Source organism: Pantoea sp. SM3, assembly GCF_000963995.1.
Taxonomy (GTDB): domain Bacteria; phylum Pseudomonadota; class Gammaproteobacteria; order Enterobacterales; family Enterobacteriaceae; genus Pantoea; species Pantoea rwandensis_B.
On sequence record NZ_JZRD01000031.1, the window covers coordinates 115,064 to 172,734 of the forward strand.

The 57,671-nt window shown below is 52.4% G+C and carries 54 protein-coding genes and 2 tRNA genes (2 of these 56 running past the window's edge); 31 read left to right on the plus strand and 25 right to left on the minus strand.

What is annotated here, in order from left to right:
* Positions 1–187, minus strand: partial view of an aminodeoxychorismate synthase component 1 gene (gene pabB, locus VI01_RS17555; RefSeq protein WP_045816105.1) — the 5' end (the start) only. 1,172 nt of this gene lie to the left of the window's left edge; only the first 187 of its 1,359 coding nucleotides appear in the window; it begins with the start codon at positions 185–187; its stop codon lies beyond the left edge, outside the window.
* 110 nt (positions 188–297) lie between these two features.
* Here pabB and VI01_RS17560 point away from each other — a divergent pair, with 110 nt between their 5' ends.
* Complete coding sequence (locus VI01_RS17560; protein WP_034828730.1) at positions 298–483, plus strand: YoaH family protein; 186 nt, start codon at positions 298–300, stop codon at positions 481–483.
* 12 nt (positions 484–495) lie between these two features.
* Here VI01_RS17560 and VI01_RS17565 read toward each other — a convergent pair whose 3' ends face one another.
* Entirely contained in the window at positions 496–840 is a 345-nt protein-coding gene (locus tag VI01_RS17565) for a RidA family protein (protein WP_045816070.1), read from the minus strand.
* A gap of 123 nt (positions 841–963) precedes the next feature.
* Here VI01_RS17565 and VI01_RS17570 point away from each other — a divergent pair, with 123 nt between their 5' ends.
* The 5 genes from VI01_RS17570 (at position 964) to rnd (ending at position 7,385) form a co-directional block, all read left to right on the plus strand.
* Positions 964–2,874: an ATP-dependent DNA helicase gene (locus tag VI01_RS17570; RefSeq protein WP_045816071.1), complete on the plus strand. Its 1,911-nt coding sequence runs from the start codon at positions 964–966 to the stop codon at positions 2,872–2,874.
* A 52-nt stretch (positions 2,875–2,926) separates the two neighbouring features.
* The gene (tsaB, locus tag VI01_RS17575; protein WP_045816072.1) at positions 2,927–3,625 is read left to right on the plus strand and encodes a tRNA (adenosine(37)-N6)-threonylcarbamoyltransferase complex dimerization subunit type 1 TsaB; all 699 of its coding nucleotides are present in this window, start codon (positions 2,927–2,929) and stop codon (positions 3,623–3,625) included.
* Between the two features lie 59 nt (positions 3,626–3,684).
* Positions 3,685–4,281: a Slp family lipoprotein gene (locus VI01_RS17580; RefSeq protein WP_045816073.1), complete on the plus strand. Its 597-nt coding sequence runs from the start codon at positions 3,685–3,687 to the stop codon at positions 4,279–4,281.
* Positions 4,282–4,488: 207 nt separating this feature from the next.
* Complete coding sequence (gene fadD / locus VI01_RS17585; protein ID WP_156149374.1) at positions 4,489–6,165, plus strand: long-chain-fatty-acid--CoA ligase FadD; 1,677 nt, start codon at positions 4,489–4,491, stop codon at positions 6,163–6,165.
* 98 nt (positions 6,166–6,263) lie between these two features.
* Positions 6,264–7,385: a ribonuclease D gene (gene rnd, locus VI01_RS17590; protein WP_038650065.1), complete on the plus strand. Its 1,122-nt coding sequence runs from the start codon at positions 6,264–6,266 to the stop codon at positions 7,383–7,385.
* Positions 7,386–7,439: 54 nt separating this feature from the next.
* On the opposite strand, the gene minE is transcribed toward rnd, so the two are convergent.
* The 3 genes from minE to minC are packed head-to-tail and all read right to left on the minus strand — an operon-like array spanning position 7,440 to position 9,275.
* Positions 7,440–7,715, minus strand: coding sequence for a cell division topological specificity factor MinE (minE, locus tag VI01_RS17595; RefSeq protein ID WP_034828741.1), 276 nt, complete (start codon positions 7,713–7,715; stop codon positions 7,440–7,442).
* Positions 7,716–7,718: 3 nt separating this feature from the next.
* Positions 7,719–8,531 carry a septum site-determining protein MinD gene (gene minD / locus VI01_RS17600; protein ID WP_034828743.1) on the minus strand — a complete coding sequence of 271 codons (813 nt, stop codon included), beginning with the start codon at positions 8,529–8,531 and terminating at the stop codon, positions 7,719–7,721.
* Between the two features lie 33 nt (positions 8,532–8,564).
* Positions 8,565–9,275, minus strand: a complete 711-nt coding sequence (minC, locus tag VI01_RS17605; RefSeq protein ID WP_045816075.1) for a septum site-determining protein MinC — start codon at positions 9,273–9,275, stop codon at positions 8,565–8,567.
* A 153-nt stretch (positions 9,276–9,428) separates the two neighbouring features.
* On the opposite strand from minC, the gene VI01_RS17610 reads away from it, so the two are divergent.
* The 3 genes from VI01_RS17610 (at position 9,429) to VI01_RS17620 (ending at position 11,143) form a co-directional block, all read left to right on the plus strand.
* Positions 9,429–9,704, plus strand: a complete 276-nt coding sequence (locus VI01_RS17610) for a YcgL domain-containing protein (protein WP_045816076.1) — start codon at positions 9,429–9,431, stop codon at positions 9,702–9,704.
* Between the two features lie 267 nt (positions 9,705–9,971).
* The gene (locus tag VI01_RS17615; protein ID WP_038646607.1) at positions 9,972–10,631 is read left to right on the plus strand and encodes a fumarylacetoacetate hydrolase family protein; all 660 of its coding nucleotides are present in this window, start codon (positions 9,972–9,974) and stop codon (positions 10,629–10,631) included.
* Between the two features lie 65 nt (positions 10,632–10,696).
* On the plus strand, positions 10,697–11,143 hold the full coding sequence (locus tag VI01_RS17620; protein ID WP_038646609.1) for a YcgN family cysteine cluster protein: 447 nt from the start codon (positions 10,697–10,699) through the stop codon (positions 11,141–11,143).
* 39 nt (positions 11,144–11,182) lie between these two features.
* Here the strand turns inward: VI01_RS17620 and dsbB are convergent, their stop codons facing one another.
* On the minus strand, positions 11,183–11,716 hold the full coding sequence (gene dsbB, locus VI01_RS17625; RefSeq protein WP_034828752.1) for a disulfide bond formation protein DsbB: 534 nt from the start codon (positions 11,714–11,716) through the stop codon (positions 11,183–11,185).
* Between the two features lie 316 nt (positions 11,717–12,032).
* On the opposite strand from dsbB, the gene fadR reads away from it, so the two are divergent.
* On the plus strand, positions 12,033–12,752 hold the full coding sequence (fadR, locus tag VI01_RS17630; protein WP_045816077.1) for a fatty acid metabolism transcriptional regulator FadR: 720 nt from the start codon (positions 12,033–12,035) through the stop codon (positions 12,750–12,752).
* A gap of 37 nt (positions 12,753–12,789) precedes the next feature.
* Here fadR and VI01_RS17635 read toward each other — a convergent pair whose 3' ends face one another.
* Positions 12,790–14,325: a SpoVR family protein gene (locus VI01_RS17635; protein ID WP_034828757.1), complete on the minus strand. Its 1,536-nt coding sequence runs from the start codon at positions 14,323–14,325 to the stop codon at positions 12,790–12,792.
* Between the two features lie 501 nt (positions 14,326–14,826).
* Here VI01_RS17635 and VI01_RS17640 point away from each other — a divergent pair.
* Both VI01_RS17640 and dadX read left to right on the plus strand, forming a co-directional pair.
* Positions 14,827–16,128: a D-amino acid dehydrogenase gene (locus VI01_RS17640; protein ID WP_045816078.1), complete on the plus strand. Its 1,302-nt coding sequence runs from the start codon at positions 14,827–14,829 to the stop codon at positions 16,126–16,128.
* Between the two features lie 21 nt (positions 16,129–16,149).
* Entirely contained in the window at positions 16,150–17,220 is a 1,071-nt protein-coding gene (dadX, locus tag VI01_RS17645) for a catabolic alanine racemase DadX (protein ID WP_034828760.1), read from the plus strand.
* Here dadX and VI01_RS17650 read toward each other — a convergent pair.
* The 6 genes from VI01_RS17650 to yeaG form a co-directional block, all read right to left on the minus strand.
* Entirely contained in the window at positions 17,213–18,406 is a 1,194-nt protein-coding gene (locus tag VI01_RS17650) for a multidrug effflux MFS transporter (protein WP_045816079.1), read from the minus strand. The two genes, dadX and VI01_RS17650, sit on opposite strands and share 8 nt — an antisense overlap.
* 118 nt (positions 18,407–18,524) lie before the next feature.
* Entirely contained in the window at positions 18,525–19,991 is a 1,467-nt protein-coding gene (wbaP, locus tag VI01_RS17655) for an undecaprenyl-phosphate galactose phosphotransferase WbaP (RefSeq protein WP_045816080.1), read from the minus strand.
* Positions 19,992–20,368: 377 nt separating this feature from the next.
* A complete protein-coding gene (locus VI01_RS17660; RefSeq protein ID WP_034828766.1) occupies positions 20,369–20,602 on the minus strand; it encodes a DUF1480 family protein in 234 nt (77 codons plus the stop codon).
* Between the two features lie 77 nt (positions 20,603–20,679).
* Positions 20,680–22,407, minus strand: coding sequence for a potassium/proton antiporter (locus VI01_RS17665; RefSeq protein WP_038646621.1), 1,728 nt, complete (start codon positions 22,405–22,407; stop codon positions 20,680–20,682).
* 230 nt (positions 22,408–22,637) lie between these two features.
* Positions 22,638–23,915 carry a YeaH/YhbH family protein gene (locus VI01_RS17670; protein WP_034828771.1) on the minus strand — a complete coding sequence of 426 codons (1,278 nt, stop codon included), beginning with the start codon at positions 23,913–23,915 and terminating at the stop codon, positions 22,638–22,640.
* A gap of 91 nt (positions 23,916–24,006) precedes the next feature.
* Positions 24,007–25,941: a protein kinase YeaG gene (gene yeaG / locus VI01_RS17675; protein ID WP_045816081.1), complete on the minus strand. Its 1,935-nt coding sequence runs from the start codon at positions 25,939–25,941 to the stop codon at positions 24,007–24,009.
* 407 nt (positions 25,942–26,348) lie between these two features.
* Between yeaG and VI01_RS17680 the strand changes: the two genes are divergently transcribed.
* A complete protein-coding gene (locus tag VI01_RS17680; protein ID WP_045816082.1) occupies positions 26,349–27,098 on the plus strand; it encodes a MipA/OmpV family protein in 750 nt (249 codons plus the stop codon).
* Positions 27,099–27,182: 84 nt separating this feature from the next.
* A complete protein-coding gene (locus VI01_RS17685) occupies positions 27,183–28,031 on the plus strand; it encodes an aldo/keto reductase (protein WP_045816083.1) in 849 nt (282 codons plus the stop codon).
* Positions 28,032–28,052: 21 nt separating this feature from the next.
* On the opposite strand, the gene VI01_RS17690 is transcribed toward VI01_RS17685, so the two are convergent.
* Together VI01_RS17690 and gapA are read right to left on the minus strand one after the other, a co-directional pair.
* On the minus strand, positions 28,053–28,928 hold the full coding sequence (locus VI01_RS17690; RefSeq protein WP_045816084.1) for a D-hexose-6-phosphate mutarotase: 876 nt from the start codon (positions 28,926–28,928) through the stop codon (positions 28,053–28,055).
* A gap of 74 nt (positions 28,929–29,002) precedes the next feature.
* On the minus strand, positions 29,003–30,001 hold the full coding sequence (gene gapA / locus VI01_RS17695; RefSeq protein WP_039335472.1) for a glyceraldehyde-3-phosphate dehydrogenase: 999 nt from the start codon (positions 29,999–30,001) through the stop codon (positions 29,003–29,005).
* Positions 30,002–30,339: 338 nt separating this feature from the next.
* On the opposite strand from gapA, the gene msrB reads away from it, so the two are divergent.
* Positions 30,340–30,750 (plus strand): peptide-methionine (R)-S-oxide reductase MsrB, encoded by a 411-nt coding sequence (msrB, locus tag VI01_RS17700; protein ID WP_034828790.1) that lies wholly within the window; start codon positions 30,340–30,342, stop codon positions 30,748–30,750.
* Positions 30,751–30,752: 2 nt separating this feature from the next.
* Complete coding sequence (locus VI01_RS17705; protein ID WP_045816085.1) at positions 30,753–31,034, plus strand: YeaC family protein; 282 nt, start codon at positions 30,753–30,755, stop codon at positions 31,032–31,034.
* A gap of 35 nt (positions 31,035–31,069) precedes the next feature.
* Here VI01_RS17705 and pncA read toward each other — a convergent pair whose 3' ends face one another.
* The 3 genes from pncA to sppA all read right to left on the minus strand — a co-directional run bounded on the left by pncA (position 31,070) and on the right by sppA (position 34,653).
* Positions 31,070–31,678, minus strand: a complete 609-nt coding sequence (gene pncA / locus VI01_RS17710; RefSeq protein ID WP_034828795.1) for a bifunctional nicotinamidase/pyrazinamidase — start codon at positions 31,676–31,678, stop codon at positions 31,070–31,072.
* A 16-nt stretch (positions 31,679–31,694) separates the two neighbouring features.
* On the minus strand, positions 31,695–32,708 hold the full coding sequence (gene ansA, locus VI01_RS17715; RefSeq protein ID WP_038646633.1) for an asparaginase: 1,014 nt from the start codon (positions 32,706–32,708) through the stop codon (positions 31,695–31,697).
* An 85-nt stretch (positions 32,709–32,793) separates the two neighbouring features.
* Positions 32,794–34,653: a signal peptide peptidase SppA gene (gene sppA, locus VI01_RS17720; protein ID WP_045816086.1), complete on the minus strand. Its 1,860-nt coding sequence runs from the start codon at positions 34,651–34,653 to the stop codon at positions 32,794–32,796.
* A gap of 169 nt (positions 34,654–34,822) precedes the next feature.
* Between sppA and VI01_RS17725 the strand changes: the two genes are divergently transcribed.
* The 4 genes from VI01_RS17725 (at position 34,823) to VI01_RS17740 (ending at position 38,812) form a co-directional block, all read left to right on the plus strand.
* Positions 34,823–35,374: an NAD(P)H nitroreductase gene (locus VI01_RS17725; protein WP_045816087.1), complete on the plus strand. Its 552-nt coding sequence runs from the start codon at positions 34,823–34,825 to the stop codon at positions 35,372–35,374.
* Positions 35,375–35,527: 153 nt separating this feature from the next.
* Positions 35,528–36,571: a selenide, water dikinase SelD gene (gene selD / locus VI01_RS17730; protein WP_045816088.1), complete on the plus strand. Its 1,044-nt coding sequence runs from the start codon at positions 35,528–35,530 to the stop codon at positions 36,569–36,571.
* 22 nt (positions 36,572–36,593) lie between these two features.
* A complete protein-coding gene (locus VI01_RS17735; protein ID WP_045816089.1) occupies positions 36,594–38,516 on the plus strand; it encodes a DNA topoisomerase III in 1,923 nt (640 codons plus the stop codon).
* 41 nt (positions 38,517–38,557) lie between these two features.
* Complete coding sequence (locus VI01_RS17740) at positions 38,558–38,812, plus strand: YnjH family protein (protein WP_369801883.1); 255 nt, start codon at positions 38,558–38,560, stop codon at positions 38,810–38,812.
* 33 nt (positions 38,813–38,845) lie between these two features.
* On the opposite strand, the gene xthA is transcribed toward VI01_RS17740, so the two are convergent.
* From xthA to VI01_RS17765, 5 genes are all read right to left on the minus strand, one after another.
* On the minus strand, positions 38,846–39,658 hold the full coding sequence (gene xthA / locus VI01_RS17745) for an exodeoxyribonuclease III (protein WP_045816091.1): 813 nt from the start codon (positions 39,656–39,658) through the stop codon (positions 38,846–38,848).
* 110 nt (positions 39,659–39,768) lie between these two features.
* A tRNA-Tyr gene (locus VI01_RS17750) sits at positions 39,769–39,853 on the minus strand.
* A 46-nt stretch (positions 39,854–39,899) separates the two neighbouring features.
* Positions 39,900–39,984 (minus strand) — tRNA-Tyr (locus tag VI01_RS17755).
* Between the two features lie 143 nt (positions 39,985–40,127).
* Entirely contained in the window at positions 40,128–40,976 is an 849-nt protein-coding gene (gene purU / locus VI01_RS17760) for a formyltetrahydrofolate deformylase (RefSeq protein ID WP_034828882.1), read from the minus strand.
* A 57-nt stretch (positions 40,977–41,033) separates the two neighbouring features.
* Positions 41,034–41,489, minus strand: coding sequence for a YchJ family protein (locus VI01_RS17765; RefSeq protein WP_045816092.1), 456 nt, complete (start codon positions 41,487–41,489; stop codon positions 41,034–41,036).
* 96 nt (positions 41,490–41,585) lie between these two features.
* Here VI01_RS17765 and rssA point away from each other — a divergent pair, with 96 nt between their 5' ends.
* The 5 genes from rssA (at position 41,586) to VI01_RS17790 (ending at position 47,098) form a co-directional block, all read left to right on the plus strand.
* The gene (gene rssA / locus VI01_RS17770; RefSeq protein WP_045816093.1) at positions 41,586–42,491 is read left to right on the plus strand and encodes a patatin-like phospholipase RssA; all 906 of its coding nucleotides are present in this window, start codon (positions 41,586–41,588) and stop codon (positions 42,489–42,491) included.
* 102 nt (positions 42,492–42,593) lie between these two features.
* Positions 42,594–43,610, plus strand: coding sequence for a two-component system response regulator RssB (rssB, locus tag VI01_RS17775; protein WP_034828815.1), 1,017 nt, complete (start codon positions 42,594–42,596; stop codon positions 43,608–43,610).
* A gap of 193 nt (positions 43,611–43,803) precedes the next feature.
* Positions 43,804–44,712, plus strand: coding sequence for a UTP--glucose-1-phosphate uridylyltransferase GalU (gene galU / locus VI01_RS17780; protein ID WP_034828817.1), 909 nt, complete (start codon positions 43,804–43,806; stop codon positions 44,710–44,712).
* Positions 44,713–44,735: 23 nt separating this feature from the next.
* Positions 44,736–46,076: a UDP-glucose/GDP-mannose dehydrogenase family protein gene (locus VI01_RS17785; RefSeq protein WP_038646648.1), complete on the plus strand. Its 1,341-nt coding sequence runs from the start codon at positions 44,736–44,738 to the stop codon at positions 46,074–46,076.
* A gap of 14 nt (positions 46,077–46,090) precedes the next feature.
* On the plus strand, positions 46,091–47,098 hold the full coding sequence (locus VI01_RS17790; RefSeq protein WP_045816094.1) for an NAD-dependent epimerase: 1,008 nt from the start codon (positions 46,091–46,093) through the stop codon (positions 47,096–47,098).
* Between the two features lie 97 nt (positions 47,099–47,195).
* Here VI01_RS17790 and hns read toward each other — a convergent pair whose 3' ends face one another.
* Positions 47,196–47,603 (minus strand): histone-like nucleoid-structuring protein H-NS, encoded by a 408-nt coding sequence (hns, locus tag VI01_RS17795; protein WP_034828823.1) that lies wholly within the window; start codon positions 47,601–47,603, stop codon positions 47,196–47,198.
* A 417-nt stretch (positions 47,604–48,020) separates the two neighbouring features.
* On the opposite strand from hns, the gene tdk reads away from it, so the two are divergent.
* On the plus strand, positions 48,021–48,641 hold the full coding sequence (tdk, locus tag VI01_RS17800; RefSeq protein ID WP_034828884.1) for a thymidine kinase: 621 nt from the start codon (positions 48,021–48,023) through the stop codon (positions 48,639–48,641).
* A 52-nt stretch (positions 48,642–48,693) separates the two neighbouring features.
* Here the strand turns inward: tdk and adhE are convergent, their stop codons facing one another.
* A complete protein-coding gene (gene adhE, locus VI01_RS17805; protein ID WP_034828825.1) occupies positions 48,694–51,372 on the minus strand; it encodes a bifunctional acetaldehyde-CoA/alcohol dehydrogenase in 2,679 nt (892 codons plus the stop codon).
* A gap of 444 nt (positions 51,373–51,816) precedes the next feature.
* On the opposite strand from adhE, the gene VI01_RS17810 reads away from it, so the two are divergent.
* The 5 genes from VI01_RS17810 to oppC form a co-directional block, all read left to right on the plus strand.
* Positions 51,817–52,464 carry a YchE family NAAT transporter gene (locus tag VI01_RS17810; RefSeq protein WP_045816095.1) on the plus strand — a complete coding sequence of 216 codons (648 nt, stop codon included), beginning with the start codon at positions 51,817–51,819 and terminating at the stop codon, positions 52,462–52,464.
* Between the two features lie 574 nt (positions 52,465–53,038).
* On the plus strand, positions 53,039–54,679 hold the full coding sequence (locus tag VI01_RS17815) for an ABC transporter substrate-binding protein (RefSeq protein WP_045816096.1): 1,641 nt from the start codon (positions 53,039–53,041) through the stop codon (positions 54,677–54,679).
* A 159-nt stretch (positions 54,680–54,838) separates the two neighbouring features.
* On the plus strand, positions 54,839–56,476 hold the full coding sequence (gene oppA / locus VI01_RS17820; RefSeq protein ID WP_045816097.1) for an oligopeptide ABC transporter substrate-binding protein OppA: 1,638 nt from the start codon (positions 54,839–54,841) through the stop codon (positions 56,474–56,476).
* A gap of 81 nt (positions 56,477–56,557) precedes the next feature.
* The gene (gene oppB / locus VI01_RS17825; RefSeq protein ID WP_038646657.1) at positions 56,558–57,478 is read left to right on the plus strand and encodes an oligopeptide ABC transporter permease OppB; all 921 of its coding nucleotides are present in this window, start codon (positions 56,558–56,560) and stop codon (positions 57,476–57,478) included.
* 15 nt (positions 57,479–57,493) lie between these two features.
* Positions 57,494–57,671, plus strand: the beginning of a protein-coding gene (gene oppC, locus VI01_RS17830; RefSeq protein WP_045816098.1) for an oligopeptide ABC transporter permease OppC. Its footprint extends 731 nt past the window's final position; 178 of the gene's 909 nt are visible here — the first part of the coding sequence; the start codon lies at positions 57,494–57,496; the stop codon falls past the right edge of the window.

The window sequence follows — 57,671 nt, forward strand, 5'->3', positions numbered from 1 at the left end:
TTTCCGTCATCTCACCGCGCGTGGTGAGCGTGGCACGGGGATCCGCCGTTAAAATGTCAAAACGATTATCGGCATGGTCGGCATCGCCAGAGGTGAGCAACATCGCCCAGGGACGATGAGCAAGCGCAGAAAAACGGTGCAACAGCGCATCCGGCGTATACTTCAGGTTAAGGGTTTTTACGATCATCGGGCTAATTAATCCAACAAGCAGGCGCGTAGCCTGGCACATTTTTTTGTTGCTGGCACCTGTTTGTTCCGCGTGGAATAATGCGTTCCCTTTTGCACCAGGAGCAAATAATGTTTACAGGTCTTCCGGCTTTATCTCATGAACAGCAGCAGCAAGCTGTGGAACGTATCCAGGAATTGATGGCAGGTGGCATGGCGAGTGGTCAGGCGATTGCGCAGGTGGCGCACGAGATCCGTCAGAGCTATCAGGGTGAATCGATTCGGGCGATGTTCGAAGACGACGAAGAAGACGAATAACGCCCGAAAGGGTTACAGCGCAGCGATGATTTTGATTTCCACTTTGTATTTTGGATTCATCAAGTCGGCTTGCACGGTGCAACGTACCGGTGCGTTGTCAGGTGAAACCCACGCATCCCATGCACGATTCATGGCAGGGAAATCGGCTTTATCGACCAGGAAAATTGTGGCATCAAGGATCTTACTTTTGTCTGATCCGACACGAGTCAGAATCGCGTCAATCACCGCCAGCGCGTTGGCGGTTTGCGCTTCGGCATCGGCATCCAGATTTTCGGGCACGCTGGTGTAATAGACGGTCTGGTTATGTACAACAGCTTCTGACATGCGGGGTGCGGGATCAATACGCGTAATAGTCATGGTGTTCTCCTGTAATTTCGCTGCGCTAGCCTGCCATATCCAGTAGGGCGCTGTCATCTGTTGTGGTCGCCTCAGGGGAATCCTGACATAATTACAGTGTTTTTGACCAATCGGTGAGGATGTGTGGCAGACGATTTTGCAGCTGATGGCGCGCTGGCGCAGGCTATTCCAGGTTTCAAACCGCGTGCCGCGCAGCGTGAAATGGCGCAAGCGGTCATGGAAGCGGTGAAGAAAGGCGGTGAGCTGGTGGTCGAAGCCGGCACCGGGACCGGTAAAACTTACGCCTATCTGGCGCCCGCACTGCGTGCGAAAAAAAAGGTCATTATCTCAACCGGCTCCAAAGCTTTGCAGGATCAGCTGTATAACCGCGATTTGCCCACCATCGCTCGTGCCCTGAAGTTCAGCGGTAAAACCGCCCTGCTGAAGGGACGTTCCAACTATTTATGCCTCGAACGTCTGGAGCAGCAAAATCAAACCGGTGGCGATCTGACGGTGCAGGCGCTCGGTGATTTGATTAACGTGCGCAGCTGGTCAAATCAAACTTCGGATGGTGACGTCAGCAACTGTTCCGGCGTCGCCGAAGACAGCCCGATCTGGCCGTTTGTCACCAGCACCAACGATAATTGCCTGGGCAGCGACTGCCCGCTCTACAAAGATTGCTTTGTGGTGAAAGCGCGTAAGAAAGCCATGGATGCCGATGTGGTGGTGGTGAACCATCATCTGTTCCTTGCCGATCTGGTGGTCAAAGAGGGCGGTTTTGGCGAACTGATCCCAGAAGCGGATGTGATGATCTTCGATGAAGCGCATCAGTTACCCGATATCGCCAGTCAATACTTTGGTCAGCAACTGTCGAGCCGCCAACTGCAGGATCTCGCCAAAGACATCATTATTGCCTATCGCACTGAAGTGCGCGACGTGCAGCAGTTGCAGAAATCAGCCGACCGTCTGGCACAGTGCGCGCAGGATTTCCGCTTAACACTGGGCGAGCCGGGTTTTCGCGGCAATCTGCGTGACCTGCTGAGCGACAACAACATCATGCGTATGCTGACCTTGCTGGATGATGCGCTGGAACTTTGCTACGACGTCATCAAATTGTCGCTGGGACGTTCGGCGTTACTGGACGCGGCATTCGAGCGCGCGGCACTGTATCGCACCCGGCTGAAACGCCTGCGCGCCATTGATGAACCGGGCTTAAGCTACTGGTATGAGTGCACCAGCCGCCACTTTACGCTGGCGTTAACGCCGCTATCGGTGGCAGAGCGTTTTCGTGAAGTGATGGACAACCGTAAAGCCGCCTGGGTATTCACCTCCGCGACCCTGGCGGTGAATGAGCAGATGAGTCATTTTTCCAGTCGTTTAGGGGTTGATAAAGCCACCACTATGATTCTCGACAGTCCCTTCGATTACACGCAGCAGGCGCTGTTGTGTGTGCCACGCAATATGCCGGAGCCGAATCAACCCGGCGGTGCCCGTCAGCTGGCACGGATGATGAAACCGCTGATCGATGCCAATAAAGGACGCTGCTTCTTCCTCTGTACTTCCCACAAGATGATGCGCGAACTGGCCGCCGAATTTCGTGCCTCGATGACCTTACCCGTGTTGTTGCAGGGAGAAACCAGCAAAGGCCAACTGCTGAAGCAGTTCCTTGAAGCCGGTAATGCCTTACTGGTGGCGACCAGCAGTTTCTGGGAAGGCGTCGATGTGCGCGGGGATGCACTGTCGCTGGTGATTATCGATAAGCTGCCGTTTACTTCGCCGGAAGATCCGCTGCTCAAAGCGCGCATGGAAGACTGCCGGCTGCGCGGCGGCGATCCCTTCAATGATGTGCAACTGCCGGATGCCGTGATCACCCTGAAGCAGGGTGTCGGCCGTTTAATCCGCGACACAGAAGACCGGGGTGTGCTGGTGATTTGCGATCAGCGTCTGGTATCGCGTCCGTACGGCGGGTTGTTCCTCAATAGTCTGCCACCCACGCCGCGCACCCGCGATTTGCAGCGCGCCATCGCCTTCGTCCGCCAGCCAGAGAAGCACTAATTTGTGCCAGGCTGTGTTAAGATGCGCACCATTTTGACTTTCAGAGGTTGTTATGTCCGCCCGAATTTTAGCTCTGGACACGGCGACAGAAGCCTGTTCTGCCGCGCTGCTCAATCAGCAGCAGATCGATGCCCGCTTTGAAATCGCCCCGCGCGATCACACCCAACGTATCTTACCGCTGGTACAAGAGCTGTTGCAGGCGCAGCAGCTGGCGCTGACGGCACTCGATGCGCTGGCGTTCGGCCGTGGGCCAGGCAGTTTTACTGGCGTGCGCATTGGCATTGGTATCGCGCAAGGGCTGGCGCTGGGGGCGAACTTGCCGATGATCGGCGTATCTTCTCTCGCAACCATGGCTCAGGGCGCATGGCGCTTAACCGGCGCTGAACGCGTGCTGGCCGCCATTGACGCGCGCATGGGCGAAGTTTACTGGGCCGAATATCAGCGTGATGCTAACGGTGAATGGCAAGGTGCTGACTCCGAAGCCGTACTGAAACCCGAAGATGCACAGGCGCGCATCGCCCAGTTAAGCGGCGAATGGGCAACGGTGGGCACCGGCTGGGCAGCTTATCCACATCTGCTAAGTTCGACCGGCGCAACCTTAGTGACCACGGTGGTGACGCTGCCGGCAGCTGAGGATATGCTGCCGCTGGCACTGAGTGCCTGGCAGCGCGATGAGGTTGTAGCAGTGGAAAATGCTGAGCCAGTGTACCTGCGTAACGAAGTGGCATGGAAAAAGTTGCCGGGCCGATAAGTGTGACGCAACTATTCCGTGAGCGCCCAGTCTAACTGAGAAATAACAGGAGAAGTGCTATGCCAATAAGTCGTAAAGGGATGTCTGGCGCTTTGTTAGCCTGCGCGCTGTTGCTCAGCGGCTGCGTTTCGGTACCAGATTCCATTAAAGGGAGTTCTCAACTTCCACAGCAAGATTTATTACGCGTGATGAATGCGCCGCAGCTGTATGTCGGCCAGGAGTCCCGTTTTGGCGGTAAAGTGGTGAAAGTCACTAACCTGACCGGTCTCACACGCCTGGAAATTGCCACCCAACCGCTGGATGACAGTGCGCGGCCACGTTTAGGTTCTGCATCCGTAGGACGCATTTTTGCCGATATTCGCGGGTTCGTCGATCCGGTGGATCTGAACAATCAATACATTACGGTGTTGGGCAACATTAAAGGCATCGAAAAAGGTGAGATTGGGAAAGCCAGCTACAACTTCGTGGTAGTGGATGTGCGTGGCTATCAGCGCTGGCACCTGACTCAGCAGGTGATGACGCCACCGCAGCCTATCGATCCCTGGATCTGGTATGGGCCAACGCGTCGTCATCCGGGTTATTGGGGGCCAAATCCTTATTGGGGGATGAACATGAATACCGGTCCCGCGCAGGTGGAAACTATCCTGACCGAGTAATCCATCATCATTATTTAACGGCCCGGTCGCGGTGCTCGCGACCGGGCTTTTTTATTGGGCGCGCAACCGATGCGCGAAATTTAGTGATGCGCTTCGCAACCTGAAAATGCCGAAACAGGCAAACTGGTACAATCAGTTAAAATATTGTTAACAACACTGATTGCAGAGGCGGCGATGGCTACGCAACAAGAATATCGGGGTGATTCTTTGAATAAGGTTTGGCTTAAACGCTATCCGGCAGATGTTCCTGCGGAGATAAATGCGGACCGTTATACCTCTTTGGTCGAACTTTTCGAGCACGCAGCATTGCAGTATGCCGATCAAACGGCGTTTATTAATATGGGCCAGCCGATGACCTATCGTCAGCTGGATAAGCAAAGTCGTGACTTTGCGGCCTGGCTGCAACAGGGGTTGGGCCTGAAGCAGGGCGACCGCGTGGCGCTGATGATGCCAAACTTGCTGCAGTATCCGGTAGCGCTGTTTGGCGTATTGCGTGCGGGTATGGTGGTGGTCAACGTTAACCCGCTGTACACGCCGCGTGAGCTTAAACATCAACTGAATGACAGCGGTGCCAGTGCGATTGTCATTGTGTCCAACTTTGCCCACACGCTGGAAAAAGTCGTCGCGGAAACGCCGATCAAGCACGTGATGCTGACGCGCATGGGTGACCAACTTGCCCCGATCAAAGCCACGCTGGTTAATTTCGTGGTTAAGTATGTTAAGAAGCTGGTGCCGAAATACCATCTGCCAGGTGCGGTGCCCTTCCGCAGCGCATTGCAGCAGGGTGCGCAGATGACTTACCAGCGTCCGACACTGACGAACAGCGACCTGGCATTCCTGCAATACACCGGCGGCACCACCGGCGTCGCCAAGGGCGCGATGCTGACCCACGGCAACATGCAGGCTAACCTGGAGCAGACAAAAGCCACCTATGGCAAACTGCTGCGTGCGGGCAAAGAGCAGGTGGTCACGGCTCTGCCGCTCTACCATATTTTTGCGTTAACGGTAAACGGCCTGCTGTTTCTCGATCTCGGCGGTACCAACCTGCTGATCACCAATCCGCGTGATATCCCCGGTTTTGTCAAAGAGCTGAGCAAATTCCCGTTCACCGCCATTACCGGCGTCAATACACTGTTTAACGCGCTGCTAAACGACGAAAACTTTAATAAGCTCGATTTCTCTACGCTGCGTCTCTCTGCTGGCGGCGGCATGGCCGTGCAAAAGGCCGTGGCTGAGCGCTGGGAAAAACTCACCGGGCATTATCTGCTCGAAGGCTATGGTTTGACTGAATGTTCACCGCTGGTATCGGTCAATCCGTATGATATCACTTGCCACACCGGCAGCATCGGTCTTCCTGTACCCTCCACGGATGTGCGTATCGTCGATGACGAAGATAACGATGTGGCGCCAGGCGAACCGGGCGAACTCTGTATTCGTGGTCCACAGGTGATGGTGGGTTACTGGCAGCGACCGGATGCCACCGAAGAAGTGTTGAAAAATGGCTGGCTGCACACCGGTGATGTTGTTAACGTTGATGGCGAAGGTTTTATTCGCATCGTCGATCGGAAGAAAGACATGATTCTGGTGTCAGGCTTTAACGTGTATCCTAACGAAATCGAAGATGTGCTGATGCAACATCCGAAAGTGCGCGAAGCCGCCGCAATCGGTGTGCCCAGCGACCTTTCCGGCGAAGCGGTGAAAGTGTGCATCGTTAAAAAGGATCCGTCACTGACGAAAGAAGAAGTGCTGGATCATTGCCGCCGTCAGCTCACCGGCTACAAAGTGCCGAAGATTATCGAGTTTAGAGATGAGCTGCCGAAGACCAACGTGGGCAAAATTTTGCGCCGCGAATTGCGTGACGAGGCGAAGCGAGAAGGGCAGTAAGCTGCCTTTCTCTCCAGGTTAACGCCGGCTCAGTCCGGCGTTTTTATTGCTTTTAACATGGAGCGCTGCGCGAAGTGTGCCGCAGCGAGAATGAATACGTGAATTACACTTTGATCGACCAAAACAGCCAGCTGGCTGCCGTGTGCGAACAAGCGCGCCAGCATGATGCCGTTGCGCTGGATACTGAATTCGTGCGCACGCGCACTTACTATCCGCAGTTGGGTCTGATCCAGCTGTTCGATGGTGAACAACTGGTTCTGATCGATCCGCTTAACATCAGTGACTGGACGCCGTTCATCGCACTGCTGCAAGACAAGCAGGTGACAAAATTCCTGCACGCCGGTGGCGAAGATCTTGAAGTTTTCTTGCATCGTTTTAAATGCCTGCCCGATCCGATGATCGATACTCAAATCCTGGCGGCCTTCGCTGGGCAGCCCCTGTCATGGGGCTTCGCTTCGATGGTTAATCACTTTAACCAAATCGAACTGGATAAGAGCGAATCCCGTACTGACTGGCTGGCGCGCCCGCTCACTGAGCGTCAATGCGACTATGCCGCAGCAGATGTCGCGTATCTTCTGCCGATTGCCCATCAGTTAGTTGAGCAGACGCAAGCCGCAGGCAACATGGCTGCAGCGCTGAGCGAATGCGATAACCTTTGCCAGCGTCGTCTTGACGTTTTGCAGCCAGAGGATGCATGGCGCGACATCACCAACGCATGGCAGTTGCGTCCGCGCCAGTTGGCAGCGCTGCAACGCCTGGCGGCATGGCGCTTGAACATCGCCCGCCAGAAAGACATGGCCGTGAATTTTGTGGTACGTGAAGAGAATCTGTGGAAAGTGGCGCGCTTTATGCCTGGTAGCCTGGGGGAACTCGATCATCTGGGCCTGAACGGTCATGAAATCCGCTTCCACGGGAAAGCGATGGTGGCGCTGGTGGCGGAAGCTCAGGCTCAGGATGAAGCGACCTTGCCACAACCGTTGCCCAATCTGATTGACCATCCACATTACAAACAGGCATTTAAAGCCATCAAAGCGCTGGTGTTACAGGTAAGCGAAGAGACGGGTTTCAGTCAGGAGCTATTGGCTTCACGTCGCCAAATCAATCAGGTGTTAAGCGTTTATTGGGGCTTGAAAAGCGGATGCCGTACACCAGAATTACTGACTGGCTGGCGTGGTGAATTGCTGCAAAAACGAATCGACGAGATCCTGCAGGCGCTATAAGCGGAATGTTTTCCCCTGCGCACAACGCAGGGGAAAATCAGGAACCCGCTACAATCATTTAGGAACGTCTTCCGTCTCCGTCTCCGGCAGTGTGACGTTGAGTTCCAGGATGGAGATATCGTCCCCTTTCTGATCCAGCTGAACGGTCACCATATCCGGGTCAATTTTCACGTACTTACAGATCACTTCCAAAATATCGCGCTTCAGTTGCGGCAGGTAATGGGGCTCACTGTCGCCCCTTCTGCGCTCGGCTACGATAATTTGCAGCCTTTCCTTGGCTATGTTGGCTGTGTTCTTCTTACGGGATAAAAAGAAATCTAATAATGCCATTGGTTATCCCCCGAACAGGCGTTTCAGGAAACCCTTCTTCTCTTCTTCAATAAAGCGGAAGGGGCGTTCTTCGCCAAGCAGGCGATCTACGGTATCAGCGTAAGCTTTACCGGCGTCAGAGTTAGCGTCGAGAATGACCGGCTCACCCTGGTTAGAAGCACGAAGTACCGACTGATCTTCCGGGATCACACCCACCAGTGGTATACGCAGAATCTCCAGCACGTCTTCCATGCTCAGCATGTCGCCACGCGTCACGCGGCCTGGGTTATAACGTGTCAGAAGCAGATGTTCTTTCACCGGGTCCTGGCTGTTTTCAGCACGACGCGATTTAGAAGAGATAATGCCGAGGATGCGGTCGGAGTCACGCACGGAAGAGACTTCCGGGTTGGTGGTGATAATCGCTTCATCCGCAAAGTACAGTGCCATCAACGCACCGGTTTCGATACCCGCAGGGGAATCACACACGATGAAGTCGAACTCCATCGCGGCCAGGTCGTTTAATACTTTTTCCACGCCTTCGCGGGTCAGCGCATCTTTATCACGTGTTTGAGAAGCAGGCAGAATATAGAGTTGCTCCGTGCGCTTGTCACGAATCAGTGCCTGGTTCAGTGTTGCATCGCCCTGGATGACGTTGACGAAGTCATAAACCACACGGCGTTCACAGCCCATGATCAGGTCGAGGTTACGCAGACCGATATCAAAATCGATCACGACAGTTTTCTTGCCTTTCTGCGCTAAACCGGTTGCGATGGCCGCGCTTGACGTGGTCTTGCCAACGCCCCCTTTACCCGATGTAACTACAATGATGCGTGCCATAAATGTTGATTTCCTTAACGAAAGAAAAGGGGCCTAATAAAGTGTCTGAATGGTGAGCGCGCCCTCTTTAAGGCACAGGCGCGCGGCTTTACCAAAGAATTCCGCCGGTATCTGATCCATGATCCAATATTCCCCGGCAATAGAGACCAACTCGGCTGCGAGGTTGGTGCAAAAAATCTGGCTGTCACGTTCGCCACTGGCACCCGCCAGCGCACGACCACGCATCATGCCGTAAATATGAATATTGCCGTCTGCCACCAGTTCGGCACCGGCGCTGACGCTGTTGGTGACGATAAGGTCGGCATTCCGTGCGTAAATTTGTTGGCCTGAGCGCACTGGCGTATTGATGATGCGGGTTTTACTGGCGGTTTCAGCCACCGGTGCCACGATCGGCGGCGCATCTTCGACCACTGGCGCTTCTGCACGCTTGCGATTCTCTTTGCCTTCTGACAACACCGGCAAGCCTGCTCGGGCAATCATCTTTTTCAGGGCTTCATCTTTACAACCGCTGACACCAACAATCCGTAAACCAGTGGCGATGACCGCCTGCTGCATCTGCTTCCAGTTGATGTCACCGTTCAGCGCTGACACATTGAGCACCACCGGCGCATTCTGCAAAAACGCAGGTGCCTGGTCGATTTTGTCCTGCAGCGCCTGACGAATCACCTCGGGTTGTGAATGGTGCAGATGAACCACTGACAGGGTAAAACTGCTTCCCTTGAATTCGATTGGCGTTTGCGACATCTGTCCTGACTCAGTCCTGTTTTACGACCCTAAGATGTACGTCGATAAAATCGTCATTAACATCAAACGGTCAATATTCGAAGTTCTGCAAGCATGTTATAGTTACTGCTATATTCAGGCAAGTGACGCCACAGGTTAATTCGAGTAAAAAATATGTTTTGTGTGATCTACAGAAGCCCGCAACGTGAACAAACTTATCTTTATGTTGAAAAAAAAGACGATTTTTCGCGCGTTCCTGAAGAACTGCTGCGTGGCTTTGGTAAACCCCAGCTGGCAATGGTGCTGTCACTGGACAAACGCGACAAACTGGCTAATGCAGATATCAATAAAGTTAAGCAAGGTTTGAGCGATCAAGGCTATTATTTACAGATCCCACCACCGATTGAAAGTCTGCTCAACATTCATCTTGATCAGAGTAAAAAAGTTTAATTCGGATTCATCTGTAAATATGCCCTGTAAATATCCTCAGTATTATTTGCATTAATTATTCGCCCGCTTTAAAGCAATATTGCGGGCAATAATCTCCGGCGGTGATCCTGTTTGTTAAGCATGATTAACGACTTTTGACAATTTCCGCCACGTCTGCCGCTATAAAACCGCTAATATAATCTTCCTCAGCTTGCCGCGTTCCGGCGCTGAACCTGACCTATCCGCCAGTCAGACTGGCATCAAACACAACCAATGCAGGGGAACAGCATGTATCAGCATCGTAACTGGCAGGGCGCTTTGTTGGATTATCCCGTCAGCAAAGTGGTTTGCGTAGGCAGCAACTATGCGAAGCACATCAAGGAAATGGGCAGCGCCACGCCGACAGAACCGGTGGTGTTTATCAAACCGGAAACGGCGGTGTGCGATCTGCGTCAGCCGCTCTCAATTCCCGCTAACTTCGGCGAAGTGCATCACGAAGTGGAACTGGCAGTGTTGATTGGATCAACACTGAAGCAAGCCAGTGAAGAGCATGTGGTGAAGGCCATTGCCGGATATGGCGTGGCACTGGATCTGACGCTGCGCGATGTGCAGGCAGGCTTAAAAAAAGCCGGGCAGCCGTGGGAAAAATCCAAAGGGTTTGATAACTCCTGCCCGCTGTCAGGTTTTATTCCGGTTTCTGAATTCAGCGGCGACCCGCAAGACACCGAACTGAAACTGGTGGTGAATGGTGAAGTGCGCCAGCATGGCAGCACGGCGGATATGATTCACAAAATCCTGCCGCTGATTGCCTATATGAGTCAGTACTTTACGCTGCGCGCCGGCGACGTGATCCTGACGGGCACCCCGGAAGGTGTCGGGCCAATGCGATCTGGCGATAAACTCGAAATCTCGCTGGCCGGTCACGGAATTACCACCCGCGTACTGTAAAACTTGCATCACCGCACCTAACCCTTTATAAGGTGCGGTCTTATTGCACAACCCGGACCGCGATCATGACTGAACAACCTTTCTGGCAGACAAAACGCCTTGACCAAATGGACGATGCAGAGTGGGAATCACTGTGCGACGGCTGCGGCCAGTGCTGCCTGAATAAGTTGCAGGATGCGGACACCGACGAAATCTATTTCACCAATGTGGCCTGCAATCAGCTGAACATCAAAACCTGCCAGTGCCGTAACTACGAGCGCCGGTTTGAATTTGAAGAGGACTGTATCAAGCTGACGCGTGAAAACCTCACCACCTTTAACTGGTTGCCGCGCACCTGCGCCTATCGTCTGTTAGGCGAAGGCGGCACATTGCCTGCCTGGCATCCATTGGTGGCCGGTTCGAAAAAAGCGATGCATGCGCAGCGTATCTCGGTGCGGTATATCGCGGTACGGGAGAGTGAAGTGCGCGACTGGGAAGATCACATTATCGATCGGCCCGATCGTAACGGTTGACGTGATAACAGGCAGCGAGAGCTGCCTGTTTTGTTTTGATTAGCGGCTAAACAGATCGCGGCGTTTTGGCTTAAACGGCTGGGCAATCAGCACCAGTGCACCAACCAGCAGATACGCGGCAAAGATGACGATCATCCACTGCGGCATACTCCAGGTCAGGAATGTCCAGCTGCGTTCGGCACAATCACCGCTGGCTACAAATACCGATGGCAGCCATTTATCCAACGGCAGCCAGGTCGGGAAGCGCGCGGCAAAGTCACAAGTGACAAACGGATTCGGGTGCAGCTGAATATTCGTATGTTCAATCGAAAGCATTAAGCCCTTATAAGCGCTGTACAGCCAAATCAGGATAGCGGCCCAGCGCAGTGGCAGGGACTTCGGGGCGAACGCGCCAACGATTCCTGCACCCATGACGCCAAACAGCGCACAACGTTCGTAGATACACATCACGCAGGGTTTCAGTCCCATGACGTGTTGAAAGAAGAGTGCAGTCAGTTCAAAAGCCAGTGCTGTCAGAGCCAGCAATAACCATGCCCCGCGTCCTCGTGAGCATTGATTCAAATATCGCAACATATTGCTTATCCTGTAACCATTAATGCTTCGCAGTGTAAACCAAAAGCGTAACCGTGCCAGCCAGGTAAGGGGAAAAAATCATGTACAAAAATGACTTAAGCCTGATCCAGGCCATAAAAAGCGCATTTACTGATCAAGCGGAGGTGACAGAAGGTCTATACCAAGCAAACGAGTGCGTTGCCGTCTGACCGGTTAAAAACACCGCTGAATTTTGCGCCAGCGCGCGCTTTTAATCAGTTGTCAGTCTATTTCCGCTATAGCCGCTCTGGTATGATGAGTGCCATTACGACAAAGAAAGCAATGAGAAATAAATGCTATGGTGATTAAGGCGCAAAGCCCCGCAGGATTTGCTGAAGAGTATATTATTGAAAGCATCTGGAACAGTCGCTTTCCGCCGGGGTCTATTCTGCCTGCTGAACGTGAGCTTTCTGAACTGATTGGCGTCACGCGCACTACGCTGCGTGAAGTTTTACAGCGTCTGGCACGCGATGGATGGTTAACCATTCAGCATGGTAAACCCACGCGCGTGAATGATTTCTGGGAAACCTCCGGTCTTAACATTCTTGAAACGCTTGCCCGCCTCGATCACGATAGCGTACCGCAGTTGATTGATAATCTGTTGTCGGTGCGTACCAATATCGCGTCGATTTTTATCAGCCGCGCACTGCGCCATCATCCGGACAAAGCGCGCGAGGTGCTGGAAACTGCACTGAGCGAAGAGGATAAAGCAGAAGCCTACACCGAACTGGATTATCGCGTGTTCCGTGGTTTGGCCTTTGCCTCCGGTAACCCGATTTATGGATTGATCCTGAACGGTTTGAAAGGGCTGTATACCCGCGTGGGACGCCACTATTTCTCTAATCCTGAGGCGCGTCATCAGGCTCGTAGCTTCTATCGTCAACTGGCGGATTTGTGCAGTGCGAATCCCACGCAGGACCAGATTGTCGATACAGTACGTGAGTATGGTCGTCGCAGTGGAGAGATCTGGCATAGCATGCAAAAAAGCATGCCCGATGATTTAGCCAGCAAGCGCTAAAAGAAAACCGGACTTTAACAGTCCGGTTTTTTTATGCTTACAGTGCCGGGCCACGTGAAGGCGAACGGTCCAGCAGCTCAACGCTGCCATCTTCGTTCTGTTGTTCCAGAATCACATCGAAACCCCACAACCGATGCACATGCTTCAGCACTTCGCGGCGGCTTTTATCCAACGGCGCGCGTTGCTGTGGCACGTAGCGTAAGGTCAGCGAACGGTCGCCGCGCAGATCCACATTATAGACCTGGATGTTAGGCTCCAGATTGCTCAGGTTGTACTGTGCTGACAGTTGCTGGCGGATGGCGCGATAGCCTGCCTCATCGTGGATCGCGGCAATTTCCAGGAAGTTATTGCGATCGTCATCCATTACCGTAAACAGGCGGAAGTCTCGCATCACTTTGGGCGACAGGAATTGGCTGATGAAACTCTCATCTTTAAACTCGCGCATGGCAAAGTGCAGCGTTTTCAGCCAGTCGGAACCCGCAATATCCGGGAACCAGTAGCGATCTTCTTCCGTCGGTGACTGGCAGATACGCTTGATATCCTGGAACATGGCGAAGCCCAAAGCGTAAGGGTTTATGCCGTTATACCACTGGCTGTTATACGGCGGCTGATACACCACATTGGTGTGGCTGTGCAGGAACTCCATCATAAAGCGTTCCGACACTTTCCCTTCGTCGTATAGATGGTTGAGGATGGTGTAATGCCAGAAGGTCGCCCATCCTTCGTTCATCACCTGCGTCTGTTTCTGCGGGTAAAAATACTGGCTAACTTTACGCACGATGCGCAGCACCTCACGTTGCCAGGATTCCAGCAGCGGGGCGTTTTTTTCCATAAAGTAGAGCAAGTTTTCCTGCGGTTCCGAAGGATAGCGCGCCGCTTCCACGTGCACGGACTCCTTCTCTTTACGCGGCAGGGTGCGCCATAACGTATTCACCTGGCTCTGCAGATACTCTTCACGACTTTTTTGTCGCGCTTTCTCTTCCTGCAGCGAAATTTTTTGCGGACGCTTGTAGCGATCAACGCCGTAGTTCATCAGAGCATGGCAGGAGTCGAGCAGCCGCTCCACTTCTTCCACGCCATATCGCTCTTCGCAATCAGTGATGTAGTTACGCGCGAATAACAGGTAATCGACGATGGAGCTGGCATCGGTCCAGCTGCGGAATAAATAGTTATTTTTAAAGAAAGAGTTGTGCCCATAGCACGCGTGCGCCATCACCAGCGCCTGCATGGTCATGGTGTTCTCTTCCATTAAATAAGCAATACAAGGATTGGAGTTGATGACGATCTCGTACGCTAAGCCCTGCTGACCATGTTTATAGCGCTGTTCGGTTTCAATAAATTTTTTACCGAACGACCAGTGGGCATAGTTAATCGGCATACCCACGCTGGAGTAGGCATCCATCATTTGTTCGGAGGTGATGACTTCGATTTGATGCGGATAGGTATCAAGCCCGTAGCTTTTCGCTACACGGTCAATTTCTGCCAGATAAACATCAAGCAGTTCAAAGGTCCAGTCGGGTCCATCACTGAGTCGTTTACTGCTCCGGGTTGGCTCGTCAAAGATTGTCGTCATAGCGCACCTCTGTTTTGCAAGCGGCAGGCAACGGAGTGTCACCTGTCACGATCGTTTAAGGCTTCATCCTGAGAAAGACGGCCCAATAAAACTGAGCGAACACTTCAATGATAGTCCACTGTCGCTTATCCGAAACCGGAACTCAATCGAATTCTTTTGGCAGAAAATCATTCAAAAATCGTCGCTTAAGTCATTACTGATGACAACTGTTGGTTTTTAGCAAACTTGTAGAATAAAACTCTGTTTATAAGCGCATTATATGACTGCGGCGCTTTCTCCTGAAAAAAGATAAAAGCACTCCCTTGCGCATAATAAATTGCTGATTAATGGTTTTATGGCATAAAAAATCCTGATTTTTGCACTGCCTCATGATTTCTGTGTGCAGGAAGGTGAAAAACATGTGAAATATGTCTGTCGAATGTAAGATAAGAAGTGCTGTCTGGTTATGCTGATACAAACAGCATTCATAGTTGATTATGCTTTTGCCGCGGCGAGGGGCTTATGCGCGTAGTGATTCTTGGAAGTGGTGTCGTGGGAGTGGCGAGTGCCTGGTATCTGGCGCAGGCTGGACATGAGGTGACGGTCATCGATCGCCAGCCGGGGGCCGCGCTGGAAACCAGTGCCGGTAACGCTGGCCAGATCTCTCCAGGTTATGCGGCGCCCTGGGCGGCACCGGGTGTGCCACTGAAAGCGGTTAAATGGATGTTCCAGCGCCACGCGCCATTGGCCGTCCGCCTCGATGGCAGCAAGTTCCAGCTGGAATGGATGTGGAACATGCTGCGCAACTGTGACATGCGCCATTATCAGGAAAACAAAGGACGCATGGTACGTATCGCGGAATACAGCCGTGATTGCCTGAAAGCATTGCGCGCCTCGACCGGTATCGCCTATGAAGGCCGGCAGGGCGGCACCTTGCAGTTGTTCCGCACTCAGCAACAGTTTGAGAGCGCCAGCAAAGATATTGCCGTGCTCAAAGAAGCCGGCGTGCCTTACGAACTCCTGGAAGCACACCAGTTACACAGCGTTGAACCGGCGCTGGCCACGACGGCACATAAACTGACCGGCGGGCTGCGTTTACCGAATGATGAAACCGGAGACTGCCAGCTGTTTACGCAGCGCCTGGCCGAGATGGCAGCCGCTGCGGGTGTCACCTTCCGCTACGACACTCAGGTTGATCAACTGCTGCGTGAAGGCAATCGTATTTACGGTGTGAAGTGTGGCGAAGAGGTGATTAAAGCGGACGCCTATGTGGTGGCGTTCGGCTCCTACTCGACCGCGCTGCTGAAAGACATCGTGTCAATTCCGGTCTATCCGCTTAAAGGCTATTCCCTCACTATCCCGATTAAGAATCCAGACGCAGCCCCGGTCTCCACCATCCTTGATGAGACCTACAAAGTGGCGGTCACGCGCTTTGACGATCGCATCCGCGTGGGGGGCATGGCGGAAATTGTTGGTTTTAACACCAAACTGACGCCTGCACGACGTGAAACGCTGGAGATGGTGGTCAGCGATCTCTATCCTGAAGGCGGTTTTGTTGAACAGGCCACGTTCTGGACAGGATTGCGTCCGATGACGCCGGACGGCACGCCGATTGTCGGGCGTACACCGCTGTCCAATCTCTATCTCAACACCGGTCACGGAACGCTGGGATGGACCATGGCCTGTGGTTCCGGTCAGCTATTGGCCGATTTGATTTCCGGTCAGAAACCGGCGATTGCCGCAGACGATTTGTCAGTACTGCGCTACCTGCCGGGTTTCGAACCCCATTCGTCGCCGTTGCGTAACGCTAACGCGGCGCGTTGAGACCTCAGGGAGAGCACAAGCATGTCACGTCCTACTGGCGCCACCATTAACCAACAGGCGCTGCGCCACAATTTGGCGATTGTACGGCAGGCTGCACCGCAGTCGCGGGTTTGGTCAGTGGTTAAAGCCAATGCTTACGGGCACGGTATCGCGCGTGTCTGGCAAAGTCTGGCAGAGACCGATGGTTTCGCGCTGTTGAATATGGAAGAAGCGATTCTGTTGCGTGAGCAGGGTTGGAAAAAACCGATTCTGTTGCTGGAAGGTTTCTTCCATGCCGAAGATTTAACCTTGATCGATCGTTATCGTTTGACCACCAGTGTGCACAGCAACTGGCAGATTCAGGCGCTGGCCAAAGCTTCACTTTCTGCACCGGTTGATATCTATGTGAAGATGAACAGCGGCATGAATCGGCTGGGTTTCCGTCCGGAACAGGTGCAGGCGGCGTGGCAGAAACTGCGTGCGCTCCCTAACGTCGGTGAGATGACGCTGATGGCACATTTTGCGGACGCGGAAAACCCGGAAGGACTTATCGAACCGATGAAGCGCGTTGAACTGGCCGCCGAAGGTTTGGATTGCCCGCGCTCGCTCTCCAACTCTGCCGCCACTTTGTGGCATCCAGAGGCGCACTTTGACTGGGTGCGTCCGGGGATCATTCTCTATGGCGCATCGCCAAGCGGGAATTGGCAGGATATTGCCAGCAGCGGCTTGCAGCCGGTGATGACGCTGAACAGTGAAATCATTGGTGTGCAGCAGCTCAGTGCTGGTGACGGCGTGGGCTATGGCTATCGCTATCATGCATCGGGCGCACAGCGCATTGGTATTGTGGCCTGCGGCTATGCAGATGGCTATCCACGCCATGCGCCAACCGGCACGCCAGTCAGCGTCGACGGTATTCGTACCCAGACGCTGGGCGCGATCTCCATGGATATGATGATGATTGACCTCGAACCTTGCCCGCAGGCCGGGATTGGTTCCAAAGTGGAACTGTGGGGCAATCAGGTGAAAATCGATGAGGTGGCGAAAGCCGCTGGCACGGTGGGCTACGAGCTGATGTGCGCGCTCGCGCCCCGCGTACCAGTTGAGATTATTTAAGCGCGGTCACGCTGCCGTGCATCTTCTTACTGCAGCGCCAGGCAATCAGGGCCAGCGCTGCACCTAAAAGCATCATTAAAGCCAGTGCTGATTTTTCTGCGACCGGCAATGCCACAATCATCAGGCTGCCACCCGCGCCGCACGCCATCTGAATAAACCCCTGCAATGCCGCGGCAACGCCTGCCTGCTGCTGATACGGCTCTAACGCGTAGCTGGTGGCGGGGCCAACGGTAAAGGCCAGTCCTGCAACCGATACCGCCACCGGAATCATATACAGCGCCCAGTGTGTCTGCCATGCGGCAGGCAACAGCATCATTCCCGCCAGCAGCAGAATGGCACCCAGCTGCATGGTGACAAAGCCCATCGCCAGGCAGAACGGGCGTCCGGCTTTACGGATAGTCTTATTCACAAACGCACTGACCAGCATGATCCAAAAGCCGTTGGCACCAAAGGCAAAGGAGAATTGCAGGGGCGTCAGACCCCCTTCCGTCATTAGCACGTGGGGGGCAAGTGACACATAAGTCAGCACCATGCCGAGCGCACCCGCGTTGGCAAACGCGAAGGCAAGAAAACGCGGCTCACGTGCAATTGCCGCATATTGCGCTAACGGCAATCCTTTGACGCGTAACGTATCGGCTGGACGGGTTTCCGGCAGGAAGAACACCACAATCAAACCAATGACTGCAGCATAGCCACACAGGAACCAGAAGGGCGCTCGCCAGCCGTAGGCTTCAGCAAGGATACCACCCAGTAGTGGCGCCAATGCCGGCACAATATTCAATGCACCATTGAGAAAACCATAGGCGCGCGCAGCTTCATCACCGCTTAAACGATCGCGCACGCCACTGAAGGCCACCACTGCACTGCAACAGACCGCGCAGCCCTGAATCAAACGGGCGAGGAAGAACACTGGCCATACGGTGGCCGTTGCCGCCACGGCGCTGCCAATGATGTAAAGCACCAGGCCAATGATCGCAATCGGCTTACGGCCAAAATTATCTACCAAGGGTCCGGTCACCAGCTGGCCGATGCCCATCACCAGTAAGAACAGCGGGATGGTGATCTGAATCAAACTGACCGGACTGTTAAGGCCTTCAGCGATTTGCGGCAGAGTAGGAAGGTATAGATCGATGCCGAGTGGTGCCAGCAGCACCAGGCTTAAAAGCAGCAGGGTAAATTTTTGCATCTGAAACCAGAAACGTCCTGTTAAACAAGCGGGAAGGGTAATGACTTAGCAGGGAAAAAGAAAGGAATAAAAAAGCGATGTCTGCTGAGACAACACAGACATCGCATCGCGGGTAGGATCAGTAGGCCCCGTCGCGGCGTAACACCACACCTGCGGTTTTGAACAGAATGGCGATGTCGGTCCACAACGCCCAGTTTTTCACATACCAGGAATCGAAATAGACGCGAGTGTCATAGTCGATATCGTTACGACCGCTCACCTGCCACAGACCGGTCATGCCCGGTTTCGCCATCAGGTAATAATCAACATCCCCCGCATAGCGTTCCAGCTCAACTTCAATCACCGGACGTGGACCCACCAGACTCATTTCACCACGAATCACATTCCACAGCTGCGGTAATTCGTCGAGGCTGGTTTTACGCAGGAAGCCGCCAATTTTGGTGATACGTGGATCGTTTTTCAGTTTGAAATCACGATCCCATTCTGCGCGCGCCTCTTCGCTGGTCGCCAGCAGATTTTGCAACACTTCCTGAGAGTTAGTGACCATCGAACGGAATTTCAGGCATTTAAACTTCACGCCATCCTGCCCAACACGCTCATGCCCATAGATCGCATTGCCGCCATCACGTTTTACCATCGCACACAGCAGACCGAATACCGGGGCGAGGAACAGCAGCAACAGGGAGGCGACCACAATATCGAAGGTACGCTTGAGGAAGCGAGAAGAACGTTTTGCCAGGTTATTACTGACGCGCAGGATCATCACTTCGTGGCTGAAGATGAATGACATATCCGTACCGTAGAGCGGCACGCCGCGCAGGGTTGGGATCACGGAGATCGAGCGGCACTTCATTTTGGACAGGAACTTCAGCCATTTATCGCGCACCACCTGCTGTTCAAACTCAGTGGCGACGATAAATTGCGTGTTGTCGCCATCCATCGTTTGCCAGTTGATGTCTTTCCAGGTGATCACGGGTACACCATTAACGTTCTCAGGATGGAGCTCATCTTCCAGTGAGATGAAAGCCTGGACGTTGTAGCCGAGGATTTCCTCACTCTGCAGTGCTGCATAAGCTTCCATGGCATTCTTGCCTGAACCAATAATGATGGTCTCTTTCTGCCACTGACCTGCGCGGTTGATGGCTCGCTTGACCACCGCACGCATCAGCGGCAGCAGTAGCAGTGCGTAAGTCCAGCTAAACACCCAAACCATGCGTGAGAAGTCCCACTTGGAGAAGGCGATCAGCGCCAAATCCAGCAGCGAAAAAACGAACAGGGTTTTTACAATCTCTTTTAACTCGAACCAAAACGGTTTGCGGTAAGTATAATGACGCATGCGCACCCAAAACCACGCGGTGCAAAGTACAGAAAGCCCTAATTGAGCGATAAAGCGGTATTCAATCTGCTGCGGCGGAATAAAGGTGTCCAGTTCTCCCCAAATACCCTGAACGGTTGCTGCAGATAAAAACAAAGCCAGATTCAGAGCAATTAAATCCGAAAAGCTTAAAGCGACTTTTGCGATGAGATTTTTACGCAATCCGCTCCACGAGCGGGTTGCATCATTCATTACCAATGTACTTGCCATAAAACCTGCTCTCTTTTCTTAAGTAAAAGATGGCCTGACCAGAATCAAGTACGCGCTCAGGAGTTGTCCACCGAAAATAAAAAGAAATGATTTTTCAGTGCGATATAAGTCAATGCTGCCATAAGCGCTGCATGGAAAGGGCCGTTTGAGACGTGATGTACGTCACGAAAAGCTGCAGCAACGTTTAAGAGTATGCAGGAGTTATTTGACAGAGTTAATATGGAAATAGTCTTAAAAGGAAATAAATGCTGCGTGAAATAGTGAGTTAGCTAATTGAAATACAAGGTTAAAACCAAAAAAAACGCAGATAGAACGCTTCATTTTAAGACTGCTTTTAGGAATGACCGCCATACGAAGCGGATGGCGGCGGGGGTACATCAGGCGGGTTTTTTTAATACCCAGCGGTCTTGTTGCTTGTCATAGTGTCCGATCTGCAGATCGACGGGCTCGCCATCAATCCACGCCGGCACACTGGTTTCATGATCCCAGCCATCGAGTTGGTAACTCAGGCCGGGGTTGGTATTGCAGGGAATGCTGATGGTATCGAGCTTTTCAGCATTCAGTTCTGCATCAACGATCTCGTAACGACCAATTTTTACCACGTGTCCCATGCGCTTCTCCCGTTTGTGCTGGGTGGAATAGTGATCATAGTCGCTCACACGCAGTTTTGGCGTTTTCGCAGTTCGGATTACTCCTTGTCTTCCATGACACGTACGCCAATTTTAACGATTTGGTTGTCCTCTTTCTCCGCCACGGTCCAGGTCAATTGGTTCCACTCCACCTGATCGCCCACCACGGGTGTACTGCCTAGCAGGCCCATCACCAGTTGACCGAGGGATTGCTGATCGTTGGTGGTTTCATCAAGTTCCAGCCCATAAATTTGCGCCACATCGCGTAAACGTGCCTCAGCATCCAGAATGAAATCACCAAAGAAGCGTTGATCGAGCGCGACGGGTGGCGACTGGCTGAACATTTTACCTAAAGCGGGCAAATCGCGTTCACGTCCAATCACACATAGCACATCGCCCTCTTTAAGGCGCGTACTGCCATTGGGATGCATCAGCGCGTTATCGCGGAACAGGGCAGCGATGCGCGTTTCGCGTGGCATCTGCAAATCACGCAGCGCGGCACCGATACACCATTTGTCAGCACTGAGTTGGTAAACAAACTGCTCCCAGGGGTTTTCAGGGTGGATATCCAGTCCGACGCGGCTGATAGGTGAGGCAGTAGGGGGAACCACAACTTTGGCGCGTTTGGCCGCATAGCCCAGCGAGGTGCCCTGTAGCATTAGCGACACGAGAACCACGAAGAAGGCGATGTTGAAGTAGAGCTTGGCGTTTTCCAGCCCGGCCATCATCGGGAATACCGCGAGGATAATAGGGACTGCGCCACGCAGACCAACCCAACTGATAAAGATGCGTTCGCGGCCGGTAAACCCTTTAAATGGCAACAGACCCACCAGAATTGAAAGCGGGCGCGCCACCAAAATCAGCCAGAGAGATAAAATCATGGCTGGAACGGCGATGTGCCACAGATCAGATGGCGTCACCAGTAAGCCGAGCACGATAAACATGCCGATCTGACTCAACCACGCCATACCATCGAAGGTTTGCAGAATACCGTGACGGTTGCGGATCGGGCTGTTACCCAGCAGATAACCACACAGGTAAACGGCCAGTATGCCGCTGCCTTCCATGACCGTGGTCAGTGCGAACACAATGATGCCGCCGCTTAACGCCAGCAGGGGGTAGAGACCTTGCGCCAGATTGATACGGTTTATCAGTTGCTGTAGTGCCCAGCCGCCGCCCAGCCCCAGTACAATACCGAGACCGAACTGTTGCACCAGATGCACCACAAACATCCAGCTTAAGCCTGACTGGCCTTGCTGGATCATGTCAATCAGCGTGATGGTCAGGAATACCGCCATAGGATCGTTACTGCCGGACTCAATTTCCAGCGTGGAGCTGACACGTTCGTTAAGCCCTTTATCCCCCAGCAGCGAGAAGACTGCGGCGGCATCGGTGGAACCGATAATCGCGCCAATCAGGAAACCTTGCATCAAATCGAGTTTAAAGAGCCAGGCCGCCGCCAAACCGGTTAAACCGGCGGTTATCATCACACCGACCGTGGCGAGCGATAATGCGGGCCCCAGCGCCACCTTGAATGAGCTGGCTTTGGTGCGCATGCCGCCATCCAGCAAAATAATGGCCAGCGCGAGGTTGGATACCAGATACGCCACGGGGTAGTTGTCAAAAGCGATGCCGCCAATTCCGTCAACGCCAGTCAACATGCCTAACGCAAGGAAAATCACCAGAATAGGGATACCAAGCCGTGACGAGAATGAACTCAGAAGAATACTTGCTGCAACCAGCACGGAACCAATAATAAACAAACTGTAAATCATGCTGGCATTCAACGGCGTTCTCCTGCGGTACGAGCGAAAATGACAAACTGCGGGGGATTCACACAGACAAGGTGAAAAGATAATGCCTTATCAATAGCTTGTCAGCGCTTAATTGCATATTTTTTCAATCTGCGGAGCGCTATCCCATAGATCGTTAAAATTGTGTGAAAAATCAGCGGGGATTTGAGGCGAATGAGCGGTGGCGCGGGAAAGAAAAAGCCGGTCAATGACCGGCTTGATGTTCAGGCTTCTGCCACCTGTTTGTGGAAAAGTTCTCTAAATACCGGATAAATGTCTTCTGGCTCGCGGATGTGCTGAATCGCGAAGTTATCAAACATGGCCTGCAGATGTTCATACTCACGCCACAGCGTCTGATGCGCACGGCGCGTGATTTCGATGTAGCTGTAATAACGTACAACCGGCAAAATATGTTTGGCCAGAATCTCATGACATAATGGAGAGTCATCCGCCCAGTTGTCGCCATCAGAGGCCTGTGCCGCATAAATATTCCACTGCGCCGGGTCATAGCGCTCTTTAACCACTTCATCCATTAACTTCAATGCGCTAGACACAATGGTGCCGCCGGTTTCCTGCGAGTAGAAGAACTCCTGCTCATCGACTTCTTTCGCCTGCGTATGGTGACGGATATACACCACCTCCACATTTTTATAGGTACGGCTCAGGAACAGATAGAGCAGAATATAAAAACGCTTCGCCATGTCTTTCGTGGCCTGATCCATTGATCCGGAGACGTCCATCAGGCAGAACATCACCGCCTGGCTCGAAGGCTCGGGGCGCTTCTCAAAGTTCTTGTAGCGCAAGTCGAAGGTATCAATAAAAGGCACACGTTCAATACGTGCCCGCAGTTCGGCAATTTCTTTGCGCAGCCGCTCCTCTTCCAGTAACTGAGCGGGTTCACTGTTTTCCACTTCCGTCAGCGTGGCTTCCAGTTCGTGCAGCATGCGGCGCTTGCCGGCGGTCATCGCAGTGCGACGTGCCAGTGAGTTTTGTAGCGAACGCACCACGCTGATGTTGGCCGGGACCCCATTGGAGGTAAAGCCTGCGCGGTGGGTTTTATACTCATTCAGCTGCCGGTGCTGATTTTTACGCAGATTCGGTAAGGCAAGATCTTCAAACAGCAGATCGAGATATTCATCTTTCGATATCTGGAAAACAAACTCATCTTGACCTTCACCGTCCTGACTGGCGTTGCCCTGACCGCTGCCGCCGCCACCGCCGCCCCCTTGTGGGCGCTCAATGCGGTCGTTCTGGACGAAATGATCGTTCCCCGGATGCACGCGATGGCGACTGCCGCCGCGTCCCTGATGGAAAATGGGCTCATTGATGTCATCGATAGGAATCGAGACAGATTCGCCGCTCTCCACGTCGGTGACCGACCGCTTGTTGATGGCCTCGGAGATCGACTGCTTGATTTGCGACTTGTAACGGCGCAGGAAACGCTGCCGATTGACCGCGCTCTTGTTTTTACCGTTCAGACGCCGATCGATAAAATAGGCCATACATATCCCCCAAACTACAGTGCAAGCCAGGCCGGAACCACTCCGGCCTCCTGTTGCGGCGTCGCGGCGCCGCATAGCTTACAGGTAACGATTAAGACGATTTACGCACGCGCAGATACCATTCGCACAGCAGGCGTACCTGCTTGCGGGTATAGCCTTTCTCCATCATGCGATCGACAAAATCATCGTGTTTTTTCTGTTCGTCCGTTGAGGTCTTGGTATTAAACGAAATCACCGGCAGCAACTCTTCGGTATTGGAGAACATTTTCTTCTCAATAACCGTGCGCAGTTTTTCGTAGCTGGTCCAGTTGGGATTACGTCCACTATTTTGCGCCCGGGCACGCAGCACAAAGTTGACGATCTCGTTACGGAAATCTTTCGGGTTACTGATCCCGGCAGGTTTCTCGATTTTTTCCAGCTCGGCATTCAGTGATTCACGATCAAACAACTGTCCGGTATCGGGATCGCGGTACTCCTGATCCTGAATCCAGAAGTCGGCGTAGGTTACGTAGCGGTCAAAGATGTTCTGGCCGTATTCTGAATAAGACTCCAGATAGGCGGTCTGAATCTCTTTGCCGATAAACTCCGCGTATTTCGGGATCAGATAACCTTTAAGGTGCTCAAGGTATTTCTCTGCCAGATCCTGCGGGAACTGCTCGCGTTCAATTTGTTGCTCCAGTACGTAGAACAGATGTACAGGGTTGGCCGCCACTTCGGCATGATCAAAGTTGAACACGCGCGACAGAATCTTAAACGCGAAGCGGGTCGAAAGGCCGTTCATGCCTTCATCCACGCCGGCGTAGTCATGATACTCCTGCCATGATTTCGCTTTTGGATCGGTATCTTTCAGGCTTTCACCATCGTAGACGCGCATTTTTGAATAGATGCTGGAGTTTTCCGGATCTTTCAAACGCGACAGGATAGAGAAGCGCGCTAAGGTCTCCAGCGTGCCCGGGGCACATGGCGCCGTCGTCAGCTCACTGTGATTGAGCAGTTTGTCGTAGATTTTGATCTCTTCCGACACCCGCAGGCAGTAAGGCACTTTGACGATATACACGCGGTCAAGGAACGCTTCGTTGTTCTTGTTATTACGGAAAGTCACCCATTCTGATTCATTGGAGTGCGCCAGAATGATGCCGTTAAACGGTAGGGCAGAGATCCCTTCAGTACCGTTGTAATTACCTTCCTGAGTGGCGGTCAGTAAGGGATGCAGCACTTTGATCGGTGCTTTGAACATCTCAACGAATTCCATAATGCCCTGGTTCGCGCGGCACAGTGCGCCCGAGTAACCATAAGCGTCAGGATCGTTTTGCGCGTGGTTTTCCAGTTTGCGGATATCCACCTTACCGACCAATGCAGAGATATCCTGGTTGTTCTCATCACCCGGTTCCGTTTTGGCGATGGCCACTTGCTCCAGGATAGAAGGCCAGACTTTGACGACTTTAAAGCGGGTAATATCGCCGCCGAAGTCATGCAGGCGTTTTGCCGCCCACGGTGACATGATGGTGCCCAGGTAACGCCGCGGCACGCCATACTCTTTCTCCAGAATATTGGCGTCTTCCTGCGGGTTGAACAGGCACAAAGGATGATCGTTTACCGGGCTGCGTTCGCCATCAGCGCTCAGCACGTAGATCGGTACGCGTTGCATCAGGGCTTTCAAACGCTCAGCAAGTGACGATTTACCGCCACCGACCGGCCCCAGCAAATAGAGAATCTGTTTCTTCTCTTCCAGGCCTTGCGCAGCGTGTTTCAGGTAGGAGACGATCTGTTCAATCGCTTCCTCCATACCATAAAACTCTTCGAAGGCGGGATAGCGTCCCATGACGCGGTTAGAGAAGATTCTGGAAAGGCGTGGCTCCTGCGCCGTGTCAACCATCACCGGCTCACCGATAGCCATCAATAGTCGCTCTGCAGCGTTGGCGTATGCACTGCGATCCTGCTTACAGATAGCGAGAAATTCCTGCAGTGTGAACTCTTCGTCCTTGGCAGCTTCATAACGCTGACGATAGTGATCGAATATATTCATAGCGATGCCCGTCCTTTCGTTTTTAGCACAGGTAAAGGAGCGAAATTAGATACGTTTGCAGCTCCCGGAAGATATTCTTTATTGAGTACAGCAACCCTTATGCCAACCTGACGTTTTTTTATCGGGATACACAATTCTTATGGTTACTCTGCTCGTATAAAAAGTCTCGTCTTACTTTTAACTGTAGAAGGCATTCAGAAAATCTGCAGACACTTTTCTCCTTATTTAGCGATATATCAATAACAAAGTCTCATAAGCACTAAGGCATTCAGTTTGCATGTCTACGCAGGCAACCAGCCTCAGACTATTCCGTGCGGGTGATAAACATCCCTGATTTAACGTTAACTCATCGCGAAAATTTAGTTAGACTCTGCGTGTGATTGTTATATTAATGGACTGATTAAATTGTGAACCAATTCAAACTTAAAGCGCTTGCTTGTGTTGTTCCTTGTTATTTTGCGGCGTTCAGCACTCATGCAGAACCCTTATCACTCGGGGCTTCAGTTATTTATGCCCAGTCACCTTATCGCGGTGGGCAGGACCGATACATCCCCATCCCGGTCATCAATTATGAAGGCGAAAACTTCTGGTTCCGTAGCCTGCAAGGTGGCTATTACCTGTGGAAAGATCAGCAGAATCAACTGTCGTTAACGCTGCTGGGTTCACCACAGCAGTATGACCCTAAAGATAATGATTTAGGGGATATGAAGGCACTGGATAAGCGTCGGATGACCTTGATGGCGGGTGCCAGCTACCGTCATGTTGCCGATTGGGGCATTGTGCGTACTGCGCTGCTGGGCGATGTGCTGAACAACAGTAATGGCATCATCTGGGATCTTACCTATCTGTATCGCTTCGATTTTGGCGCGTTTAGCCTGACACCAGGCATCGGTGCAATGTGGAACAGCGCCAACCAAAACCGCTACTACTATGGCGTGTCTTCGCATGAAAGCGCACGGACAGGTATTGCTGAATATCAACCGGACGACAGCTGGTCACCCTATGTGGAAATGAATGCCAGCTACCAGATTAGCGATAGCTGGAACGCCAGTTTGTCCGGGCGTTACACCCGTTTTGACAGCGAAATCAAAGACAGTCCGATGGTGGACAAAAGTGGCCAGTTCACCCTCTGGACCGGCATCAGCTACAGTTTCTAATGGTTTTCTGCGACGCCTCTTAATGGGGCGTTTTTATTACATTGCACCAATAGCGCGCCCCATCCTGGGGCATCGGGAGCCTTAATGAAGACAATTCAATTCCGTGGAGAACCAGCATTACCTGCCATTGGGCAAGGAACGTGGTACATGGGGGAGAATGCAGCGCTGCGTCGTCAGGAAGTCTCGGCATTACAGGCTGGATTGGATTTGGGCTTACAACTGATTGATACCGCGGAAATGTACGCCGAAGGCGGCGCGGAAGAGGTGGTGGGCGAAGCGTTACACGGACGCCGCCATCAGGCCTGGCTGGTGTCAAAAGTCTATCCGTGGAATGCCGGCGAAGTGGATGCCATAGAGGCCTGCGAGCGCAGCTTAAAGCGCTTAGAGACCGATTACCTTGATCTCTATCTGCTGCATTGGCGCGGTAATGTGCCACTGGAGGAGACGATTCATGCCATGGAAACCTTGCAACAGCAGGGAAAAATACGGCATTGGGGCGTATCCAATTTCGATACTGACGATCTGCAAGAACTGTGGAGCGAGCCGGGCGGTGAAAACTGCTCGACTAATCAGGTGCTGTATCACCTGGCATCACGAGGAATCGAATACGATTTATTAGCGGCATGCCAGCAACGTGATATGCCGATCATGGCGTATTGCCCTCTGGCGCAGGCGGGACGCTTGCGTCAGTCACTGTTTGAAGATCCCCATTTGCATCAAATTGCACAACAGAAGGGCATCAGCGTGGCGCAATTGCTGCTCGCGTGGGTGATTCGTCGGCCAGGCATGATCGCCATTCCCAAGGCCAGCAGCCAACAACACGTGGCGGAAAATGCGGCTGCGTTAGACCTGCATTTGAGTGTTGAGGAGTTGGCGATCATTGACCGGGCGTTTCCAGCACCGCAACATAAAACGGGCTTAGACGTGGTATAGCGGCGCATCTGCGCCGCGAACCTACTTATTGCGTACGCGCAGGGTGGTACCGAGGCGAGCAGGGGATTCACCGGCACTTTTCATCGGCTTGTTGATGCGAGCCGTTTCTACGCAGACCATGGTTTTGTAACCCTCATTAGGCATATCCGCCATGCTACAGGACAATTCCGGCCCTGGGTTCCATGTGACAACGTCACTTTGATAGTGGTGGTACACTTCAATCTGACGTTTACCCGCGATGTCATGAATCACACTGCAATCCTCGGCAGCCGTGTGAATCCGATCGACGCGATCAGGGTAGGTTTGCTTGCCATCAGCCGAACTGCCCACCGTGTTAGCATTCACCTTGTCAATATAGCTATTTCCTAAGCCACTCACTTCAACCTGAGCAATATCTGCGATCTGGAAGTAGGTGTGCAAGGCTGCGGTGGCTTCATAATCGCCCCAGGCTTCCAACTCGATTTCACAATGCTCGGCGATACGGAAACGGGCCAGCAGGGTGAAATCATGCGGCCACAGCTTCTTCGTTTGTGCGTTGCTTTCCAGTGTGAACGTCAGCATCACGGCATCGTCGTTCTCATCGTGTGCCGTCAGTGTCCAGGGCTGATTACGGGCAAATCCGTGCGCCGGTTCACCTGCAGGGCCAAACCATGGCCAGCAAATGGGCACACCACCGCGAATCGCTTTGCCTGTGGCAAACGGCGTCTTCTCGCTCAACCAAATCACCGGTTGCTGACCGCTGGGCTGCCATGAGAGCAGATGCGCGCCTTGCAGCGCAATCGCTGCACGAACCTTGGGATGACTCACGACGACGATGGGCAAATCGCCCATCTGGCGTTGTGACAGATATGGGGTGATCTGATTCACCACCGGCAAACTATAAAGCGTATCTTGCATCGTCAGACCTTCTCTTCTTCCAAATGAAAAAAAAGGGGCGACCGAAGTCACCCCTTGTCTGGTTCGCCAGTTGCTTACTTAGCAGCAACCAGTGCAATCAGATCCAGAACTTTGTGTGAGTAGCCAGTTTCGTTGTCGTACCATGAAACCAGTTTCACGAAGTTGTCGTTCAGTGCGATACCGGCTTTAGCATCGAATACTGAAGTCAGGGTTTCGCCGTTGAAGTCGGTAGATACGACGTCGTCTTCGATGTAACCCAGAACGCCTTTCATCTTGCCTTCAGATTCAGCTTTGATTACGGCACAGATTTCTTTATAAGTTGCTGGTTTTTCCAGACGTACAGTCAGGTCAACAACAGACACGTTAGGGGTAGGAACGCGGAACGCCATACCAGTCAGTTTACCGTTCAGCTCTGGCAGAACCACGCCCACTGCTTTTGCAGCACCGGTAGAAGATGGGATGATGTTCTGAGCTGCGCCGCGGCCGCCACGCCAGTCTTTGTGAGACGGGCCATCAACGGTTTTCTGAGTTGCGGTGGTGGCGTGAACAGTGGTCATCAGGCCTTCAACGATACCGAAGTGATCGTTGATAACTTTAGCCAGTGGCGCCAGGCAGTTAGTGGTGCAAGAGGCGTTAGAAACGATGTCCTGTCCCTGGTATTTGTCGAAGTTTGCACCACGAACAAACATTGGGGTCGCATCTTTAGATGGACCGGTCAGAACCACTTTCTTCGCACCAGCCTGAATGTGTTTGCGTGCGGTTTCGTCGGTCAGGAAGATACCGGTTGCTTCAGCAACAACGTCAACGCCCACTTCATCCCATTTCAGGTTAGCCGGGTCTTTCTCAGCGGTAACACGGATTTTCTTACCGTTAACAATCAGCGCGCCGTCTTTCACTTCTACGGTGCCGTCGAAACGACCGTGCGTAGAGTCATACTTCAGCATGTAAGCCATGTAATCGGCGTCGAGCAGGTCGTTGATCGCGACGATTTCGATGTCAGAACGCTGCTGTGCAGCACGGAAAACGATGCGACCGATACGGCCAAAACCGTTGATACCTACTTTGATAGTCATATATTCCACCAGCTATTTGTTAGTGAATAAAAGGTTGGCTGTAAAATTACAAAAACCTTACCAGGCGTCAAGCGGAATCGTGTCAATTGTTGCGACAGGTCAATTCCAACGCCAGGAATAATTGGTTGCGCAATCGCTTACGCAGCACCCTTATTGAGCGCCTATGTTACGCCGAATACCGACCGAAAAGGGATGACTTTTGCAAAGGGTGATCGACGTCACAATTTTGCGCTGTGGCAGTCGTGGCGAACGGGTTCGCACGAAAAAAGACCGTGAAGATGTTGTTCGTTTGTTAGAATACTAGTCGATTTTTACAGAATGACACTCCGGAACTCAAAATGGCTAAAGACACCGCACCTGAGGCAAAAATCGCGCAGCTTTCTGAGATGCAGCGCTATGTCACACAGCATCGCGGCACGGAACCTCCTTTCAGTGGCGCACTACTGCACAACAAGCAGGAAGGCATTTACCACTGTTTAGTGTGCAATTCACCGCTGTTCCTCTCCGACTCTAAATATGATTCAGGCTGCGGCTGGCCGAGCTTTTACCAGCCTTACAGCGACGAAGCGATTCGTTACCTGGAAGATGATTCCCACGGCATGCACCGCGTGGAAATTCGCTGTGGCAATTGCGATGCGCATCTCGGCCACGTGTTCCCGGATGGCCCGCAGCCTACCGGTGAGCGCTACTGCGTTAACTCTGCCTCATTGAGCTTTACCGATGAGCAGGGCAAGCAACAAGAGGGCTGAGCATGAAGCAAGAACTGGAAGCCATGCTGGCGGCGATGACGCCGGAAGTCTATGAGCGGCTCGCCACTGCAGTGGAAACCGGTAAATGGCCGGACGGTGTCGCGCTGACGCAGGAGCAGCGCGATAATTGCCTGCAGCTGGTGATGCTGTGGCAGGCGCGTCACAACGACGACCCACAGCATATGACCATTGGCAAAGGGGGCGAGATGGTGATGAAGTCGAAAAAGCAGCTTAAGGAAGAGTTTGGTATCGAGCCGGACATCACGCGCATTAACCTGCACTAGAACGCAAAAGGGCTGGTTTTCACCAGCCCTCATTTTCAGATTATTACCGCACCCTGAGCTTGCATCTGTTCGATGGCAATATCGCTGTCATCAGGATTCAGGTTGACGCCGCGGCAACCCTCTTTCACCACTTCAACGTTATAGCCCAGCTCCAGCGCATCCAGCACGCTGTATTTGACGCAATAGTCGGTAGCGAGCCCCAGCATCACCAGGTCGCTGATGTCGCGTTCACGCAGCCAACTGTCTAGCTCCGTTTTGCGGCGATGGCCGTTATCGAAGAAAGCACTGTAGCTGTCCACATCAGCGTCGCCCCCCTTATGGAACACCGCATCAATCAGTGTGCGGTCCAGTTCTGGGTGGAAATCTGCCCCCACTGAGTTCTCGACTCCGTGATCGGGCCACCAAATCTGCGCCAGACCGTTCAATTCACCCAAGGTATACACCGGTTCGCCAGAGACGGAGGCGAAGCTGCCATGATCTGCCGGATGCCAGTCTTGCAATGCCACTACACATTCTCCCCGATCGCGGAACTCGCGTGCGTAGCGATTAGCAACGGCAACCGTTTGGTCGCCTTCGCGCACCGCCATTGGGCCGCCGGGGCAAAAATCGTTCTGAATATCGATGATTATCAATGCCCGCTTCATTACATCTCGCTCCGTATCAGTCGTCGGTCAGTTCGCCGCGTAAATTCTGTTGCATTCTGGCACGAATTTCCGGGTTGGTGAGGTTTTGGCTCAACAAAAAGTGCAGTTTTGTTAATGTTGCCTCAACGGTAAGGTCAAAACCGCTGATCACCCCCGCATGCTCCAGCGCATTACCGGTGGCATAGCCCCCCATGTTCACTTTGCCGGACATGCATTGCGTCAGATTCACCACCACAATCCCACGTTCGCTGGCCTGCTGCAGTTCAGCCAGGAATTCTGCATTTTGCGGCGCGTTGCCGACACCATAAGAGCGCAGAATCAGTGCTTTCACCGGCTGGCGCAAGAAGTTACGCACCACATCGGCAGAGATCCCGGGGTAAATGGTCACCACGCCAATCGGTTGTGGGGTAATCGGATGCACAATCAACTCGCCGCTGCCCTGTGGTGCCGGCGGCGTATTGAGTTTACGAATGTGAATACCGGCTTCCAGCAAAGGAGGGAGATTCGGTGAAGCGAAGGCGTTGAAGCCGTCAGCATGTGCTTTGGTGGTGCGATTGCCACGAAACAGCGTGTTGTTAAAGAACAACGCCACTTCATTAATGGGATAGTTCGCCGCAACATACAACGAATTGAGGAGGTTCTGCTGACCATCTGAGCGCAATTCCGCCAAAGGAATTTGCGAGCCGGTTACGATGACGGGCTTCGCGAGGTTTTCCAGCATGAATGACAGCGCCGAGGCGGTAAACGCCATGGTGTCGGTGCCGTGCAGAATCACAAAGCCATCATAGCTGTCGTAATTCTGTTTAATGTCATCAGCAATCGATTGCCAATCCAATGGCGTCATATCTGACGAATCCATCAGAGGCTGATATTCGTGGATGGTGAAATTCGGCATCTCAGGCCGATGGAACTCTGGCATATTGGCCAGTTGCTGCTGCAGATGGCCGGAAACCGGAATGTAGCCGTGCGCGGAGCGCTGCATACCGATGGTACCGCCCGTGTAGGCTACATAGATATTTTTCTTTTGCATGGAAGAACTCAGACTTGCCGTAAAACGCGCAGTATAAGGGGATTAACAGCGAAAAGCAGCCCGACCAGCGGCCGGGCTGTAAAGATTAGCGTACGTTGCCGCAGTTCAGGCAGAAGGCGTAGCGATTTTGCGGATCATTGAGATTGTTCATCAGGCCAGGCTGATCTTTCACTGCACTCATTACGTCCAGCATCGGCGCGGGCAGCCACACTTTCAGTGCTGCTGGCAGCATCGCTTGTGCAGAGGCATTCATCTGATTTAACAGCAGGTCAATCATGCCGGGATCGTCCTGATACCAGCTAAGCTGCGGCTTGGCGACTTTTGCCAACTCAGCCGCTTTCGCCACGGCATCGTCAAAATCACCCAACGCATCCACCAGGCCATTGGCTTTAGCATCGCTGCCGGTCCAGACATGACCCTGGGCGATATCATTGATCTGTTCTGGCGTTTTATGACGTGACTTCGCCACCAGTCCGACAAAGTTGCGATAGCCGTTTTCGATGGTCAGCTGCATCAATTGCTGCACTTCCGTCGGCAGGGCTTTGGTAGTGGCTACGTCAGCCAGCGGAGAAGTGGCCACGCCATCCGTGTGTACCCCAATACTGTTCAGGCTATTTTCAACCGTGTTAATCACGCCGAAAATGCCGATTGAACCGGTCAGGGTGCTGGGGGCGGCCACAATGTAGTCTGCTGGCGTCGAGATCCAGTAGCCACCTGAAGCCGCCATGCCGCCCATTGAGACCACCACTGGCTTGCCGGCATCATGGGCTGCGGCTAACTCTTCACGAATCGCTTCCGACGCCGACACGCTGCCACCTGGGCTGTTGACGCGCAGTACAATCGCTTTGATTTTCGGATCGAGACGCGCATCGCGAATCTGCGAAGCGGTGGTATCGCCACCCACGTTTCCGGCGGTTTCCTCACCGTCCATAATCGCACCGCTGGCGAAGATCACCGCAATATTGCCATCCTGGTCCTGCTGAGGCTGCTTCACGGTGTAATCGTAAATGCTGACGTTGCGATAATCGTTATTGGCTTTATCCCAGCCAAAGGTTTTCACCAGTTCCTGATCCGCAGCCGCACGGCTATCCAGCACATCAACCAATTTACTGTTCAGCGCATATTTTGCGGTATCGCCGTCAACAGCCTGCAATCCGCTGATGACGCCGGCTGCTCCCGGGAACAGTTGATCCGGCGTAATCTGGCGATTGGCGGAAACGGTATTCAGGTAGTTCTGCCACAGCTGGCCGATCCAGCGACCATCCGCATCACGGGCTTCCGGAGACATATCGTCACGCAGGAAAGGCTCGACGGCAGATTTGTAGGTGCCCACACGGAACACATGAGAATTGACTTTGAGCTTCTCTAACAGGGATTTGTAATACAACCCATTTGTCGCAAAGCCATGCAGATCAACGGTGCCCTGTGGTGACAGATAAATTTTGGTGGCATAGCTGGCGATGTAGTATTGCGCCTGGCTATAGCTATCACCAATGGCGTATATCGGTTTGCCCGCATCACGGAACTCACGCAGCGATTTGCCCAGATATTGTAATGAGGGTTGATCGCCGCCCGCAAAATCACGCAAATCAAGCACGATCCCGGTGATGTTTTTGTCAGTTTTCGCCTGACGAACCGCATCCACCACGTCGAATAATGAATTCTCTTGCAGGCGATCGCTGCTCGCGCCCAGCAACTCACGGCTGATGCGACTCAGGCGATTGCTGACGGAAGGTTTATCCACCAATACACCGCTTAAATCCACTTTGAGTGCACCCTGTTGCACCGGTTCGCTGCTGTTGGCGCTGGAAAGCTGTAACCAGATACCGACACCAGCGAGGATTAAGACGATGAGGAATAAATTAAGAATGAATTCCCGAATAAAATTCAACACCCGCCAGCTCCAGCGGAACAGGCCAGCAATAATTCGCCACAATGTGCGCATAAACTCTCCATATTCACGTAACAGGGCAGTCGCCACGCGGTCTGCCCCGATGTCGGGTTCATCCTAAAGAGCAGCGTGCGAAATGTCAGCAGGAAATCGCGCCAGACTGTTACAAAAGATCTTGCTGTGCCAGGATTAGCCCACGCTTTTTATTCACGGGAGAATAATGATGGATGCACTGGATTTATTAATTAACCGCCGTTCGGCATCGCGTCTGGCAGAACCGGCACCCGCGGGCGAAGTCTTGCAGAACATTTTGCACGCAGGCTTACGTGCACCGGATCATGGTACGTTGCAGCCGTGGCGCTTTATCATTGTTGAGAATGAAGGGCGTGAGCGTTTTGGTAAATTACTTGAACAAGCGGCGCGTGACAGCGACCTCGATGAAAAGGCGATTGAAAAATCGGCCACTGCACCGTTTCGAGCGCCGATGATTATCACTGTGGTGGCGCACTGTGAAGAGCATGCCAAAGTCCCGCATTGGGAACAGTTGGTTTCAGCCGGTTGTGCCGTGATGGCGATGCAAATGGCCGCGGTGGCACAAGGCTTTAACGGTATCTGGCGTAGCGGCCCATGGACTGACCATCCTTCGGTACGCGAAGCCTTTGGTTGCCGCGAGCAGGATGCGATTGTCGGATTCCTCTATCTCGGTACGCCGCAGCTTAAAGCCAATACCACGGTGGTTGCACCGGACACCACGCAATTTGTCAGTTATTTCTGACAGACATCGGCGGGTTTCTTCGGCAGGGTGAGCCGTGTTGCAAAGATTGCACACCGCGTGTGCGAAAGATCGAGCTTAAACCGCGCAACACTTACCACCGGCTGACAGCCAGGCTAACATACAGCCTTCTGTTCAGCGCATAAGGAACCCGCCATGAGTGAACCTCTTCGTCTGACGCAATACAGCCATGGAGCTGGCTGCGGCTGCAAAATTTCGCCGCAGGTACTGGAAACCATTCTTCATAGTGAGCTGACCCCTTTTCATGACCCTCAGTTGCTGGTGGGCAACGAAACACGTGACGATGCTGCCGTTTATGATCTCGGCAACGGCACGGCGGTGGTCAGCACCACTGACTTTTTTATGCCGATTGTCGATGATCCCCATACCTTTGGCCGTATCGCCGCCACCAATGCCATCAGTGATATTTATGCTATGGGCGGCAAACCGATCATGGCGATTGCCATCCTGGGTTGGCCAGTCAACGTGCTGAGCCCGGAAGGGGCTCAGCAGGTCATTGAAGGCGGGCGTGCGGCGTGTCAGGCTGCTGGCATTGCTCTGGCGGGTGGGCATTCGATCGATGCGCCGGAGCCGATTTTTGGCCTGGCCGTCACGGGAATTGTTGATGTGGCGCGGGTGAAAAAGAACAGCGCCGCGCAGGTGGGGAGCCAGCTGTTTCTCACTAAGCCACTGGGGATCGGCATCCTGACCACCGCCGAGAAAAAAGGCCTTCTGCTGCCAGAACACCAATCCTTAGCGGCGGAGGTGATGTGTCAGTTGAATACAGCCGGTGCCGAGTTCGCCAAACTGGATGGCGTCAGCGCCATGACCGATGTCACCGGTTTTGGCTTGCTCGGACATTTGAGTGAGATTTGCCAGGGGTCAGGTTTGCGTGCGGAAGTCTACGCCACGCAAGTTCCGCGCTTACCGGGTGTCGATGAGTATATTGCTAAAGGTGCCGTGCCCGGGGGTACTCAGCGCAATTTTGCCAGCTATGGCGCCCTTATTTCCGCGATGGACGATGCGACTCGCGCGTTACTGTGCGATCCGCAAACCTCGGGTGGTTTACTGGTGGCGGTGCAACCCAGCGAGGTCGAAGCCTTACAGCGCTGCGCTACATTGGCCGGCGTGCAGGCGACAGCGATAGGTGAACTCTTCGCTGCCGATCCTTCCTGCCCATTAATTACCGTCGTGAATTGACGTAGAAGGAACGACGCCAGACATGCGTTTGTTTATTGCTGAAAAACCCAGCCTGGCGCGTGCCATTGCTGATGTACTGCCGAAACCGCATCGACGCGGTGACGGTTTTATTGCCTGTGGCAACGATCAGATGGTCACCTGGTGTGTCGGGCATTTGTTGGAACAGGCGCAGCCGGACAGCTATGACAGCCGCTATGCGCGCTGGAATCTTGCCGACCTGCCGATCATTCCGGAAAAGTGGCGTTTACAGCCACGCCCGTCGGTGGCGAAGCAACTCAAAGTGATTGAGGGTTTGCTGCAACAGGCGAGTGAAGTGGTGCACGCCGGTGACCCGGATCGTGAAGGTCAGCTGTTGGTGGATGAAGTGCTGGACTACCTGCAACTCGCGCCGGAAAAGCGGCAGAAAGTGCAGCGCTGTCTGATCAACGATCTTAACCCCTCCGCCGTGGAGCGAGCAGTAAGCCGTTTACGTGAGAATCGCGAGTTTATCCCGCTGTGTGTCTCCGCATTGGCCCGCGCCCGCGCAGATTGGCTCTATGGCATCAATATGACCCGTGCCTGGACGCTGTTAGGCCGCAATGCCGGTTATGATGGCGTGTTGTCGGTCGGTCGCGTACAAACGCCGGTGCTCGGCCTGGTGGTGCGTCGTGATGAAGAGATCGAAAACTTCATACCGAAAGATTACTTCGAAGTGAAAGCACACATCGTGACGCCGAAGGATGAGCGTTTTGTTGCCAGTTGGATACCCAGCGACGCCTGCGAACCCTGGCAGGATGAGGAAGGTCGCCTGTTACACCGATCGCTGGCCGATCACGTCTTAGAGCGCATCAACGGCAAGCCGGCGATAGTGACGGGCTATAACGACAAACGGGAATCTGACACCGCGCCATTGCCGTTTTCGCTCTCCAGCCTGCAGATCGAGGCGGCAAAGCGTTTCGGCCTGAGTGCGCAAAACGTCCTGGACTGCTGCCAGCGTCTGTATGAAACCCATAAGTTGATTACCTATCCGCGTTCTGACAGCCGTTATTTGCCGGATGAACATTTTGCCGGACGGCATGCGGTGCTGAATGCGATTCAGGCACACCAGCCCAATTTGACACCGCCCACGGATTTTAATCCTGATCAGAAGAACCGCTGCTGGGATGATAAGAAGGTGGATGCTCACCACGCCATTATCCCTACCGCCCGCGCCAGCAAAGTGAACCTGACGGAAAATGAAGCCAATATTTACGGCCTGGTGGCGCGTCAGTATCTGATGCAATTCTGCCCTGATGCGGTGTTCCGTAAATGCGTTATCGATCTCGAGATTGGCGGCGGCAAGTTTGTTGCCAAAGCGCGCTTTCTGGCAGAAGCGGGGTGGCGTGCCTTACTGGGGAGCAAAGAGCGCGATGAAGAGAACGATGGCACGCCTTTACCGGTGGTCGCGAAAGGGGATGAGCTGCTGTGCGAGCGCGGTGAAGTGCTTGCCAAGCAGACACAGCCGCCGCGCCCGTTTACCGATGCTACCCTGTTATCCGCCATGACCGGCATCGCGCGTTTTGTCCAGGATAAAGAATTAAAGAAAGTGCTGCGTGCGACCGATGGTTTAGGAACGGAAGCGACGCGAGCCGGCATTATTGAATTATTGTTCCGCCGGACATTCCTCGTGAAGAAAGGCCGCTATATTCATTCTACGGACGCGGGCAGGGCGCTGATCCATGCGTTACCTGAAATGGCGGCCCGGCCAGATATGACGGCTCAATGGGAATCGACATTAACACGCATCAGTGAAAAGGCCTGCCGCTACGATGAGTTTATGCAGCCGCTGGTTGCCACGCTGATCGGGTTAATTGGCGAAGCGCGTCAGCGACCCTCGTTGCAATCATTTAGAGGCATTGCCGCACCGGCCGCTAAACGTAAAGCAAAACCGAAATCGACCCGGCGTAAAACCAAGGAGACAGAGTGATGCGTTATATTCTATTAGCGCTCAGCGGGCTGCTGTTGTGCATGAATTCGGCGCAGGCGAACCGCCAGCCGGAAAACAGTCGCATGGGCAATACGGATGTGGTGGTTGATATGCCACCGGAAGTCTGGACACAGGGACAGAATAATCAGCAGAGCAACTGTCTGCAGTGCTGCACTTATGAGAATCGCAGTTATTCTGAAGGGGCGGTCGTGAAAGCGGAAGGCGTGCTGCTGCAGTGCGGGCGTGATGAGAAAGTGATGGGCACTAACCCGCTTATCTGGAAAATCATCAAGTAAAGGTGCGTGGCGTTCTCACGCCACGCAGTTGACTTATTTTTCCAGATTGAACGTCGACCAGACCGGTGCATGATCAGAGGGTTTTTCCATGCTGCGGATCTCGTAGTCGATGCCGCTCTCGATGCAACGTGCGGCCAGCGGTTGGCTGGCCAGCAACAGGTCGATACGCAGACCACGGTTATCATCAAAACCTTTTGAACGGTAGTCGAACCAGGAGAAACGGTCAGCCGTTTCCGGGTATTTCGCGCGCCAGGTATCGACCAGACCCCAATGCAACAGGCGATCCATCCACTCACGCTCTTCTGGCAGGAATGAGCATTTACCGGTGCGCAGCCAGCGCTTACGGTTATCTTCGCCAATTCCGATATCAAAATCGGTACTGCTGATATTCATGTCACCCATGATCAGCACCGGCTTATCAACCGCCAACTGCTGTTCCAGATAATCCTGTAAATCACGGTAGAACTTCTCTTTCGCCGGGAATTTGGTTGGATGGTCACGGCTTTCACCCTGCGGGAAGTAACCGTTAATCACGGTGATGTCGCCAATCGGGCTGGGGATTTCCGCCATGATCAGGCGGCGTTGTGAATCTTCATCATCACCGGGAAAACCACGACGTACCGAAACGGGCTGAGCCTTGGTCAGCAGCGCGACGCCGTAGTGGCCTCTTTGACCATGATAAAAAACGTTGTAACCCAGTTTGCTGACGTCTTCGAGCGGGAACATGTCATCGTGAACTTTGGTTTCCTGCAGGCCAATCACATCCGGCTGATGCTGCTCGACGAGGGCTTCAAGTTGATGGGGGCGTGCGCGCAAGCCGTTGATGTTGAAAGAGATGAATTTCATTTCGCTGCCATTTTTATCCGCAAAAGTATGTCTGGATGGTAGCGAGTTTTCGTTAAAAAGTCATGGATTGAATCGGGAAGAAACGACGATGAGAGCAAGAGGGAAAACGATGGTGGCGGGAGAAGGATTCGAACCTTCGAAGTCGATGACGGCAGATTTACAGTCTGCTCCCTTTGGCCGCTCGGGAATCCCGCCAGGGATATAAAGCTCTTAACGATTCAGGCGGGGGGGATTATTCAGATGGTGGCGGGAGAAGGATTCGAACCTTCGAAGTCGATGACGGCAGATTTACAGTCTGCTCCCTTTGGCCGCTCGGGAATCCCGCCACTGGCCTGAATAATGTGCCTGAAAGCGGGGCGCATCATACCAAATGCGCTCTGACTGTAAAGCGCTGAAAACAAAAATATGAATCGTTTGTCCACTTTTCATCCGTGGCGCTGAAGAGTTGCACAATTCAGCGCCAGGAAGCTTACAGAATGATGGTGCGGTTACCGTAAACGAACACGCGCTGGCCAAGCACTTTATACAGCGCACGGCTCAGGACATTCTTCTCGACATCACGCCCGGCACGCATCATCTCTTCTGCGGTGTAGCTATGGTCGACGTTGATCACGTCCTGCATGATGATTGGACCTTCATCCAGGTTGTCATTCACGTAGTGCGCGGTGGCACCGATAATTTTAACGCCACGCTCGTAAGCCTGATGGTAAGGGCGCGCGCCGATAAAGGCAGGCAGGAACGAGTGGTGAATGTTGATGATTTGATTAGGGTAACGCTGCACGAAGGCCGGTGTCAGCACGCGCATGTATTTTGCCAGAACCACGTAATCCGGCTGGTAACGATCAATTTCGTCGCCCATGCGATTGTCATGCTCTTCGCGCGTTAGGCCTTCATGGCTGACCAGCACAAACGGAATATCGAAACGTTCAACCAGCGAGCGCAGTGTTTCATGGTTACCGATGACGGCAGCAATCTCCATATCGAGACCACCGAACGCGCATTTCATCAGTAAATCGCCCAGGCAGTGCGCCTCTTTAGTCACCAAAATCACCACGCGACGACGGCCGGCACTCTGCAATTCACGGACCGAACCTACTGGCAATGCGCTGTCGAGATCGGCCAGCAGGGTATTGTCGTTGAAAATCCCCTCCAGCTCTGTGCGCATGAAAAAGCGCCCGGTACGGTGATCGACAAACTCGTTGTTTTGCACAATGTTGAGTTCATGCTTGTAGCAAATATTGGTGATCTTGGCGATCAGACCTTTCGCGTCTGGGCAAATGGTCCGTAAAACTTTTCGTTGCGTGTTTTGCGCTTGCATCTCGATCAGAGTCCTGTCAAAGCGATGAATGGTAAAGCCGTTGTGCATCTGTCCAGATTAACCACAACATTTTTTGTATTTTTTATCGGAGCCACAAGGACAGCGATCGTTGCGCCCCAGATCGGGCACTGTTCCGTCGATATAGTACCAGCGTTGATCCTCACGAAGAAAGCGTGAACATTCATAGATGGCCGAAGTGCGCTCTTTTTCGCGGTAACGCGCGAAAAAGGTCACAAAGGCTTCATTCTCGTGGCTTCCATGATTACAACGGGTTACATTCAAGCCCAGCCATTCAGTGCCGGAAAAACTTTCAGATAATAACGTCTCAAGGTCGGCCACACGCTTACTGGAGTGCCAGGTCGCAGCCAGATAGCCCGCGTTCTTTTCAACATAAGCGGTATAGCGTGAACGCATTAATTGTTCAGCGCTGGCAGGGAATGCCTGACCGCTCAGAAAGGGCTGGCAACATAAGCTATAATGCTTTCCGCTGCAGCAGGGGCACTTTTCAGACACGTCATCTCCTGTGAGTGATTAAAGTTAATTAAAGTGTGCGCTATGGTAGCCGACTGCTGAGCGGGATGCTACGTACCAGACTAATCACGAGGTGCGATGAGAAAGGTGAGGATCGGGCTGGCCCTGGGTTCAGGTGCCGCCAAAGGTTGGGCGCACATTGGTGTAATTAATGCGCTGGAGCGTGCCGGCATTGAAATTGATGTGGTTGCAGGCTGCTCAGTCGGCGCGCTGGTGGGATCGGCGTACGTCAATGGGCGGCTGGGCGTAATGGAAAAGTGGGTGAGTGCATTTCGCTATTGGGACGTGATCCGCCTCATGGATCTGTCGTGGCAGCGTGGTGGTTTGCTTCGCGGTAACCGCGTGTTCAGCCACATCCGTCAGTTGATCCCCAATGAATTTATTGAGGGGTGCAATAAACCTTTTGGCGTGGTGGCCTCGAATTTAAGTACCGGCCGTGAGTTGTGGTTAACCGAAGGTGATTTGCATCAGGCAGTACGCGCGTCCTGTAGTATGCCAGGCTTATTACCACCTGTTGGCTACAATGGTTACTGGCTGGTGGATGGTGCCGTGGTCAATCCGGTCCCAATATCTCTGACACGAGCCCTTGGCGCCGATATTGTCATCGCGGTGGACTTACAGCATGACGCGCATTTAATGCAGCAGGATTTATTGTCGGTGACACCACAGAGCGGCGAAGAAGAGGCCGCGGCTGAAGCATTAAGCTGGGGCAAAAAATTGCGCCAGCGCATACTGGGTCTGACGCACCGCCGGGCCAATCAAACGCCGGGCGCCATGGAGATCATGTCCACATCCATCCAGATTCTGGAAAACCGCCTTAAACGTAATCGTATGGCGGGCGATCCACCGGATGTGCTGATTCAACCGTTTTGTCCGCAGATATCCACACTGGATTTTCATCGTGCAGAAGAAGCCATTGCGGCAGGTAAAGCCGCCGTCGAGAAAAAAATGGATGAACTATTACCGCTGGTCCGTGGCAGATAATCAGGTTGTTCATTCACAGGCAGTGCGACTTCAGTCAATTCTGAAAGGCGTAACTGCGTTTTATGAACCACTATTGAAATATCTGGTACGCAGGGGGAGAGAATGGAAAAACCACTAATCGGCAAAAAGATACTCATTGTCGAAGATGAGGTCGTTTTCCGTTCGATGTTAGACACTATGTTGGTAGGGCTGGGAGCCAGCACGCTGGAAGCGGGAGATGGCCTCGATGGCTTAACCTTACTGTCGGCTCAAGCCGTGGATCTGGTGATTTGCGATCTGGAGATGCCGCGCATGGGGGGGCTTCAGTTCGTCGAACGTATTCGCAGTCGCGGCAATAGCGTGCCAATTTTGATCATCTCCGCCACGCAGAACATGGCAGATATTGCGCATGTCCTGCGCCTTGGGGTTCAGGATGTTCTGCTTAAGCCGCTCAGAAACCTCGAACGTTTTCGTGAAGCTGTATATGAGTGTCTTTACCCTTCGATGTTCACTTCTAAAGTTGAGGAAGATGAACAACTGTTTCAGGACTGGGATGCACTGGTTCGCGATCCTTTAGCTGCCTCGAAGCTACTGAAGCAGTTGCAACCGCCGGTTCAGCAAACCATCGCCAATTGCCGCATTAACTATCGCCAACTGACCATGGCTGAACAGCCGGGGCTGGTGCTGGATATTGCCGCGTTGTCCGACAAGGATTTGGCCTTCTACTGTCTTGACGTGACCCGAGCAGGCGATAATGGCGTGTTGGCCGCCTTACTGTTGCGCGCGCTGTTCAACGGCCTGTTACAGGAACAACTTTCCGGACAGAAACAGCGCCTGCCGGAGTTAAACGGCCTGCTGCGCCAGGTCAATATGCTGTTACGCCAGGCCAATCTCAGTGGCCAGTTCCCCTTGCTGGTGGGGTACTACCATCGTCAGTTGAAAAACCTGATTCTGGTCTCCGCTGGCCTCAACGCCACATTGCACATTAACACCCATCAGATTCAACTCAGTAATGGCGTGCCGCTTGGTACTATGGGCAGTACGCACCTCAATCAGATCAGTCAACGCGCGGATGCCTGGCAGTGCCATGTGTGGGGCGCGGGTGGCAGGCTACGGCTGATGTTATCGGCTGAAGAATAAGCGATCGGATTTATATTTTTTGCGGGCTGGAGACAGGGCCAGGGGTAAGCTTTACACTTGGGTAATAGTCTTAAATTCCGCGGATTAGCTCCATCCAGGATAAATCCGTCTGATAGTAACTGATATACTCATTTCGTTTTTAAACCGACATATCAAGTATTAACTTGAACGGCCTATTAAGAGAGGTATTTAGATGTCTGCCTATAAGTCTAAAGTAAAAAAAGCGGTAATCCCGGTTGCAGGTCTGGGTACGCGTATGCTGCCTGCTACTAAAGCTATTCCAAAAGAGATGTTACCGCTGGTCGATAAGCCGCTGATCCAATATGTCGTGAATGAGTGTATCGCTGCGGGCATTAACGAAATCGTGTTGGTTACACACTCTTCTAAAAACGCCATCGAAAACCATTTTGATACCAGTTTTGAACTGGAATCCATGCTGGAAAAACGCGTTAAGCGTCAGCTGTTGGACGAAATCCAGTCTATCTGTCCTCCACACGTGACCATCATGCAGGTGCGTCAGGGTATTGCGAAAGGCCTTGGCCACGCAGTGATGTGTGCACACCCACTGGTCGGTGATGAGCCGGTTGCCGTGATTCTGCCGGATGTGATCATCGACGAGTACGAATCTGATCCGACCAAAGACAACCTGGCAGAAATGCTGGCGCGTTACGAAGAAAGCGGCCGCAGCCAGATCATGGTAGAGCCGGTTGCTGATGTGACCGCTTACGGTGTCGTTGACTGCAAAGGTGCTGACCTGGCGCCAGGCCAGAGCGCGCCTATGGTGGGTGTGGTTGAGAAGCCTAAAGCTTCTGAAGCGCCATCTAACCTCGCGGTTGTGGGTCGTTACGTGCTGTCTGCTGACATCTGGCCTCTGCTGGCGAAAACCCCTCCAGGTGCTGGCGGCGAAGTTCAGCTGACTGACTCCATCGCCATGCTGATGGAAAAAGAGACCGTTGAAGCCTATCACCTGACCGGTGTAAGCCATGACTGCGGTAACAAACTGGGTTATATGCAGGCTTTCGTTGAGTATGGCGTTCGTCATCCAGTACTGGGTAAAGACTTTACTCAATGGCTGGAAGGCGCTGTAGGCAACAAAAAGTAATTCATTAAACACAGGATAATTCAATGAAAGTCACTGTATTTGGTATCGGCTATGTCGGTCTGGTTCAGGCTGCGGTGTTAGCCGAAGTCGGACATGACGTTCTCTGTATTGATGTCGATGAAAAGAAAGTCGAAAACCTGAAAAAAGGCCATATTCCGATTTTCGAACCGGGTTTGACGCCGCTGGTGATGTCTAACTATGAAGCGGGTCGCCTGAAGTTCAGCACCAATGCAGAAGAGGGTGTTAACCACGGTGTGATGCAGTTTATTGCTGTGGGTACGCCGCCGGATGAAGACGGTTCTGCCGATCTGAAATATGTGACTGCGGTTGCGCGGACAATTGCAGCGCACATGAACGATCATAAAGTGGTGATCGATAAATCTACCGTCCCTGTTGGAACGGCTGATCGTGTGCGTGCAGTAATGGCCGAGACGCTGCAAAAACGTGATGCAAACATCCCGTTTGATGTGGTTTCTAACCCTGAATTCCTCAAGGAAGGGGCTGCAGTAAACGACTGCATGCGTCCTGAGCGCATCGTAGTGGGTACCGATAACGACGAAGTGGTTGAGTTGTTGCGTGAGCTTTATGAGCCATTCAATCGCAATCACGATCGTATGATTCTGATGGATATTCGCAGTGCAGAGCTGACCAAGTACGCAGCGAACTGCATGCTGGCGACCAAAATCAGCTTCATGAACGAAATCTCTAACCTGGCAGAACGTTTGGGAGCCGACGTTGAGAAAGTCCGCCAGGGGATTGGTTCAGATTCACGTATTGGTTATCACTTCATCTACCCTGGCTGCGGCTACGGTGGCTCGTGCTTCCCGAAAGACGTGCAGGCGCTGATTCGCACTGCTGAGTCGATTGGTTACACGCCGCGTCTGTTGCAGGCGGTAGAAGATGTGAATGATTCACAGAAGAACAAACTGCCGAGCTTCATCAAACGTCATTTTGGCGACGATCTGCGTGGCAAAACTTTCGCTCTCTGGGGCCTGGCGTTCAAACCTAATACCGACGATATGCGTGAAGCCTCCAGCCGTGTGCTGATGGAAACGCTGTGGGAAGCGGGTGCGACCATTCAGGCATTTGACCCGGAAGCAATGGAAGAAGCGCAGCGTATTTATGGCCACCGCGACGATCTGAAGCTGACCGGTACCAAAGAAGCGGCGTTGCAGGGTGCTGATGGCCTGGTCATTTGTACTGAATGGCAGAACTTCCGTGCACCAGATTTCGACGTTATCAAAACCGCGTTAAAACAACCCGTGATTTTTGATGGTCGTAACCTGTATGATCCGGAACGTATCAGCAAACGCGGCTTTACGTATTACGCTATCGGCCGCGGAGCATCAATTCAAATTGTGTAATAAATGAGGGATGTATGAAGTTTTTGGTTACCGGTGCGGCAGGTTTTATTGGATTTCACGTGAGTCAGCGTTTGCTGGCCGCCGGTCACCAGGTCGTCGGTATCGATAACCTGAATGACTATTACGATGTCAGCCTGAAACAAGCGCGCTTAGACCAGATAGTTCAGCATCCCGAGTTTATTTTCCTGAAAATGGACCTGGCAGATCGCCAGGCCATTTCTTCATTATTCGATGATCATGCATTTGATCGCGTGATCCATCTGGGTGCACAAGCGGGCGTTCGTTATTCAATTGATAACCCACACGCTTACGCCGATGCCAATCTCATTGGCCACCTCAATATTCTCGAAGGGTGCCGCCATCATAAAGTTGGCCACCTGCTGTATGCGTCATCCAGCTCAGTATATGGGCTTAACCGCAAAATGCCTTTCTCAACGGATGATTCTGTTGATCATCCGATTTCTCTGTATGCGGCCACCAAAAAAGCCAACGAATTGATGTCGCATACTTATTCCCATTTGTACCAGTTGCCCACCACCGGTCTGCGCTTCTTTACTGTTTACGGTCCGTGGGGACGTCCGGATATGGCATTGTTCAAATTCACCCGCGCAATGCTGGCCGGTGAGCAAATTGACGTCTATAACCGTGGGCAAATGACCCGAGATTTCACTTACATTGATGATATTGCTGAAGCTATCGTGCGCATGCAGGATGTGATTCCGCAGGCTGATGAAAACTGGACCGTGGAAGCGGGATCGCCGGCCACCAGTTCTGCGCCATACCGTGTTTACAATATCGGCAACAGCCAGCCGACCAGCCTGATGACCTATATCGAGTCACTGGAAAAAGCGTTGGGCATTGAAGCGAAGAAAAATATGCTGCCGATGCAGCCGGGAGATGTGCTCAATACCAGTGCGGATACGCAGCCGTTATATGACGCGATTCAGTTCCGTCCGCAAACCAGGGTTGAGCAGGGCGTGCAGAACTTTGTTGATTGGTATCGTCGCTTCTATCAGCAATAAGTACGCATTAAAAAAAGGAAGCCAGCGGCTTCCTTTTTCTTACCCGGTGTAAAGTGAACTCACGTTAGCGTTATTCACAATTCGAAGCACTGGAAAATTACAGCAGGAAATCGTCCAGTTGTTTACCTTGTTCTTCAATCGCTTTTTTAATCACGGCTGGTGTACGACCCTGGCCTGTCCAGGTACGGTTTTCACCATTTTCATCAACGTAAGAATACTTGGCAGGACGTGCAGCACGCTTGGTTTTGCCCGGTGCTTTGGTCTCAGAAAGTGCCTGTAACAGTTCGTTTGGATCGATACCATCCGCAATCAGCATTTCACGGTATTGTTCCAGTTTGCGGTTACGTTCAGCATTTTCAGCCTGCGCGTGAGTTTCTTCTTCACGACGCTCATTGACGACAACCTCGAGTTTTTCCAGCATCTCTTCCAGTGTTTCCAGAGTGCATTCTCGAGCTTGCGCGCGCAATGTACGGATATTATTAAGAATTTTAAGTGCTTCGCTCATTGTCCTAATCTCAAAATATAATAAATGGGAGTTGTTCTGCCGACTCATAATAGTGGGGCTAAAAAATAACTGCAATAGTCAGATTAAAAAGTAAAACGTAAAGTAAAAACCAGAAATCACATTGTATAACGGTTTACAAATATATTTACCATTAGCGCTTAGATCTGAAGCCTTGATTATCCGCGTTTGCCACCGTGACGTTGTGCTAATCCTTACACTTTGGCGGTAATAATGCTGAATAATTTCTCAGCATAGATTGTTCTTTGCCAAAAAGTGCTGTTTTAACTTTGATGAGGAATCACGTACCTGCCATTGCCGTTAATTTGAGCAAGTGATAAAAATAATGCATCGCTACAGGTTTACTTGTTTATGGTAAACTGCGCGCCATCAGATTTGTGCTGCGATGAGATTCTGCATATGGCCCAACTTTATTTTTATTACTCCGCGATGAACGCGGGTAAATCCACTGCTTTGCTTCAGTCCTCCTATAACTATCAGGAGCGCGGCATGCGCACTCTGGTGTATACCGCCGAGATTGATGACCGCTTTGGTGCGGGCAAGGTAAGCTCGCGGATTGGTCTTTCGTCTCCTGCTTTTTTATATAACGCTGCGACACAATTAAATCAGGAAATAGCCAGGGAGCATGCGAAGCAACCGGTTCATTGTGTGCTGGTGGATGAGAGTCAGTTCCTGACACGTGAGCAAGTCAGAGCGTTATCGGATGTGGTCGACAATATGGATATTCCCGTATTGTGTTATGGATTACGCACTGATTTTCGCGGCGAGCTCTTTACCGGCAGTCAATATTTACTGGCATGGGCAGATAAACTGGTTGAGCTTAAAACCATCTGCCATTGCGGCCGTAAAGCCAGCATGGTATTGCGCCTTGATGCCAACGGTAAACCGTTCAGTGAAGGAGAGCAGGTGGTGATTGGCGGCAATGAACGATATATTTCTGTTTGCCGTAAACACTATAAACAGGCGATTGATGAAGGATCGTTAAAAGCTATCTATGGTGCGCAATCTCCGCACGCTTGATTATTTAGTGATAAAAAAACCCGCCGCAGCGGGTTTTTTGTTTTTTAGCCGGTTAGGCTTTTTTGGTCTTTTTCTCGATTTTCACCGTTTTATCATCGGCGGCTTCAGCAACTGGGCCTTCAGCTTCAGAGAATTCGCGGCCATAGAAGGTATCCAGCATGATTTGCTTCAATTCCGCAATCAGCGGATAACGCGGGTTCGCACCGGTACACTGGTCATCAAACGCGTCGTCTGCCAGCTTATCGACTTTCGCCAGGAAATCGGCTTCCTGCACGCCTGCTTCACGGATAGAGGTTGGGATACCCAGTTGAGTTTTCATCTCTTCCAGCCATGCCAGCAGTTTTTCAATTTTCTGGGCAGTGCGGTCACCCTGTGCACTCAATCCAAGATGGTCGGCAATTTCAGCGTAGCGACGACGTGCCTGTGGGCGATCGTACTGGCTGAAAGCCGTCTGCTTGGTTGGGTTGTCATTCGCGTTGTAACGGATGACGTTGCAAATCAGCAGGGCATTGGCCAAACCGTGCGGAATGTGGAACTCCGAGCCCAGCTTATGCGCCATGGAGTGACACACACCGAGGAAGGCGTTGGCGAAGGCGATACCGGCGATGGTTGCCGCATTATGCACACGTTCACGCGCCACGGGATTCTTCGCACCCTCACGATAGCTGGCAGGCAGGTTCTCTTTCAGCAGCTTCAGCGCCTGCAGCGCCTGGCCATCAGAGTACTCATTTGCAAGGACAGAGACATAGGCTTCCAGCGAGTGAGTCACCGCATCCAGACCACCAAACGCACAGAGTGAGCGTGGCATATCCATCACCAGATTAGCATCCACAATCGCCATATCAGGCGTCAGTGCATAATCCGCTAACGGATATTTCTGGCCGGTCGCATCGTCAGTGACCACCGCAAACGGCGTGACTTCAGAACCGGTACCGGAAGTGGTGGTGATAGCCACCATACGTGCTTTCACGCCCATTTTCGGGAACTTGTAGATACGTTTACGAATATCCATGAAACGCAGCGCCAGCTCTTCGAAGTGGGTTTCAGGATGTTCGTACATTACCCACATGATTTTCGCGGCATCCATTGGCGAACCGCCACCCAGGGCGATAATCACATCAGGTTTGAAGCTATTCATCTGCTCAGCACCTTTACGTACGATGCTCAGCGTTGGGTCCGCTTCAACTTCAAAGAACACTTCGGTTTCAATGCCGTGGGCTTTCAGCACGCGAGTGACTTGATCGGCGTAGCCATTGTTAAACAGGAAACGGTCGGTGACGATAAAGGCGCGTTTAGCGCCGTCGGTGGCGACTTCCTCCAGGGCAATCGGCAGTGAACCACGACGGAAGTAGATAGACTTCGGAAGTTTATGCCACAACATATTTTCTGCTCGCTTGGCCACGGTTTTCTTGTTGATCAGGTGTTTAGGTCCGACGTTCTCAGAAATTGAGTTACCGCCCCAGGAACCACAACCCAGCGTCAACGATGGCGCAAGTTTGAAGTTATACAGGTCGCCAATACCGCCTTGCGAAGCGGGTGTGTTAATCAGAATACGGGCGGTCTTCATTTTGTCGCCAAAGAAGTGCACGCGCTCGTGTTGGTTATCCTGGTCAGTGTAGAGACAAGAGGTATGGCCGATACCACCCATAGCCACCAGTTTTTCTGCTTTATCTACCGCGTCGTAATAATCTTTTGCACGATACATCGCCAGGGTTGGCGACAGTTTTTCGTGGGCAAACGGTTCAGACTCATCCACCAGCTTCACTTCGCCGATGAGAATTTTAGTGGTCGCAGGGACGCTGATACCGGCCAGTTCAGCAATTTTTGCCGCAGGCTGACCGACGATAGCGGCATTCAGCGCGCCATTTTTCAGGATGATATCCTGAATGGCTTTCAACTCTTTGCCCTGCAGCAGATAGCCGCCGTGGCTGGCGAAACGCTCGCGAACCGCATCGTACACCGAGTCCACCACGATGACTGACTGCTCTGACGCACAAATGACGCCGTTATCGAAGGTTTTGGACATCAGGATAGAAGCGACTGCGCGTTTGATATCGGCGGTTTCATCGATAACCACAGGCGTATTACCGGCACCGACACCAATCGCTGGTTTACCGGAACTGTATGCGGCTTTTACCATGCCTGGGCCACCGGTGGCCAGAATCAGGTTGATATCAGGGTGATGCATTAACTGGTTAGACAGTTCTACTGAAGGAACATCGATCCAGCCAATAATGTCTTTTGGTGCACCGGCGGCAATGGCGGCTTGCAACACAATGTCGGCTGCTTTGTTGGTGGCATCTTTGGCGCGTGGATGGGGTGAGAAGATGATGCCGTTACGGGTTTTAAGGCTGATCAATGCTTTAAAGATGGCGGTTGAGGTCGGGTTAGTGGTCGGGACGATACCGCAAATCAGGCCAATCGGCTCTGCGATGGTGATAGTACCGAAGGTGTCATCCGTATCCAGCACACCGCAGGTTTTCTCATCTTTATAGGCGTTGTAGATATATTCAGAAGCGAAGTGGTTTTTGATCACTTTATCTTCAACGATACCCATGCCTGATTCGGCGACGGCCATTTTGGCGAGGGGGATACGGGCATCAGCAGCGGCGAGTGCAGCAGCGCGGAAAATGGTATCAACTTGTTCCTGACTAAAGTTGGCGTATTCACGCTGTGCCTTTTTAACACGCTCTACCAGTGCATTAAGTTCGGCAACATTTGTAACGGCCATAGTGCTCTCCTGAAGGAAGTTAAACTCTTTTAGTAAGCAAGCCTGAGTCCGAAAGTATAGTCGCGCTATGCTTATACGTTGTTCAGAGTGGCGAGTAGATTGCCGTTGCTTACTAAAAGGGTTTCCAGGATAAGATGCTTACGCCTATTTCAATAGTTTCGATGGGGTAAGATTACCCCTGATGAGGTAGGTAAATTTTGATGTGGATCAATCTGGCGCCAAGCTGACACCTTTCAGCACCGACTTTAGCAACTAAAGTAACGCATTAAGCGGTTTTGGCTGGTTGAGATGACGTGAGGTGGGTGACGACCCTTTGTTCGCAGAGGAATAAACTGGAAGTAAGTGGGAATAGCAGCATATATTTCCGCATAACCCACTGGTTTTCCGTCCGGCTTATGCACTACATTATGCGCGATTTGAAACACTACCTTCGTGGAGCTCACCGTGAACCCCGTGCTACTTGATTTTTCCGGCTACGTTAAGTTTTTTGTCGGTTTATTTGCCCTGGTTAATCCCGTAGGGATCATCCCTGTGTTTATCAGCATGACCAGCTACCAGGCGGTCGCTGAGCGGAATAAAACCAACTTTACGGCAAATCTTGCTGTGGCGATCATTCTCTGGACCTCACTGTTCCTGGGGGATGCCATTCTCCATTTGTTTGGCATTTCCATTGACTCATTCCGTATCGCCGGGGGCATTCTGGTGGTCACAATCGCGATGTCGATGATCAGCGGCAAGCTGGGCGAGGATAAGCAAAACAAGCAAGAAAAGTCAGAAACCGCGATTCGTGAAAGTATTGGTGTGGTGCCACTGGCCTTGCCCTTGATGGCCGGCCCGGGTGCGATCAGTTCGACCATCGTCTGGAGCACGCGTTACCACAGCTGGATAAACCTGATCGGTTTCACTATCGCCATTGCGATTTTCGCTTTCTGCTGTTGGTTACTGTTTCGGGCTGCCCCTTTAATGGTGCGCGTTCTAGGGCAAACAGGCATTAACGTGATTACCCGAATCATGGGATTGCTATTAATGGCACTGGGGATTGAGTTTGTTGTCACCGGAATGAAAGCGATATTTCCGGGTTTGCTGAATTAAATTGTCGGTGTTTTCAGTTAAAAAATAACTTTTGTGATCCATGTTGGTGCAATTGGCCAGTATTTTGCACCAATAGGGTGAAATTATTCGCCCGGCTTAATATGATTTGCCTGTCATCACTTTTGCTACTACTTTTCCTTCCTGCGCCAGTTCATCAATAAATATATGTGATAATTATCACAGTATATTCCACTGCCATATTCATTTTAATCAGTTACTATTCGGATGTTTTATCATCTCAAATAATGTTTCATATTGTTAGTCGAGGGTTTGGCAGCGTTAACAGTAAAATGGCGGGTTGCAGAGATTTATTGGCGAGAAAATCGACTGAATGCTGACTTATTGCTTATAAAACATCTGCTTGAATAATATTTCAGGGTGAAAATTAACACTTCTCCTGTCGCGGACTCCATGATAAAAGAGAATTAGCTAACATTTTTGCTGTTTAGCTTTGGCGTGCGGGCATCGGTTCTGATAATTTCGGCTCATCACAAATTTTTTCCCTGTTCGCGACAAATGTGTACGCTTCTTGCTTACTCGCTATCAGGTTTTTATTTAAGGTTGATATTTGTTGATGAAAAGCATGGTAGCGAAAAAGGTTGCGCGCACGTCTTTGGCGCTTTGTCTTGCAGGTGCAGGTTATGTCTCTCACAGTCAGGCAGCTGACATCCCGGCTGGGACGCAATTATCCGCAACACAGCGCATCGTCATCAACAACGGCAGTGAAGTGTCTTCTCTCGATCCGCAAAAAACGGAAGGGGTGCCTGAATCCAACGTTATCCGCAATTTGCTCGAAGGGCTGGTTGAGACCGATAACAACGGTCAGATTGTGCCCGGGGTTGCAACGCAGTGGAGCAACCAGCAAGGGCGTATCTGGATCTTCACCCTGCGTGAAGATGCGCGCTGGAGCAACGGTGAACCCGTCACCGCGCAAGATTTCGTCTACAGCTGGCAGCGTCTGGCCGATCCGAAAACAGCTTCACCCTATGCCAGTTATTTGCAAGCCGCCCATATCGCCAACATTGACGCCATTTTGGCGGGCAAAGCCTCGCCGGATTCACTGGGCGTGAAAGCGATTGATGCGCATCACCTCGAAGTGACACTCACTGAGCCTGTTCCCTATTTTGTCGATATGCTGGCCCACACCGCGATGAAGCCGGTGTATCGCGCGGCGATTGAAAAATTCGGCGAGCAGTGGACCCAACCGCAGAACTATGTGGGAAATGGTGCCTACACGCTGGCTGACTGGGTAGTGAATGAAAAGATTGTACTGAAGCGTAATCCGCAATATTGGGATAACGCGCACAGCGTGATTGATGAGGGCGTTTTTCTGCCGCTCTCTTCCGAAAACAGTGACATCAACCGCTATCGCAGCGGCGGCACGGACATGACCAATAGCGTGGTGCCTCCTGATTTGTTCAAGAAGTTGCAGCAGGATTTGGGCGATCAAGTCAAAGTCAGCCCTGTGCTCTGCACCTTCTACTATGAGATGAATAACAAAAAAGCCCCGTTCGATGATGCCAGGGTACGAACAGCGCTGAAGCTGACGCTCGATCGTGACATCATCGCCGACAAGATCATGGGGCAAGGTCAGATTCCCGCCTATGCGCTGACGCCGCCATTTACGCACGGCATCTCGCCTGAAGCGCCGGCATGGTCGAAGCAAACTCAGGCCGAGCGCAACGCCAGTGCGAAGCAACTGCTGACAGAAGCGGGTTTCAATGCTCAACATCCGCTGCGTTTCACGCTGCTTTATAACACCTCTGAACAGAACAAACGGCAGGCCATCGCCGCCGCCTCAATGTGGCAAAAGAATCTCGGTGCCGAGGTGACGCTACAAAATCAGGAGTGGAAAACGCTGCTGGAGACACGTCGTCAGGCACAATACGATGTAGTGCGTGCGACATGGTGCTCGGATTATAACGAGCCCTCAACCTTCCTTAACATGCTGTTGAGCGGATCGTCCATTAACACCGCATTTTATCACAGCGATGCTTTCGATAAATTGATGGCGCAAACCCTGACGGTTGCCGATAACACTCAACGGGCATCTTTGTATCAGCAGGCCGAAGCGCAGCTGGATAAGGACTCGCCCATCGTGCCGGTTTACTATCGCGTCAGCGTTCGTCTGGTGAAACCCTGGGTAGGCGGTTTCACCGGCAAAGATCCGCAAGATATGCTGGCATTGAAATACTATTACATAAAGAAACATTGAGTAATGTGGGGAACCGGCGCTACAGTCGGACGGCACATTAACGTGGTAAACCCTGAAGGGTGATAGTGGTCTCTGTTCAGACAGGCAGAGATCTCCCGGAAACGGGGTACGCCGGGCAGTTCACTGACCCGGTGACGATAATAAAACTGGAGCTAAGTAATGAACAACATCACGAAAAAAAGCCTGATTGCCGCAGGCGTTCTTGCAGCAATCGGCGCACTGGCAGGGAATGCCGCTTTGGCAGCAGTGCCAGCAGGCGTTGAATTGGCAGCAAAACAGGAGCTGGTACGTGGTAACGGTGATGAAGTGCAATCACTCGACCCACATAAAATTGAAGGCGTGCCAGAAGATAACATCGCACGCGATCTGTACGAAGGTCTGATCATCAGCGACAGCGATGGCAAACCGGTTCCGGGCGTAGCGGAAAGCTGGGAAAACAAAGATTTTAAAGTCTGGACTTTCCATCTGCGTAAAAATGCCAAATGGTCCAATGGTGAGCCGGTAACGGCACAAGATTTCGTGTACAGCTGGGAGCGTTTAGTCGATCCTAAAACTGCATCTCCTTACGCCAGCTATCCACAGTACGGCCACATCCTGAATGTCGATGACATCATTGCCGGTAAAAAACCGATCACCGATCTCGGTGTGAAAGCCATTGACGATCATACGCTGGAAGTGACCCTCAGCGAGCCGGTTCCTTACTTCTACAAGCTGCTGATCAACTCCGTGATGTCTCCGGTGTATAAACCAGCCATCGATAAGTTTGGCGATCAGTGGACGCAGCCGCAAAACTGGGTCGGCAACGGTGCCTTCAAGCTGGAATCACACGTCATCAACGAACGTGTCACCATCGTGCGTAACCCAGAATACTGGGATAACGCGCATACCGTGCTGAACAAGGTGACCTTCCTGCCAATTAACTCAGAAGTCAGTGACGTGAACCGTTACTTCTCTGAAAACGGCAGCGACATCACTTATAACAACATGCCGATCGAGTTGTTCAAAAAACTGCAGCGTGATAACGGCAAAGAGTTGATGGTGAAGCCGTATCTCTGCACCTATTACTATGAAATCAACAACCAGAAGGCGCCATTCACCGATCCGCGCGTGCGTACTGCACTGAAACTGGGTCTGGATCGCGACATCATGGTAAACAAAGTACTGGCCCAAGGTCAGTTGCCAGCCTACAGCTTCACCCCGCCAGCCACAGATGGTATGGAATTGCTGCCGCCTGACTGGTTCAAGTGGGATCAGAACAAGCGTAACGAAGAAGCGAAAAAACTGCTGGCTGAAGCCGGTTATACCGCTGATAAGCCACTGACCTTCAACCTGCTGTATAACACCTCGGATCTGCATAAGAAACTGGCTATCGCCGCTTCTTCGATCTGGAAAAAGAACATCGGCGTCAACATCAAGCTGGAAAACCAGGAGTGGAAAACCTTCCTGGATACCCGCCATCAGGGCAACTTCGATGTTTCCCGTGCGGCCTGGTGTGCAGACTATAACGAGCCAACCTCGTTCCTGAACATCATGCTGTCTGACAGCAGCAGTAACACCTCGCACTATAAGAGCGCGGACTTCGATAAAGTGATCCACGATGCGGTGAAAGCGGTTGACGATAAAGCCCGTGTCGCGGATTACCAGAAAGCTGAACAGATTCTGGATAAAGACAGCACCATCGTGCCGGTTTACTACTACGTGAATGCGCGTCTGGTGAAACCGTACGTTGGCGGTTACACCGGCAATGACCCGCTGGATAAAACCCTCGATAAAAACCTGTATATCATTAAACATTAATAGCACTCAGGCTATCGACAGTGGCGGCGCTGTAGCGCCGCCTTTTTGACTTTGTGAAGCAACAGCCTGGTAGGTACGGCAATGTTAAAATTCATCCTGCGTCGGCTTCTGGAAGCGATCCCGACGCTCTTCATCCTGATCACCATCTCCTTCTTTATGATGCGACTGGCACCCGGCAGTCCGTTTACCGGCGAACGTACGCTCTCGCCTGAAGTGATGGCGAACATCGAAGCCAAATATCACCTGAACGATCCGATCGGCAAACAGTACGTCAGTTATTTAGTGCAACTGGCGCACGGCGACTTTGGTCCATCGTTTAAGTACAAAGATTACTCCGTAAACTATCTGGTCGGCCACGCCTTCCCGGTTTCGGCCAAACTCGGCCTCGCCGCCTTCTTCCTTGCTGTCATCCTCGGCGTGACGGCCGGCGTTATTGCCGCGCTTAAGCAAAACAGTTTGTGGGATTACGCGGTAATGGGGGTCGCCATGACGGGCGTCGTGATACCCAGCTTTGTCGTTGCGCCGCTGCTGGTGCTGGTCTTCGCCATCACCTTGCGCTGGTTGCCGGGCGGTGGCTGGAACGGCGGGCAGTGGAATTACATGCTGCTGCCGATGGTGGCGCTCTCTCTGGCCTATATCGCCAGCATCGCACGTATCACCCGTGGCTCGATGATTGAAGTGATGCACTCCAACTTTATCCGCACTGCGCGCGCCAAAGGGTTGCCGCTGCGCCGTATCGTACTGCGCCATGCATTGAAACCTGCCATGTTACCCGTGCTCTCGTATATGGGGCCGGCATTCGTCGGCATCATTACCGGTTCAATGGTGATCGAATCGATTTACGGTCTGCCGGGTATTGGCCAGCTGTTTGTTAACGGTGCCCTGAACCGTGACTATTCTTTGGTGATGAGTCTGACCATTTTGGTCGGCGTGTTAACCATTCTGTTTAACGCGATCGTTGATGTGCTGTATGCCGTCATCGATCCGAAAATTCGTTACTGATTCTGGAGTTCGCCCATGATGTTAAGTAAGAAAAACAGCGAAGCTCTGGATGCCTTCAGTGAAAAACTGGAAGTCGAAGGGCGCAGCCTGTGGCAGGATGCGCGTCGCCGCTTCATCCATAACCGCGCTGCGCTGATCAGTTTGCTGGTGTTGTTAGCGATTACCTTGTTCGTGATCTTTGCGCCGGTATTGT

Bases quoted from the DNA above. Each gene is read 5' to 3' on its own strand.
- VI01_RS17560 (WP_034828730.1), top strand. From the start codon at position 298: ATGTTTACAGGTCTTCCGGCTTTATCTCATGAACAGCAGCAGCAAGCT.
- VI01_RS17565 (WP_045816070.1), bottom strand. From the start codon at position 840: ATGACTATTACGCGTATTGATCCCGCACCCCGCATGTCAGAAGCTGTT.
- tsaB (WP_045816072.1), top strand. From the start codon at position 2,927: ATGTCCGCCCGAATTTTAGCTCTGGACACGGCGACAGAAGCCTGTTCT.
- VI01_RS17580 (WP_045816073.1), top strand. From the start codon at position 3,685: ATGCCAATAAGTCGTAAAGGGATGTCTGGCGCTTTGTTAGCCTGCGCG.
- minE (WP_034828741.1), bottom strand. From the start codon at position 7,715: ATGGCATTATTAGATTTCTTTTTATCCCGTAAGAAGAACACAGCCAAC.
- minD (WP_034828743.1), bottom strand. From the start codon at position 8,531: ATGGCACGCATCATTGTAGTTACATCGGGTAAAGGGGGCGTTGGCAAG.
- minC (WP_045816075.1), bottom strand. From the start codon at position 9,275: ATGTCGCAAACGCCAATCGAATTCAAGGGAAGCAGTTTTACCCTGTCA.
- VI01_RS17610 (WP_045816076.1), top strand. From the start codon at position 9,429: ATGTTTTGTGTGATCTACAGAAGCCCGCAACGTGAACAAACTTATCTT.
- VI01_RS17615 (WP_038646607.1), top strand. From the start codon at position 9,972: ATGTATCAGCATCGTAACTGGCAGGGCGCTTTGTTGGATTATCCCGTC.
- VI01_RS17620 (WP_038646609.1), top strand. From the start codon at position 10,697: ATGACTGAACAACCTTTCTGGCAGACAAAACGCCTTGACCAAATGGAC.
- dsbB (WP_034828752.1), bottom strand. From the start codon at position 11,716: ATGTTGCGATATTTGAATCAATGCTCACGAGGACGCGGGGCATGGTTA.
- fadR (WP_045816077.1), top strand. From the start codon at position 12,033: ATGGTGATTAAGGCGCAAAGCCCCGCAGGATTTGCTGAAGAGTATATT.
- VI01_RS17635 (WP_034828757.1), bottom strand. From the start codon at position 14,325: ATGACGACAATCTTTGACGAGCCAACCCGGAGCAGTAAACGACTCAGT.
- VI01_RS17640 (WP_045816078.1), top strand. From the start codon at position 14,827: ATGCGCGTAGTGATTCTTGGAAGTGGTGTCGTGGGAGTGGCGAGTGCC.
- dadX (WP_034828760.1), top strand. From the start codon at position 16,150: ATGTCACGTCCTACTGGCGCCACCATTAACCAACAGGCGCTGCGCCAC.
- VI01_RS17650 (WP_045816079.1), bottom strand. From the start codon at position 18,406: ATGCAAAAATTTACCCTGCTGCTTTTAAGCCTGGTGCTGCTGGCACCA.
- wbaP (WP_045816080.1), bottom strand. From the start codon at position 19,991: ATGGCAAGTACATTGGTAATGAATGATGCAACCCGCTCGTGGAGCGGA.
- VI01_RS17660 (WP_034828766.1), bottom strand. From the start codon at position 20,602: ATGGGACACGTGGTAAAAATTGGTCGTTACGAGATCGTTGATGCAGAA.
- VI01_RS17670 (WP_034828771.1), bottom strand. From the start codon at position 23,915: ATGGCCTATTTTATCGATCGGCGTCTGAACGGTAAAAACAAGAGCGCG.
- yeaG (WP_045816081.1), bottom strand. From the start codon at position 25,941: ATGAATATATTCGATCACTATCGTCAGCGTTATGAAGCTGCCAAGGAC.
- VI01_RS17685 (WP_045816083.1), top strand. From the start codon at position 27,183: ATGAAGACAATTCAATTCCGTGGAGAACCAGCATTACCTGCCATTGGG.
- VI01_RS17690 (WP_045816084.1), bottom strand. From the start codon at position 28,928: ATGCAAGATACGCTTTATAGTTTGCCGGTGGTGAATCAGATCACCCCA.
- gapA (WP_039335472.1), bottom strand. From the start codon at position 30,001: ATGACTATCAAAGTAGGTATCAACGGTTTTGGCCGTATCGGTCGCATC.
- msrB (WP_034828790.1), top strand. From the start codon at position 30,340: ATGGCTAAAGACACCGCACCTGAGGCAAAAATCGCGCAGCTTTCTGAG.
- VI01_RS17705 (WP_045816085.1), top strand. From the start codon at position 30,753: ATGAAGCAAGAACTGGAAGCCATGCTGGCGGCGATGACGCCGGAAGTC.
- pncA (WP_034828795.1), bottom strand. From the start codon at position 31,678: ATGAAGCGGGCATTGATAATCATCGATATTCAGAACGATTTTTGCCCC.
- ansA (WP_038646633.1), bottom strand. From the start codon at position 32,708: ATGCAAAAGAAAAATATCTATGTAGCCTACACGGGCGGTACCATCGGT.
- sppA (WP_045816086.1), bottom strand. From the start codon at position 34,653: ATGCGCACATTGTGGCGAATTATTGCTGGCCTGTTCCGCTGGAGCTGG.
- VI01_RS17725 (WP_045816087.1), top strand. From the start codon at position 34,823: ATGGATGCACTGGATTTATTAATTAACCGCCGTTCGGCATCGCGTCTG.
- selD (WP_045816088.1), top strand. From the start codon at position 35,528: ATGAGTGAACCTCTTCGTCTGACGCAATACAGCCATGGAGCTGGCTGC.
- VI01_RS17735 (WP_045816089.1), top strand. From the start codon at position 36,594: ATGCGTTTGTTTATTGCTGAAAAACCCAGCCTGGCGCGTGCCATTGCT.
- VI01_RS17740 (WP_369801883.1), top strand. From the start codon at position 38,558: ATGAATTCGGCGCAGGCGAACCGCCAGCCGGAAAACAGTCGCATGGGC.
- xthA (WP_045816091.1), bottom strand. From the start codon at position 39,658: ATGAAATTCATCTCTTTCAACATCAACGGCTTGCGCGCACGCCCCCAT.
- purU (WP_034828882.1), bottom strand. From the start codon at position 40,976: ATGCAAGCGCAAAACACGCAACGAAAAGTTTTACGGACCATTTGCCCA.
- rssA (WP_045816093.1), top strand. From the start codon at position 41,586: ATGAGAAAGGTGAGGATCGGGCTGGCCCTGGGTTCAGGTGCCGCCAAA.
- rssB (WP_034828815.1), top strand. From the start codon at position 42,594: ATGGAAAAACCACTAATCGGCAAAAAGATACTCATTGTCGAAGATGAG.
- galU (WP_034828817.1), top strand. From the start codon at position 43,804: ATGTCTGCCTATAAGTCTAAAGTAAAAAAAGCGGTAATCCCGGTTGCA.
- VI01_RS17785 (WP_038646648.1), top strand. From the start codon at position 44,736: ATGAAAGTCACTGTATTTGGTATCGGCTATGTCGGTCTGGTTCAGGCT.
- VI01_RS17790 (WP_045816094.1), top strand. From the start codon at position 46,091: ATGAAGTTTTTGGTTACCGGTGCGGCAGGTTTTATTGGATTTCACGTG.
- hns (WP_034828823.1), bottom strand. From the start codon at position 47,603: ATGAGCGAAGCACTTAAAATTCTTAATAATATCCGTACATTGCGCGCG.
- tdk (WP_034828884.1), top strand. From the start codon at position 48,021: ATGGCCCAACTTTATTTTTATTACTCCGCGATGAACGCGGGTAAATCC.
- adhE (WP_034828825.1), bottom strand. From the start codon at position 51,372: ATGGCCGTTACAAATGTTGCCGAACTTAATGCACTGGTAGAGCGTGTT.
- VI01_RS17815 (WP_045816096.1), top strand. From the start codon at position 53,039: ATGAAAAGCATGGTAGCGAAAAAGGTTGCGCGCACGTCTTTGGCGCTT.
- oppA (WP_045816097.1), top strand. From the start codon at position 54,839: ATGAACAACATCACGAAAAAAAGCCTGATTGCCGCAGGCGTTCTTGCA.
- oppB (WP_038646657.1), top strand. From the start codon at position 56,558: ATGTTAAAATTCATCCTGCGTCGGCTTCTGGAAGCGATCCCGACGCTC.